This is a genomic window from Crenobacter caeni (assembly GCF_010435965.1).
Lineage (GTDB): Bacteria > Pseudomonadota > Gammaproteobacteria > Burkholderiales > Chromobacteriaceae > Craterilacuibacter > Craterilacuibacter caeni.
In genome coordinates, this window is the sequence record NZ_JAAGAA010000008.1 from 1 (window position 1) to 55,467 (window position 55,467).

A 55,467-nucleotide genomic window follows, 5' to 3' on the forward strand; every position below is an offset into this window, starting at 1 on the left:
CGGCCCCCGCCCTGGGGGGGGGCGTGGGGGGCGGGCCCCGCGGCCAAGGGCGCGTCGACGACCAGCGGGGCGCCGGTGGTGGCGCCCAAGAAGAAGCGCTTCATTTTCGGCTGAAGAGATACGGCGAGGGGTGGGTATGGACAGGTTACTGTTTGGTGACAACCAGTTCTTCGGCATCAACCATATGTCCGAAGAGAAGGCGCGCGCGCAGAGCATGCGCTTTCAGGAAATTTCCGCGGTGATCGACGTGCTCGACTGCGCGTTCGACCAGGGTATCCGCACCTTCATGTGCACGACGCATGACCGGATCGCCCAGGTGGCCGGGCATATGCGGGCCAACCCGAGCCGCTACGCAAGCTACCAGTTCTATCCGTGCATGCCTTACGCACACAAGTATGCGAATGCGGTCACCGAAGACGGCATGGTCGGCGCCATCCGGCGCTTCTTGCCTAGCGAAGGGCTGTTGAACGCTGCCTTGCGTGGCGGCAAGTCGCTGGCGACCAAAGACATCGAGGGCATCACCACGCTGTTGATCGACTCCGAGATGAAGATGTTCGAGGGCCTGAATACGCCGGTGGTCTTCCTTCAGAACGTGGTGGTCGACCTCTTGCTCGGGCTGGGCTTTAAGGACGCCTTCCGGGTATTTTCCCAGCATGTGAGGAAGCGTTACGGGGCCGAGCCGGGCTTTATCACCATGAACCTTCCGGCCTTGCTGCCGGTCTTGCGCGAAGCCGGCGTCGAGAACCCGATCGTCTGCTCCAACATCAACAAGATCGGTTTTCGTATGTGCGGCGGTGTCGACGAGTACGAGCGCTTGCTGCGCGGCGGCGGGTTCAGGGCGGTCGCGATGTCGGTTTTCGCGTCAGGTGCGATCCCCGCCGAAGAGGCGATCCGCTGGCTGGGCCAATTGCCGAACGTCGAATCCATGGTGTTCGGAGCCTCTTCCGCCACGAACATTCGCTCGACGCGGGACTTGGTCGAGCGGCTGATGCCGGCTACGGCCATGTCGCCCATTGTCAGTGCGGCACCCCAGCAGCCCCTGGTCCGCATGGGGGGGTGACATGATCAAGGTGCTGGCGATCTACCCGGCGTTCGACTGGCGCTTGAACGAGATGGCGATGGTCTGGCAGCAACTGTGCCAAAGCGGGCAGGTGAAGTGCACGGTGTTTGCGTCCCGTAAGGATCGCCTCAAAGGCCATGTTGCCGCACTTGAGCACGAGCGAGGCAAAAACCTCGAAGTGTTCCGGCTGGACGCGCCGCTGACTTCGCAGGCGGCCATAGACAGGATGCTCGCATCGGCCGATCGGGAGCGGCCAGACCTGATCTTTTGTGCGACTTCGCTGAACATGCATGCGGCACGGCAAGTCAGGCAGCGGTTCTCGGTGCCCATCCTGCTGCATGACGAATTCTTGTCAGACGAGCAACTGCCGTTGCCACGCCGCCAGTATCTGGGCGTCGAGGCGTTGCGGCCACTTGCGATCTGGCTACGCGCGCGGCGCGTCATGGCGGGAACCGACGGCATGGCCTGTTCGAACCCCAAGGAGTTCGATCGAAAATTCCGGCATCCCTTGGGCGGGCAGGTGTTCTACCTGCCGTGGCCTCACCCGGCGCCGCCGGATGCCAGGCCGGTACCCGAACGGGATCCGGCGCTCGGCATTTATATCGGCTCGATCAGCAAGCCCAAGGGCGCGGCCAACCTCGAACGCCATGTCAGCGCCTTGCTGGCGGCCGACCCGCACATCCGGGTACGGATCATCGGCCCGGCGACCGACCGGCTAGGCGAAGACGCCCTGCGTGCCTTGCGGGAAGCCTGGCCGGACCGGGTCAGCTACCTGAAGTCCTGTAGCCGCAGCGACGCCATGCAGCAGCTTGCCTCGGCCTATTTCGTATTCTCGTCGGGAGTTTCCAGCAACTGGGGGTTGATCGGCGACGCATGGAACGCCGGGACACCTGTGCTCTCGCCCAGCGCACACTACGACCTGGAAGACGGTGAAAACTGCCTGGTCTGCCGCGAGGCTGAGGACTTTGTCGAGGCGGTAAAGTGCCTGCGTGACGACGGGATGCTGTGGCGCAGGCTCTCGCTAGGTGGCCGTAGGACGGTGCGTGAACTGCACAGCGTGGCCGGCGTGGCTGAACGCTTGCTGGCGGGTTTGCACGGCACGCTGGGGCAGCGCGCGCGCGAGCAATAGCATGCCCCAGTTTTATTCGGCGGACGTCCTCAAGCGGAATGCCTGGCACTTTGCCGGTGGCAAGTTGCTCTCCGCCGCGCTCACCTTCCTGCTGCTGATGGTGATGGTGCGCGCGCTGAGCCTGTCCGAGTATGGGGCCTACGTCGCCATGATCGCGTCGATGGAGCTGATGTTGAGCCTCGCTGACATGGGCATGCACGGTGCCGGCTACCGCTACCTGCCCGAGTTCGTCCTGCATGCACCGGACCGGGCCCTGGGACGGTTCCTGCGCCGGCAAATCAGCCAGTACGCGGCCAATATCCTGCTGCTCTCCCTACTGGTGGCAGCTTTCATCGGCTGGGTGACCGAGTGGCTGGGGCTGGCCGAGTACCGGCAGGCGTTTGCCTGGCTGCTGCTCTTGATGCTGGTGGAGGGCGTGTGCCGGCTGATCCGTGACCAGACCTTCAGCATCCTCATGCGGCAAAGCGATAGCAGGGTCGCCTTGCTGCTTAAACTGCTGACCCAGCTTGCCGGCCTGTTGATCCTGTGGGGACTAGGGCAGGTCTCATTGCTGCATGTGATCTGGGTCGAAATCCTTGCGTCGTCGCTGGCGCTGGTCTGGTCTTTGTACTGCCTGCGCCGGTTCCTGAGCCAACGCGCTACCGGCGCCCGGCAGAACTGGCGTGAGCCTGGCTGGGGCAGGATGTGGAGCGCGGGTGTCAACCTGTACTTCTCGACGCTGGTGACCCAGGCCAGCGGCGTGACCGTACTGACCGTGCTGTTGCAAAAGGTGATGGGTCCGGAGGCGGCCGGGCTGTTCGGCTTTATCAAGAACCTAGTGGAAATGGTCGCCCGCTACCTGCCTGCGACGCTGTTTTTTTCGATCCTGCAGCCGAAGCTGGTGGCCAGCGGGCTGAACTCGAAGTCCGGGCTTTCGTCTGTGGTGAATCTGGCGGGGAAGATCAACCTGTTCGTGCTGCTGCCTTTGCTCGTGCTGGCGCTGGTGTTGGGCGACCCGGTTGTCCTTTACTTGTCAGGGGGAGAGGTCAAAGGGACTGGGCCCTTGCTGTTCGGCTTGATGCTGTTCCTGCTGCCGTTTTCGCAGCGGCAACTGCTCGAGACCGTCGCGATGGTCAACGACGAAGGCCGGCTGTGCTTTTACGCGTCTTGGCCGACGCTTCTGGGGCTGGCTGTATTCTGGCTGTGCAACGAACTGGGGCTTGGCATCTGGTCGACCGTGGCGGCCATCCTGTATTCGAATTATGTTTTTGTCGGCCTGCTGACGCTCATGCTGACGCTCAGGAAGCGTTTCTTGTTTGACGCACCGGGTTATCTGCGCATGCTGGCGTCCGCCGTGTTCGCCTATTTCATGTCTGCTCCGTTTGCCGGGGCGGGGGTGTGGCACATCGTCGTGACGGCGCTTGTTTCGTTTACAGGTTTTGCCTTGTCCTGCCTGCTTTGCAGGGCCTTCAGCGATGATGAACTTGCCCTTTTCAACGGATTGGTCGGGCGCAGCGTTTTTCGCTTGCGTGCAAAACCGGGAGGCCGCTGACCTCCCGACTTTTATTCCAAGCTGTCTACGAAAGCTCGACCAGCCTTGCCGTCTTGAAGTAGATGAACCTGTCGTAAGGTAGCGGGTTGGTGTTTGCAAACAGGTACATGCCGATCGACCAGTTATACGGCGACGTTGCACCCGTCTGCGTGGTCTGCATTTGCTTGTTGAAAACCACCTTGCCGTTGACAGTGATCTTGAAGAAGCCGCGGCCGCCTTGAGCCGGCGTGCGCTCGTCCAGATACGCCTCGATGCGCACGTCTTGCTCCTGGTTCGGGTCAACGCCCGGGTACAGCGCGATATTGTTGCCGCCAAGGTCGGGGTTCACGCGTTCCGCGAAACTCAGCCTGAGTTTTCCTGCGTTGTCCGGGTCGGTATCGACCGCCATCAGCAGCGGCGGCCCGAAGCCATAGGTCTTGAATTGCCAGATGGTCGCCGGTGATTCGCTCACCGGTGCCATATGCCACGGGGTGGACGTCGTGCGGCCGCCAAACTTGAACTTCATCTGCCATTCAAAATGCTTGCGGGTCGGGATCGGAAATGCGTTGACTTGGGTGCGCAGTTTCTCCTCGACAATCCCGTCTCCGGCTTTTACTCCGATTGCCGTATAACCGTCCTGTTTGAAAACCCGGCCGCTGACGCCCGCGTCGGTGAGGCTATGCCCCATTACATGCTCGGCACTCCCGGTCGCGGAGTTCCAGACGTTGATCGTCGCGATGTCTGAACGGCCGATTTCAGGATTGAAGAACGGAATGTTCCCACTGAAATCATGCGTGTTTTTATGCGCGCCAAGATCCACTGAAACATTTGTCGTACCGACTGCCGGCGCATAAGGCGCGTAGGCGACGAAAGTATTGCCCGTCATCGGCGGCAGCGTTTCCGGCGGCGTAGGTTCCTCGCCACCGCTGCCGGATTCTCCGCTACCGCCCGCGTCCGGATAGGTGCCTCCGGTTTCAGGGTTGCTACCACCACCGTCGGGCGTGCTCGTGGTAGGCGGGGAAGCGTTCCCACTGTCATTCGGGCCGGACGCCCCGGCTGCACCACCTCCTCCACAGGCGGCCACTGCGAACGATAACAACATTGCCAGCAATAAATTCTTAGACTGCATCCACATCATTCCTGCACCCGGACGCGACGGCCCGCTGCGCATAAGTAGCTAGAAGGCATGCACTATCGCGGATGCTGTCCTAGGTGTAAACCATTGAAAGGCTTTGATTTTATTTATGTTTTTGTTGTTAATCGCCGTAAGTCGAGCGGACGTCCTTGTCGGATAGGGGTTCATGACATAGGGTTTTACGAAGGGGTGGATCAATAAAACCCATAGTGGGTTGTCTTGGATTGAAATAAACCCGGAGTGGTTGCTACGTGGCGCGCTTGCGCTGCGCGCTCATGCGGGGTGGGTTTCCTGCTGCTCGCGGGTAGACCGGCAGGCAGACTGGCTGGCTTCTTTCGGTGCTTGGCTTGATCCGGGCGCCGTAATCACAGGCATGGATTTGAGAGGGAGTGCGATGGAAACGGTCGCCGTAGTCGGTTTGGGGTATGTCGGCTTGCCTCTGGTGATTGCTTTCGGGCAGACGAGGCGCACCATCGGCTTTGATGTGCTGTCCGACAAGGTCATGAGTTGCCGGGCGGGGCAGGACCCGTCCAGGGAGTTATCCGACGAGGAAATGGCCTCGGCAGGGCTTGCCGAGTATACGTCCGATCCGGCCATGCTTGCCGAGGCCGACTTCATCATCGTCGCGGTGCCGACTCCGGTGGACGCCGCCCGCATTCCGGACTTGAACCCGTTGCTCTTGGCGAGTAGGGCAGTCGGTCGTCACATGAAGCCCGGTTGTATCGTGATTTACGAGTCGACCGTCTATCCGGGCGCGACCGAAGAAGTCTGCATTCCCGAGCTTGAAAAGGCGTCCGGCTTGCGTTGGTTGCAGGATTTCCATGTCGGCTATTCCCCGGAACGGATCAATCCTGGCGACAAGGACCACCGCTTGCACAACGTGATCAAGGTCGTGTCGGGGGATGACGGGCCGACCCTGGACAGGGTGGCCGCCTTGTACGAATCGATCGTCGAGCCGGGGGTTCACCGTTGCAGTTCGATCAAGACGGCGGAGGCGTGCAAGGTGATCGAAAACACGCAGCGGGACCTGAACATCGCCTTCATGAACGAGCTGTCGATTATTTTTGGCAAGATCGGGATTGATACGGCCGAAGTGCTGCGTGCCGCCGGCACCAAGTGGAATTTTCTGCGCTTCAGCCCCGGCTTGGTCGGCGGGCACTGCATCGGGGTGGATCCCTATTACCTGACGCACAAGGCGGAAATGCTCGGCTACCACCCCCAGATCATTCTCGCCGGCCGTCGTATCAATGACGGCATGGGCAAATATATCGTGGAGCAATCGGTCAAGCGGCTGATCGCGGCAGGGTTCCCCGTGAAGGGCGCGCGGGCGTTGGTGCTGGGGGCGACTTTCAAGGAAAACTGTTCCGACATCCGCAATTCCAAGGTGTTCGACATCGTCAGCGAACTTGAAAGTTACGGAGTCGACGTGAAGGTGGTGGATCCCTTGGCCGACCCGCATGAGGTGATCCGCGAGTACCGCGTCGAAACCTGCCGGTGGTCGGACGTTCCGCAAGTCCAGTTGCTGGTGGCCGCAGTGGCGCACCGGGAGTTTCTCTCCTTGGGCGCGGCGGACTTCTCCCAAAAGCTGGTGCATGGCGGGGTCTTCGTCGACGTTAAATCCGTTTTTGACCCCGCCATGCTCGGCGACGCCGGTTTTTCCGTGTGGCGCTTGTAAGGCGATGTGACCGGCTCATCTTTGGTTGCCCCCTCTACGCGAGATGGGAGCAGGAGGACGTATGTGTGGAATTGTCGGCTTCACCCAGCCGGAGTGCCTGTCCCCTGATAGTACGGCGGCCATTCGGGGCATGGTTCAGGCGCTGGATCACCGGGGCCCGGACGATTCCGGCGTATGGATGGATGCCGATGCAGGAGTTGCCTTCGGCCACGCCCGGCTGTCCATCCTGGACTTGTCGCCCGCCGGTCACCAGCCCATGGTTTCGGCCGCAGGGCGCTACGTCATCGTCTTCAACGGTGAAATTTACAACCACCTCGAACTGAGGACGCGGCTGGCAGGCTGCGGCTTTGTCTGGCGCGGCCATTCCGATACCGAGACGTTGCTCGCGTGTTTTGAAGCTTGGGGCGTGGAGGCCACGCTGCGCGAATGCGTCGGCATGTTTGCGCTGGCGCTATGGGACCGGCAGACACGTTCACTGGTACTCGCACGGGACCGCTTCGGCGAGAAACCCCTCTACTACGGTTGGAACGGACGGCGGTTCTTTTTTGCGTCGGAACTGAAGGCCATCGAAGCGCACCCGTCGTTTTCGGCGCCGGTCAACCGAGATGCCTTGGCCCTGATGATGCGCTTCGGGCATGTGCCGGCGCCCTTCTCGATCTATCAGGGGATATCAAAACTAGGATCGGGCTGCTCGCTGACCATCCCGTACGCCTGCACGTCCGACGACGCCCGTTCGATCCAGCCGCTCCCCTACTGGTCGCTCGAGGCGGTCAGCGAGTCCGGCCGGCGCGCGCCCTTTGCCGGGACGGACGAACAGGCTATCGACTTGCTCGCGCAGACCCTGTCCGAGGCAGTGCGTGGTCAGCAACTGGCGGATGTACCCGTCGGCGCCTTCTTGTCGGGTGGCATCGATTCGTCGCTGGTCGTGGCGCTGATGCAGTCTCAGAGCAGCCAGCCGGTCAGGACGTTCACCATCGGTTTTGACGAGGCTGCGTTTGACGAAGCTGCCCACGCCCGCGCGATCGCCTCTCACCTGGGTACCCAGCACACCGAGCTTAGGGTCAAGCCTGAAGACGCATTGCGGCTGATCCCAGCGCTGCCGCAGATCTACGACGAGCCTTTTGCCGACCCCTCCCAGATTCCGACCTACCTTGTCGCCCAACTTGCCCGTGCGCATGTCACCGTTGCGCTCTCCGGCGACGGTGGGGACGAACTGTTTGCCGGCTACAACCGCTACCCGTGGGCACAGAAGGTGAACCGGCGTTTGCAGTGGTTGCCTGGCCCGATGCGAGGGGTGGTCTCCAGCGGGATGGTGGGCGTGCCTGTCGGGGGCTGGGATGCCATGAACAAGTGGCTCTCTCCTTTGCTGCCGGCGTCCATGCGGATGGTCCATCTAGGGGACAAGATGCACAAGCTCGCCGACGCATTGGAGGCACGCTCGTCCGCCGAACTCTATCGGGGCGTGATGTCCTTGTGGAAGTCGCCCGGCCAACTGGTGCTGGGCAGCCGGGAGCCCCTGGTGCTAATCGACCGGGAGCAAACCGGTCTGCCAGGCCTGTCTTTCGCCGAATGGATGATGCTGGTGGATGCCCAGGCTTCGTTGCAGGACGACATGCTGGTCAAGGTCGACCGTGCGGCCATGGCGGTCAGTCTGGAGACGCGGGTCCCTCTGCTGGATCACCGTGTGGCGGAGCTTGCGTGGCGCCTGCCGATGTCGATGAAGATCCGTGACGGCAAGGGCAAGTGGATCTTGCGGCAACTTTTGTACCGGCATGTTCCGCAAGCGCTGGTCGATCGTCCCAAACAGGGTTTCAGCGTGCCGGTTGGTGAGTGGCTGAAGGGGCCGCTACGTGAATGGGCGGAGAGTTTGCTGGATGAGCACAGGCTGCGTGCAGAGGGCTATTTCGACGCTGGTCGGGTCCGTTCCGCCTGGCTTGAGCACCTGAGCGGCCGTCGGCACTGGCCGCTGCAATTATGGTGCGTGCTGATGTTCCAGTTGTGGCTGTCGAGCCGCACCGGCAGCGTTCATGCCGATTGAACCCACTTGTGATGGAGATGAACGATCAATGAAGAAAATGCGATTGAGAGGGAGTCTGCTGGCCCTGTCGGTGGTGCTGGCGCTGGCTGGCTGCGGAGAAAAAAAGGCACCAGCCTCGCAAGTCGCCGCCCGGGTTGGCGAGACGGAGTTGACCGTCCACCAGCTCAACGCGGCGATGCCAACCCTGTCAGCGGGGCTGGCGGGCGAGGGCGAGGATGTTCAGAAGGCGGTGCTCAAGCGTATGGTCGAGCGGGAGTTGCTGGTGCAGCGCGCGCTAACAGACAAGCTCGACCAGGATCCGAAAATCATGCTCGCGCTCGACAATGCCCGTCAGGACATCCTGGCCAAGGCGTGGCTGGACACGCAGGTGGCGCAGCTGGCCCGGCCGACGCCCGAACAGGTCGCCCGCTACTACGCGGACAATCCGGCACTGTTTGCCCAGCGCAAACTTTACCAGTTGCAGAAACTGACGCTGGAAAACCGCAAGGGCGTGGCCGAGGAGGTGGATCGCCTGCTTGCCGGCGGCGGCAGCCTGCAGTCACTTGCGCAGTGGGCGTCGGAACACAAGCTGCCGTTCAACGCGGAGGCCGGCACCGTCGCCGCCGAACAGGTGCCGCTGGGGGTGCTGGAGAAGCTGGCCGCGCTTGCGCCCGGCCAGTCGCTGACCCTGGCCGAGGGTAACAGGGTGGTTGTGTTGAGGGTGGCCGGTGTCGAGCAGGCGCCGCGCGCAGAGGCACAGGCGGCCGGCGAGATCGAGCAGTTCCTGCTCTCGCGTGAGCGGCAGCAACAGGTTTCCCGCTTGCTGGCGCAGCTGAAAAAGGACTCGCCAGTCGAGTACACGCTATTTCCGGAACTGGGCGGCACCCTGGCGTCGGCACCCGGCGCGGCCCGTTGAACGTTGTGGCTGTTGGATACGGGCAACGGCGGTACTGCAGGAACGGGCAGTTTTAGCCTTGAAATCAAAGTGGATTAGTATTTGTGTTACTGTTTCGTAAATGACTAAACTCAGTTCGATTGATGTTTGATTTATTTTGTTGATTGAAAATGTTTTAGATGGGTATGATTTGATCCATCAGCAGGGAAGGGCAGGGCAGGTCGCTTACATCACAATAAGGGGAAGAGGCGATGCAAAACGAATTCGATCTGGACGAGGTGCAGGAACTCGAAGAGGAAGTCATCGACGAGGCCGCCGAAGAGGGCAAGCCGGCCGAAGAGGCGACTACGCGCAAGGAGGCAGGCGAGCTTTACCTGTCCGAGGACGTCACGCAGATCTACCTGACCGAGATCGGCGGTAGCGCCTTGCTCAAACCGCACGAAGAGCTCGAGCTCGCGCGCAAGGTAGTGGCAGGAGACTTCGAGGCGCGCCAGAAGATGATTCGCCATAACCTGCGGCTGGTCGTCAATATCGCCAAGCACTACCACAACCGCGGCCTGCCGCTGCTCGACCTGGTCGAGGAGGGTAACCTCGGCCTGATGCACGCCCTGGAGAAGTTCGACCCCGAGCGCGGCTTCCGCTTCTCGACCTACGCGACCTGGTGGATCCGCCAGAGCATCGAGCGCGCGATCATGAACCAGTCGCGTACCATCCGCCTGCCTGTGCATGTGGTGAAGGAGCTCAACGTCTGCCTGCGCGCGTCGCGCAGGCTGGAGGCCAAGCTCGGGCGCGAGGCGAGCGCCGAGGAAGTGGCCGCCGAAGTCGGCCGCCCGCTGGAAGAGGTGTCCCGCCTGCTGGGCTTGAACGAGCGGGTGACCTCGCTCGACGCGCCGCTGGACATCGACCCGCAACTGACGGTCGGCGAGTCCATCCCCGACGAGCAGCACGAGGACGCCGACGTCAGCCTGCACGGCCAGCGCGTCGAGCGTTACGTGCAGGACTGGCTCGCCCAGCTGCCCGAGAAGCAGCGGCTGGTGATCCAGCGCCGCTACGGGCTGGATGGCGGCGAGGCGGCGACGCTGGAGGAGCTCGCACAGGAGCTCGCGCTGACGCGCGAGCGGGTGCGGCAGATCCAGCTCGAGGGGCTGGACCGGCTGCGCCGTTTCCTGCGCCAGCACGGCATCGAGAAAGAGATGCTGTTCTGAGCGCGGACGGGCAAATCCGATCGACGACGGCCGCGCTTGCGCGGCCGTTTGCGTTCATGCGGTTCTCAGCCGCATCAGGCGCACCACCGCGACGGCGAGCACGGGCAGCAGCACGCCCAGCGCGAGGGTCGCGACAAGCAGCGGGGTGAGCGCCGAGTAGTCGGCGGCGGTCAGCAACTTGCCCGCACCGTCGCGCACCTCGCGGCTGAGCACGTAGTGGCGGTTGAGCGCCTTGGTCAGCAGGTCGGACGCCGACAGCGCGAGGTTGGTGAACGACGCCATCACCGCGAAATAGGTCGCCTTCAGCTCGGGTGGCGCGCTGGCGGCGATCCACGCGAGCATCGGGATCATCGCGATCTGCCCGAACGGTCCGGACAAGGCGGTGTCGACGATGGTGATAAAGCGCGCGTCGACGACGCCGCCCGTCACCTGCTGTGTCCATTCGTGTAGCCCCACGCTCATGGCGAGCGTCGGCAGCGACAGCAGCGCCTGGGCTGCGGTCAGCGTCAGCACGATGCGCACCATGCCGTGCCGGCCCATGAAGCTGCGCAGCGCGAACATGCCGGCGAGCGTCAGCACTCCGGTGATCAGCGAGAGCAGCGCGAAGAACTGCGCGTCAAAGCCGAGCACGTCGATGCTCCACCAGGTCACCCCGGCGCCGGGCGACGGCGCCGCGCGAAACGCGAACACCACCAGCGCGGTGCCCCACAGCGTCGCGCGCGTCGTCCTGTCCTGCTCGCGGGTGAGCCGCGTCATCAGCCAGGCGAGGATCGCTAGCGAACCGGCGAACACGATTTCCTGCGCGTAGGCGAGCTCCGACTGCCCCATCGCCAGCGTGAACGCGGCAAACAGCGCGCTCCCCGCCAATAGCGGCCAGTTCGGCCGCGTGCTGCCGGGCAAGTCGCCGGCGAGCGCGCGCGCGTCGGAGAGCGACAGGCCGGCCTTGAGCGCCCGTGCGCGCGTGCGGCGCTTGAGGTGAGCGCCGATCAGCACCCCCGTCACCGAAACCAGCGGGATCGCCAGCGCGCCCAGGTAGACGTCGCGGTAGAGCGCTGCGCGCTCTGGCGCGGGCAGCGCGTCGGCGCCGTCGAAGATCCACATATTGGCGAGTGCCACCAGCACGGTGCCGCCGATCAGCGCGACGCGGCCCAGCGTCTGCACGGTCGCGTGCATCGCGTGCGTCTCGCTTTCGCTGCGGGGGGTACCGTCCGAATGCAGATGCGGCACCGCCTCGACGGTCATCGCGTCGGCGACCGCGTCCTGCAGCACGTAGCCGGTCGGCGCGAGCAGGCTGGCGAGCACGTACCAGCGCGCGGGCGCCATGATCCCTGCCATGTACGCGGGTTCGCCCAGCAAGAGCGCCATGATGGTGAGGCTGGCGCCGACCAAGAGCGCGCCGAGGTAAACCAAGAGGGCCTTGTAGCGCCACAAGAGGTCGGTCAGGTGGCCGATCGGCATCTTCAAGGACCACGGCACCAGCGTCCAGAAGCCCAGCGCGGCGAGGAACTCGGCGGAGAGCCCCAGTTGTTCCTTGACGAAGAAGGTACCGACGATGCCGGTGATCCCCTGCAGGCCGGCGGCAAGGTAAACCAGCAAGGGCGGCAGGTAGGCCGGCCTCAAGTCGCGCGCAAGCGACACGATGGGCGCGGCGAGTGCGGCCAGCCACGCCGGCAGCTGGGCACGGGGCGCGTCCGCGCGCACCGGCACCCGCCACAGCAGCCACAGCAGCAGCACCAGCAAGGCACCGAGCAGCAACCGGTGGCCGGTGGCCGGCACCAGCGTGATCGAGACCGTGAACGAGGCGAGGGTAAGTGCGATTGCCCACGGCTTGACGCCGGGTGGCATCGCGCGGTGGGTTTGCCACTCGGTAAGGATGGGGCCGGTCAGTCGGTTTTCGTGCAGGAAGCGGTGCGCGCGGCGCGAACTTCGCGCGTAGCAGAACGCGGCGAGCAGCACGAAGGGCGTGGTCGGCAACAGCGGCAGGAACACGCCGAGCACGCCGGCGAAAAGCGCGAGCGTGCCGGCGAGCGCGAAGAAGCCGCGCATCAGCGTGTTGCTGGCCGCGCGCACGCCTTAGCCGCCGCGAAACTCGGGCGCGCGCTTCTCGACGAAGGCGCGCACGCCTTCGCGGCCGTCGCCGGTCTGGCTCTGCGCGATGATGGTGCGTGCCTCCAGCGCGAGTTGCGCTTCCAGCGGATTGGCCAGCGTCTCAAGCAGCAGCGACTTGACTTTGCCGTAGGCGCCGGTCGGCCCGCGCGCGATGCGCTCGGCGAGGCTACGCGCGCTGTCCTCGAGCGCCTCGGGCGCGACCACCTGGTTGACCAGACCCCAGTCGAGCGCCTCGGCGGCGGAAAGCGTGCGCCCGGTCAGGTAGAGCTCCATCGCGCGGCGCTGGCCGACGAGTCTGGGCAGCAGCCAGCTCGAGCCGCCGTCCGGCGTGTAGCCGATCTGCGTGTACGCGGTGGTGAAGCGCGCGTTGTCGGCGGCGATGGCTAGGTCTGCCAGTGCGACCAGGCTCAGGCCGACGCCGGCCGCCACGCCGTTGACCGCGGCGATCACCGGCGCATCGAGGCGCATCAGGCGGGCGACGGCGATATTGAGCGGGTCGGTCATCTCCTGCAGCAAGGTGCCGACGCGGTCGGCCTCGCGCACGAAGGTGGACACGTCGCCGCCGGCGCAGAACGCCTTGTCGCCGCTGCCGGTGATCAGCACCGCGCGCACGTCGCGCCGCTGCGAGAGTTCGGCGGCGATCGCCGACAGCTCGAGGATGCCGGCGGTGTTAAGCGCGTTGAAGGCGGCGGGCCTGTCCAGCGTCAGCGACGCGACGCCGGCGGACACCTCGAATCGGATCATGCTCATGGTTTTTCCTTTTATGGTTTGCCCCGCAGCGAGCATATCCGAAAGGTGGCGCCAGTGCATGCCGCCGTCACGTCATGTCACGCTGCCCGCCCTGTGGCGGCGCTGCCAGCGCCAGATGCGCCACGCCAGCAGCAGCGTGGCAATGGCGGTGAGGAGCGCGGGCTCGCGGTAGTCGGACTTGGTCAGCCACAGGTAGTGCAGGCAGCCAAGCATCAGCGCCGGGTAGACGAGACGGTGCAGGCGTGCCCAGCTGCGCCCCAGCCGTTTCATCCAGTATTTGCTCGAGGTGACGGCCAGTGGCAGCAGCATCAGCCACGCAGCAAAGCCGGCGACGATATACGGGCTGCCGACGAGGTCGTCCAGCAGCACGGACGGCGTCGGTGCAACCTGCGCGACGTAGACGGACAGGTGGGCGCTCGCGTATGCGAAGGCGGTGAGCCCCAGCGTGCGTCGGAACGCTATCAGCCGCGGTGCGTGCAGCAGCACAGCCAGCGGCGAGACGGTGAGGGTCGCGATCAACCACGTGAGCGCCCACCAGCCGCTTTGCCTTGTCAGATAGTCGGCCGGGTCGGCGACGCCAAGCCAGAGCCTGCCGACACTCAGCAGCGCCGGCAGCGCACAAAGTGCGACGAGCCCGGCCTGTGCCAATCGCCCGGCGCTCATATCCAGCGCTTGAGGTCGAGGCCGCGGTACAGCGAGGCAACCTGCGCTGCGTAGCCGTTGAAGGGCAGCGTCGGGCGGCGGCCGAATTCGCCGATGCGCCGCTCGTTGGCCTGGCTCCAGCGCGGGTGGTCGACTTCGGGGTTCACGTTGGCGAAGAAGCCGTACTCGCGCGGGTTGACGCTCTGCCAGGTCGTGGTTGGCTGGTGCTCGACGAGGTTGATCGCGACGATGCTCTTGATGCTCTTGAAACCGTACTTCCACGGCACCACCAGCCGGATCGGCGCGCCGTTCTGCGCAGGCAGCGTCTGGCCGTACAGGCCGACCGCGAGCAGGGTCAGCGGGTGCATCGCCTCGTCGATGCGCAAGCCCTCGCGGTAGGGCCAGGGCAGCAGACCGGTCTGTTGGCCCGGCATCTGCGCCGGCCGCTCCAGCGTGACGAACTGCACGAAGCGGCCCTTCGACGTTGGCTGTGCTTTTTTCAGGAGCGCGGCAAGCTCGAAGCCGACCCACGGGATCACCATGCTCCAGCCCTCGACGCAGCGCAGCCGGTAGATGCGCTCTTCAAGCGGCGCGATGCGGAACAGCGCGTCGTAGTCCAGCGTCAGCGGCTGTTGTACATGGCCGCCGACGCTCAGCGTCCACGGGCGCACGGTAAGCCGGCCGGCGTATTGGGCAGGGTCTTCCTTGCCGCTGCCGAATTCGTAGAAGTTGTTGTAATGGGTGATCTCGTCGAAGGTGTTCGGCTTGTCGCTGGCCCGGAAGGGGCCGGGGCTGGCCTTCAGCGGCGCCCCAAGCGCCGGCGGCAGCCACAGGGCCAGCGCGCCGGCCGCCGCGGTGCGCATGAAGTCGCGCCGGCTGCGCCACAGCGCCTCGGGAGTGATCTCGGACGGCGCGGGCGCCGTTTCGTCGTTGAGCCTGATCAGCATGCGCTCTCCTTTGCCTTTTGCCGCGCACCGCGGCATGCTAGCCGGCTTTCCTGCCACCGGGACGCTTGAATATGGGCCGCATCGCCGTCATCGACTTTGAAACCAACGGGCTGTCGCCGTCCGCCAGTTGCCGCGCGACCGAGATCGCGGCGGTGCTGGTCGAGGAGGGCCGCATCGTTGGCCGCTACCAGAGCCTGATGAACGCTAACGTGTTCGTGCCGCGCGAAATCGAGCGGCTCACCGGCATCAGCAACGCGATGCTGCGCGAGGCGCCGCCGGCGGCGCGGGTGATGCGCGAGGTGGCGGACTTTGTCGGCGACACCCCGCTTGTCGCGCACAACGCGGCGTTCGACCGCAAGTTCTGGGACCACGAACTGGCGCTCATCGGCGCCACCCGCCGCCAGGAGTTTGCCTGTTCGCTGCTGCTCGCGCGCCGCCTGTTGCCCGAAGCGCCCGACCACAAGCTGGGCACACTCGGGCGCTGGCTCGGCCTGCCCGTCAGCGGCCGTGCGCACCGTGCGCTCGCCGACAGCGAAATGACCGCGCATCTGCTGGTCCGCCTGCAGGCGCTGCTGGCCGAACGCCACGGCGTCCGTCGTACCGACCACGCCTTGCTGTGCGCGCTGCAAAAAGTGCCCGCCGCGCGCGTGGCCGACTGGCTCGCCCAGGTGCGCTGACGCTACCACGCGAGCACCCGCGGGCCGAACCACGCGCCGGCGAGGGTGCTCAGCACGATCCCCAGCACATACCACAGCGCGGCAAACGGCAGCGCCAGCTCCGGGCAGTGCACGGTGTACGCGAGCGCGGCGAGACAGCCAGACGCCAGCCCGGCGAGCGCGCCGGCCAAGGCAAGCCGGGTCGGCGCCAGTGCGCGCAGCGCGGCAAGCAATAGCGCAAGCGGTGGCAGCGAGAGCAGCAGGATGCTCGCCGCGCAAGATTGCCAGCTATTGCCGAGCAGCAACGCGCCACGCTCGCCGGCGGGCGCAGACACCAGTTGCAGCGCGGCGCCCAGCCACAGCGCCAAGAGCGGCAGCGCCAGCGGCCACAGGCGCGCGCTCGTTGCCGGGCGGGAGCACGCGGCCAGCGCCGGCAGCACGGCAGCCAGTAGCGCGAGCGCGAACAGCGGCCGCGCCCAGAAGTGGCCGAGGCTTGCGTCGCTTGCCAGCTCGGGGTTGACCCCGAACAGCGCGAGCACCCCCAGCAGGGCGAGCACAAAGCCCGCCGCCAGCGCCGGCGCAACGCGCGCAAGCGGGCGGGCGGGGGCGACGCCGCCTTCGCGGGCGGCGAGCAGGGTGATCAGCTCGTCTGTCTTCATTTCTCTTTCCTTATCAGCGCCGCCAGCGCCTTCAGCCCGCGGTGGATGCCGACCTTGACCGCCGACTCGGTCAGCCCCGTTTCGGCCGCCGCCTCGCTGACCGAAAGCCCGGCGAGCTTGACCAGCCGGATCGGCTCGCGCTGCTTCGCGGGCAGGGCTGCCAGCAGCTTGGCCAGGTCGCGCGCGGTATTCGCCTGTTCCGTCTCTACAGCGGCCAGCTCGCAGTGCTCGTCGTCCAGCGGCAAGTGCGCTGCGCGCCGGCCGTGGCGGCGCCAGTAGTCGACCAGCTTGTAGCGCGCGATCGCGAACATCCACGGCCCCAGCGGCTGGCCGGGCTGATGGGACGCGCGCTGGTTGTGCAGCGCGAGCAGGATCTCCTGCAGCACGTCCTCCACCTCGTCCGGCCTCTGCGTCATGCGCCGGCGCAGCCACGCGCGCAAAAGCTGCGCGGCCAGTTGCAAGAAGCGCCGGTACGCCGCGGCGTCGCCCGCCACCGCGGCCGCAAACAGCGCGGCCAGTTCCTGTTCCCTGTCGTGCATGTTCCCCCTGATGATGGTGGATTCGTCGCCGCCTGCGTGCGGGTTACAGCGGGCAGAAAATATTTGTTCCCCACTGTAACCGCTGGGCGTGGCTGCGCGAATTGGCAAGCTGTCGCGGGCATCCTGCCTGTGGCTTCACGCATACAAAGGAGCACTCCATGAACAAGACAACGACGCTCACCCTGGCGGCCGCCCTCGCGGCAATGGCCAGCGGCGCGGCACTAGCCACCGAGCCTGCCAAGGAAAAATGCTACGGCGTGTCCGAAGCCGGCAAGAACGACTGCAAGGCCGGCGCCGGTACCAGTTGTGCCGGTTCGTCCAAGGCCGACTACCAGGGCAGCGCGTGGAAATACGTCGCCAAAGGCACTTGTACGTCGATCAAGACGCCCAAGGGCACGGGCTCGCTGACGCCGACCGCCAACTGATAGCCAGGCCCGGGCTGGCGTGGCGCGCGCTTGCGCCTGGCCCGGGCTGATCTGCGCTGGAGTCAATTTACTTACTGGTCATAAAAAGGCGGTGTGGTTGATGCTGGGCTTACTGGATTTCAGCGGCAAGGTGGTGCTGGTCACCGGCGGCACCTCGGGCATAGGCAAGGCGACAGCGCAACTTTTCGTGCAACTGGGCGCGACCGTGTACGCGACCGGCCGCCGCGCTGACGCGGGGGCGGCGCTGGCGGCCGAGGGCATCCGCTTCTTGCCGGCGGACCATCAGGTGGCCGACGACTGCGAACGGGTGGTCGCGAGCGTTCTGCGTGAGACCGGGCGGCTGGACGTGCTGTTCAACAACGCCGGCTGGATTTTCCTCGCCGACGCCGAGCATTCGTCCGAGGCCGACTGGCAGAAAATCCTCGACCTCAATGTCATCGGCGCGTGGCGCATGGCGAAGGCGGCCATTCCCACGATGCGCGCGCAAGGTGGCGGGGTGATTGTCAACAACGCGTCGGATTGGGGGCTGAAAGGCGGGCGTGGCGCCGTCGCCTATTGCAGCAGCAAGGGCGCGCTGGTGCAGATGAGCAAGGCGATGGCGCTCGATTTGGGGCCCGACCGGATCCGCGTCAACGCCGTGTGTCCGGGCGACACCGTCGTCGAGTGGTGGACGGCGGGGCAGTACGACGGGATGGCATTGGTGACGCCGGCGGCCGAGGCCGAAGAGCGCGCCAAGGACTGGGTGCCGCTCGGGAGGCTGGGGCAGGCAGAGGACGTGGCCCGCGCGGTCGTTTTTCTCGCCAGCGACATGGCCGCCTACATCACCGGCGTCGCCTTGCCGGTGGACGGCGGCAACAGTGCGCAGTAGGGCGAAAAGAGGGCAACGATGAGACTGGGCGCAGGACTGGGCATCAAGCCGCAGCATTTTTGCGATGCGCTGGCCGCGCGGGACGCGGGGCTGTGGTACGAGGTGCACCCGGAAAACTACCTGGCCGACGGCGGGCCGCGCCGCGCGTGGCTGCGCCGGCTGCGCGAAGAGCACCCCTTGTCGCTGCACGGGGTGTCCTTGTCGCTGGCCGGGCCCGACACGCCAGACGCGGCGCATTTGCAGGCGCTGGCCGCGCTCACACGCGAGCTCGAGCCGGCGCTGGTGTCCGAGCACCTGGCGTGGAGCAGGCTTAACGGCGTCTACCTGCCCGACTTGCTGCCGGTGCCGCGCACCCGCGCCACGCTCGAGCGCCTGTGCGCGAATATCGGCCGCGTGCAGGACGCGCTGGGCCGCGCGATCGCGATCGAACACCCGGCGCATTATCTTGTTTTGCCGCACGAGATGGACGAGGCCGAGTTTCTGCATGAGATGGTCCGCGCCAGCGGCTGCCGGCTGCTTATCGACGTCAACAATGTGTACGTCGGCGCGCGTAACCTCGGCTACGACGCGGCGGCGTGGCTGGACGCGATCGACGGCGACGCGGTCGCCGAAGTCCATCTGGCCGGCCACAGCGCCGACCCGCTGCTGGGGGAGAGATTGCTGGTCGACTCGCACGACTGCGCGGTTGCCGAGCCGGTGTGGGCGCTGTATACGCGGCTGATCGCCCGCATCGGCGCGCGCCCGACGCTGATCGAGCGCGACGGTGAGGTGCCAGAGTTGGCCGGTTTGCTCGCCGAGCGTACGCGGGCGCAGGCAGTGCTGGACGAGACGGAGGCTTGCGCATGAGCCACTTCGACTACGCGGGTTTCGCCGCTGCGTTGTGCGGCGAAGGCGACGCCGGCGGCCTGGCCGCCCAGCCGGGCTTCGCCGTTTACCGCAATACGGTGATCTCGGGCTGCGTCGACGCGCTTATCGCCAACCACCCCTCGCTTGCCACGCTAATGGGCGAGGCGTGGCTTGCGAACTGCGCGCGCGCATTTGCGCGGGACAATCCGTCGCGCGACGCGCGGCTGATGCTTTACGGCGCGGGCTTTGCCGCGTTTGCCGGAGAGATGCCCGGTGCGGACGCGTGGCCGTGGCTGGGGCAGGTTGGTGCGATCGACTACGGCTGGCTGCAGAGCCACCTGGCTGCCGACGCCGTGCCCGCCGCCGCGCTCGCAACGCTGGCCGCGGATATGCCGCTCGCGCCGCACCCTGCCGCGCGCTGGTTCTGGAGCGAGCGCTGGCCGCTGTGGCAGTTGTGGTCGAGTGCGCGGGCCGGGCAGACGCCCGCGCACCTGCACTGGCAGGGCGAGGGGATACTGCTGAGCCGCCCCGCCGGCGAGGTGCAGGCCTGTGTCGTGCCGCAGGAGGTGTGCGTGTTGCTGGATGCCTTAGCCGCCGGGCAGGGCTTGCAGCAGGCGGTCGCAGTGGTGCTGGCGACGGTGGCCGCGCCGGATTTTACCCGGCTGATGCAGCTGCTGGCCGGTGCCGGTGCGCTGGTCAGCTATCAGGAGTAAGCATGATGTCCACCTCGTTTTTCGCGCGCCACAACAGCGTGTCCGGCCGCCTCGCGCCGCTACTGCGCCCGCTGGTGCCGCTGGCGGCGCGCTTTGGCATCGCGGCGACCTTCTTCCTGTCCGGCCGCAGCAAGGTCGACGGCGTGCTGGCCGTCAGCGACAGCGCCGTGCTGCTGTTCCGTGAAGAGTACCGGCTACCCGTGCTCGACCCGGCGCTTGCCGCGCACCTGGCCGCTTACGCCGAGCACCTGTTTCCTTTGCTGCTGGTGCTCGGGCTGTTCACCCGGCTCTCGGCACTGGCCTTGCTGGCGATGACGGCGGTGATCCAGCTCTTCGTCTACCCGGACGCGTGGCCGGTCCACCTGGTGTGGGCCGCCAGCCTGCTTTACCTGGTCGCAGAAGGGGCCGGGCGGCTGTCGCTTGACCGTCTGTTCGGGGTGCGCTGACGCGGCTTCAGGCCGCCAGCGCTGTGGACGCGACCACGCGGTTGCGCCCGCCGCGCTTAGCTTCGTAAAGCCGGGTGTCGGCGCGCGCGAGCAGGTCTTCCAGCTGCAGGTCGGTGTCGCGCAGGGTCGCGACGCCGACGCTGGTCTGCCAGTGCAGCAAGGCGTCGGCGTTGAGGGCGAGCTGGCCGTCAGCGATCGCCTCGCGCAGCCGCTCGGCCAGTTGCAGCGCGGCGGCGCGGTCGGTCTCGGGCAGGAGCACGGCGATTTCCTCGCCGCCCACGCGGGCGAGCACGTCGCTTGCGCGCAGGCCCCGTTGCAGGGTGTCGATGCTCTGGCAGATTACCCTGTCGCCAGTGGCGTGGCCGTAGCGGTCGTTGATCGACTTGAAGTGGTCCAGGTCGAACAGTAGCAGCGATAGCGGGCGCTGGTGGCGTTTGGCGCGGTTGATCTCGGTCTTGGCGATGTCGCGGAAGTAGCGCCGGTTGTACGCGCCAGTCATCGGGTCGCGCGTCGCGTCTTCGTGCAGCCTGCGCTCGAGCAGAAACTGGTGCTGGCGGGCGCGGATGCCGTGCAGCGCGAGGAAGACGGTGAAGGCGAACACGATGGCGAGGCTCGCGTTCAGGCTGGCCAGCGCAAGGGGGTCAGGCGGCTGCCACCACAGCGCAAGCTGGGTCGACACCACGCAGTTGGCCAGCACGAACAGCATGGGCGGCAGCGTAGGCGTGAACAGCGCGCCCAGCATCGGCACCATGAAAAGCGCGGTGTGGTTGAGCAAGAGGCCGTTGGGCAACAGCGCGTAGATCGCGGCGAGGCTGACGATCATCACGTTCATGAACAGGTAGGCCGACCAGTAAAGCTCGCGCGCGCCGGGGCGCGCGTGCGTGCGCAGCAGTAGCGCAAGCCCCAGCGCCAGCGGCAGGCAGCGGATCGCGATGGTCTGTTGCGCGATTTCGTGCGGCGCGACAAGCCAGTCGCGCACGCCGAACACGAGCAGGGTGACCATCGCCAGCCGGATGCACTGGATGTACGCGCGCCCGGCGTTGTGCATGCCGGCGGCGAGGTAGGCCGGCATCAGCGCCGGCGGGATCGTCGTGCGGAACATCGGTAAAGCCCCTCGTCCTGTGGTGGCCGCATATGGACGGCCCAGCCTGTCTTGCGCAGGCTTGTGTGCGGACTGTAAGGCAAAACCGCGCGAAATGCCATTGTGCTTACGATTGGGTCTGTTTCGACGGCAGTCACCCAACCTGGCAAGGTTGGCCGTCGTCGCAGGGACCCGCCAAGGGGCTTTAGAGATCCAGTCGCTCGATGTTCCAGTTGATGCGGTCAACCTCCGGCATTTCACGGCCATCGTCAACGCCGATCTCTGCTTTGATTGCAGACTCCAGCTTCTGGTTCATCGCCATCAGAAGTGCCGCATTGGCCGTCGGTGCTGTGGCCAGGTTGGTGACTTCGGAAGGGTCTGTCTTGAGGTCGAATAGTTCGACATCGTTCCAGCGAAATAGCTCGTCCAGATTGGCCGGCCGGTTCCGGTCGACCGGTGCGAAGTAGCGGGTGAACTTGTGCCTGCCATCGAAGACCGTGCGCAAGCTGCCGCGTTTTTTCAGGTTGGGGCGGTAGCCCATGGCCTGGATGGCGGTCTTGGGATCCTTGCCGGCCGCCTTGGCTTCGGAAACAAGCCGAATCATTTCGCTGTCGTTGGTGGCAATCCCGCTGTAGGTGAAAAGGATATTGTCGCGGACCGCGTGCAGTCCCGCATTTTGCGGCGAACCAAACAGGGGAGACAGGCTCTTGCCGGGCAGCTTCCGGCCGGCAAATTCGGCCGCCTGTGTTTCCGTGACGCCACACAGCGATAGCAGTGTCGGGGTAAGGTCGATATGTCCGGTCAGCGCGTTGCAATGCTGCCCCCCATTCACGTCCGGGTGGGAAATCAGCAGGGGCAGGTGAATGGCCTCCTGATACGCGAAGGGGCCTTTACCACGCAGCCCGTGGGCACCGCCCATCTCTCCGTGATCTGCGGTAAAGACGACAATGGTGTTGCCCGAGAGGTTCAGCGCGTCCAGTTCGTCCAGAAGTTTTAATAGTTGGGTATCGACGGCCTGCAGCGAGTTGAAGTAGAAGTCGTTGAATCGCTGCCAGCGCACTTCCTCCATGGGAATCGTACCCAAGGTATATCCCCAGGCTTTATTGAATTCGGCATGTGCGGAAGGCCGGCCCGCTCCATCAAGCGGCTGCCCGAGGGTGGCGGGTAATTTGGCTTGCCACTTTTTTGCATACATCGGGTGCAGGGGCGCGCGTGTTGCGGGCATGAGGAGGCGACCGTTGTCCTGCACCGATTCTCCGGGCCGGTCAGTGTTGAAATACATGATGTCGTGAGGGTTGACGAGGCTCACGACCATCGCCCACGGTGTGCCGTCGGCGTTGAGTTGTTGTCCCTTCTCGCGCAGCCATGAAACTGCGCTGTCGGCGATCATGTGATCGTGCTTGTAACCGCCCAGTGAATGGGTAAGTACATCCCCAGGCCAGGCGAAGTCGGAAAAGCCGTAAGCGTCCATTTCCTTGTCAAATAAACGCGTTGGCGTGTCCGTATCAAAATCCTTGTTGAGGTGCCATTTTCCCTTGTAGGCGGTGTAGTAACCGGCCTTGCGCAACATGTGCCCGATGGTAGGGACTTGGGTGGACAGCGCCTTTACATAGGGCATGTCGGTGTTTTCGAACATCCGGTTGTCCGGTGTCTGCAGGCCGGTCAGCATGACGGCACGCGAACTGGTACACATCACCGCCGGGCAGTAGTGATTGTGGAAGGTCACCCCCTGACGCATCAGTTTCTCGTGGCCCGGACGTGCAAAACCGATGGGCAAGTTGTCCAGATACCGTTCCTGATCGGTGAAGACAAACAGCACGTTCGGTCTTTGCTTACGGCTGTTGAACTTCGCCGTGGAAACCTGTGCTCCAGTGCCGGTTCCTGGCTGGGCGGCTTGGGCCAGCCCTGGCAATTGCGACAAGGCAAGACCGCTGCTCAGCGCCATGAACGCCCTGCGGGAAATCGCGTGAGGCTGTAGTTTGCTGCTGTCCATGGCTGACCTCTGTTCCGGGGTGAAGGCATCTGCTCAAGCTAGCCCACGACATATGGCTGTCAACTGGCAACGACTCGGGCATTTTCTTCAACCGTGAACAGTGCGGGAGGCCCCCTTTGGCGCATTTGGGCGCTCTTTGCCTGTCAGTGGAGCACTCGATGGCGCGGCTTAGGCGGGACTGGGGCGCAGCTACGGTTGGGCATATCTGCACGGAGACGGTAACGGTATCGGGGGCTAACGATGCAGAAACGGATGGTACTGATTTCTGCTTGGCGTGATCGCGAACGCGAGGGCCGGTTGTTCACGCGAATGGGGGCGCCCCGCCTGGATGTTAAGGTGTGGTGATGCGGGTCGCCCCAAGCGTTGTGAATGAGCAAGGCATCGTGCAGCCCTCCTCGCCACTGTGTGGCGGGGAGGCGCCGGCCTGCCGGTCGGCGCGGCTTTGACAATGTAGCGTCTAGCCCAACTGTGCGCGCAGGCGGGCGCTGGCCATCTCGGCCAGCCACGAGAGCATGACCATCGCGACGATCAGCGTCGCCGCGGTCGGCATCTGGAACAGAGACAGCGCGAAGAACAGCGCGCCGCCGACGCCGCCGGCGCCGACGATGCCGAGCACCGACGCGCTGCGGATATTGTTTTCCCAGCGGTACAGCGTGTATGCGAGCCACTGCGGCAGCACTTGCGGCAGCACGCCGTAGGCGAAGGCCGTGGCGCGGCCGGCACCGGCCGCCGCGAGCGCCTGTCGGCACTCGGGCGGCGTGTTCTGCAGCGTCTCGGCGAACAGGCGGCCGAGCACGCCGGAGGTATGCAGCGCGAGCGCGAGCACGCCGGCGGCCGGCCCCAGCCCCAGCGCGAGCACCGCGAGCATCGCCCACACGAGGTCGGGGATGCCGCGCAAGAGTGCGAGCAGCGCACGCGCGGCCAGTTGCAGCAGCACACCGAGTTCGCCTGCGGCCGGCAGCGCCAGCGCCACGGCGACCAGCACTGCGAGCAGCGTGCCCAGCACCGACATCGCCAGCGTCTGCCACAAGGCCTCGGCGAGCGTCGCCCACAGCGGGGCGGATACGTCCGGCGGCCAGAATTCGGCGGCAAAGCGCGCGAGCGCGTCAAGGTTGGCGACGCCGCCCTGCCACAGGGCGTCCAGTTGCCACAGGCTGGCGAGCACCGCAGTGGTGAAAGTCAACGCCAGCGCCGCCGTGCCGCGCGGGGTGGCCAGGGCGCGGCGGGCGAGGCGGCTGGTGGCGTCGGCGGCGGCGACCAGCAGCAGGAAGGCGATCAGCAGCGTTGCCGTCTCGGCACCGTTCATCATCTTGAGGCTGTTGTCGAGCAACAGCCCGAGCCCGCCAGCGCCGACCAGCCCCATCAGGGCGCTGGCGCGGATCGCGCATTCAAAGCGGTAGACGGTGTAACTGATGAGTTCGGGCAAGGCACCAGGCAGTACGCCGTAGGCCAGCCGCACAAGCCGGCCGGCGCCGGCCGCGCCCAGCGCGCGGGAGAATTCGGGCGGTTGCGACTCGAGGATTTCAGCGTACACCTTGCCCAGCATGCCGCCGTAGGCGACGCCCAGCGCGAGTACCGCGGGCAGCGTGCCCAGCCCGATCGCCCGCACAAAGAGCAGTGCCCACACCACTTCGGGCACCGCGCGCATCGCGACCAGCGTCCCGCGCAACAGCGCGCCCGCGGCGGCGGCCACCGGGGGCGTGCGTGTATCGCTCAGCGCCGCCTCGCCCAGCGTGCGGCAGCCAAAGTAGGCGGCGGGCGCGCCGATCAGGATGGCCAGCGCAAGGCCGAGCGTCGCGCAGGCGAGCGTGGTGACGGTGGCGCCGGCCACTTCGGCGAGCAGCGTGCCGCCCAAGGCCGGCGGCCAGAACTGCGCGGTAAAGCCGGCGAGCGACGCGAGTGTCGCCGGATCAGCCAGCAGCCGCGGGTCAAAGCCGGTCGCCGCGACGCACAGCGCAAGCAGCACGGCAAGGCCGGCGCCGTGCCATGCGCGGCGCGCGAACAGGGGGTCGTGCACGGGGTTCAGCATCGGGCGGGCAGCAGGGTGGCAGGTGGCGAAGCGAGGGGAGCGGCGGCGGTTTGCTCGCCTTCGTAGAGCGCGGCGAGCCGCGCGGCGTCGACCTCTGCAGATGGCAGGTCGAAGGCGACGCGGCCGTCCCTGAGCGCGATGATGCGCGGAAAATGCGCGAGCGCGAGTTCGACCGAGTGCAGGCTCATCAGCAGGCTTGCACCGCGCGCGCGCGCGTCCTCGCACAGCACGCGCACCGTTTGCGCGGCAAGGTAAGGGTCGAGCGCCGACACCGGCTCGTCGGCGAGCACCAGCTCGCCCGCCTGGTAGAGCGCACGGGCGACGCCGACGCGCTGGCGCTCGCCGCCGGACAGCGTATCGCTGCGCACCCACAGCTTGTGCGCAAGCTCGACCCGCGCGAGCGTCTGCTCAATGGCGGCGCCGTCGCGCGGCAGCACGAGGCGGGCCAGCGCGGCGAGCGTGCCGCTTTGCCCCAGACGGCCGGCGGCGACCGCATGGATCACCCGCTGGCGCGCCGGCAGCGGCGGCGTCTGCCACACGCAGGCGATGCGCGCGCGCAAGGCGCGGCGCGCCCGAGCGCCCAGGCGCCACGGGTCTTCTCCCAAGAGCGACACATAGCCGTTGCTCGGCGCCGCGAGCGTGGCAGCCAGCGAGATCAGCGAACTCTTGCCGGCGCCGGACGGACCGATCAGCGCCGCCTGCTCACCCTGGGCGAGCGTGAGGCTGATCCTGTCAAGCAGGCGGCGTTTGCCCCGCGTGAGTGACGCCGCGGCGAGGGTCAGGCTCATCGCGCGGCCTTACTTCAAGAGGCCGGCTTCGCGGGCCGCCGATTCGATGCCCGCGTAGTTGGCCGCCTTGGTCGGCACGAAGCGCGTCGCGCGCTGCAGCTCGAGGATGGCCTTGTGCTCGGGGCGGGCCGGGTCGAGCGCGAGGAAGGCTGTGCGGATGCGCTTTTGCAGCGCCGGCTGCAAGGACGCGCGCACCGTCCAGTTGTAGTCGTAGAAGGGCGGGGTGCTGCCGATCACCTTGACCTTGGCCGGGTCGATCTTGCCCGCCTCGTTGAGCTTGTCCCACACCGACGCGTTGAGCACGCCGGCGTCGACCTTGCCCGAGGCGACCCAGGCGACCGTCGCGTCGTGCGCGCCCGAGTAGCCGACCTGGCGGAACGCGGTTTCCGGCTTGATGCCCTGCTTTTGCAGGAAGTAGCGCGGCATCAGGTGGCCGGAGGTGCTGGAGACCGAGCCGAAGGCGAAGGTCTTGCCCTTGAGGTCGGCCATCTTGTTGATCTTGCTCTGGGTGCCGGCGATATAGCGCGAGGTGAAGCGGGTGTCCTCCTCGCGCTGTACCAGCGGCACCACCTTGCCGCGGGTGTTCGCCTGCACGAAGGTGAAGCCGCCCAGCCACGCGAGGTCGACCTGGTCGGCGGTCAGCGCGCTGACCACCGCCGCGTAGTCGGTGACCGGCACGAACTCGACCTTCATGCCCAGCTCTCTGGACAGGTACTCGCCCAGCGGCGCGAACTTGCGCTGCAGCTCGGTCGGCGACTCGTCCGGGATGGCGGTGACGCGCAGCACGCCGTCGGCGTGCACGGCAAAGGCGGCGGACGCGAACACGCCCGCCAGCAGGATTCTGGCTTTCATCATGTTTCAGCTTTCGTGTGCGGACTAAAGGCCGCATGCAAACTGGCAGCGGGCGCTGCCATAAAAAAACCGGCATCAGCCGGTCAGGCGGACTAAAGGCCGCCGGGGAACCGCCAGGCCCGGGAACGGGCCGGCCGCGATTCTAATTCAATTTGGGTTTCTGCGGCCACAGGAAGAGCAGCACGCCGACGGCGATCATCGGCAGGCTCAGCCACTGCCCCATGCTGATGGTGTACGACTGGCCGAAGATGCCGGCGTCCGGCGTCCGGAAGAATTCCGCGATGAAGCGGAACGCGCCGTAGCCGATCAGGAACACCGCCGAGACGCGGCCGGTTGCGCGCGGCTTGGCCGAATACAGCCACAGGATCACAAACAGGGCGACGCCCTCGAGCGCGAACTGGTAGAGCTGCGACATGTGGCGGGGCAGGCCGCCGTAGGCAAGCCAGGTGTTCATGAGGTCGGGGTGGCGCTCGACCCAGGCGATGTCCTCGGCACGTGCCTGCGGGAAGACCATCGCGCCGGGCGTATCGGCGCTGGTGACCCGCCCCCACAGTTCGCCGTTGATGAAGTTGCCGATGCGCCCGGCGGCAAGGCCCGGCGGCACCAAGGGCGCGATGAAGTCGGTGATCTCCCAGAAGCCGCGGCCGTGGCGGCGCGCGAACAGCGCCATGGCGACCAGTACGCCGATAAAGCCGCCGTGGAAGGACATGCCGCCCTTCCACACCATCAGGATCTCGGCCGGGTGCGCAAGGTAGTAGCCGGGCTGGTAGAACAGCACCTCACCGAGGCGGCCGCCGAGCACGACGCCGAGCACGCCGTACATCAACAGGTCGTCGAGCATCTTGGCCGTCATGAAGGTGTTGCCGCGGCGGATGCGCAGGTTGCCCAGCCAGATGAACAGCATGAAGCCGACCAGGTACATCAGGCCGTACCAGTGCACGGACAGCGGCCCCAGGTGGACGGCCACCGGGTCGAATTGCGGATGGATAAGCATTTGTCAGGAGCTGTGCGAATGCGGTAAAAGGAATGATGAAGAAATTATACGGAAAAGCGCCACTTGCCGCGCGTGAAAGCGGCGCGGGGCAAGGCTGCTTTACGGCCGGCGGCTCAAGACGCCGCGCGTGGCGCGCCGACAGCAAACCGCAAGAAAACCAAGGATAGACCATGCCGCAATACCGCTCCCGCACCTCGACGGCCGGCCGCAACATGGCCGGCGCCCGCGCGCTGTGGCGCGCCACCGGGATGAAGGACGAGGACTTCGAAAAGCCCATCATCGCCATCGCCAACTCGTTCACCCAGTTCGTCCCGGGTCATGTGCACCTGCACAATATGGGCCAGCTGGTCGCCCGCGAGATCGAGAAGGCCGGCGGGGTGGCCAAGGAATTCAACACCATCGCCGTCGACGACGGCATCGCGATGGGGCACGGCGGCATGCTGTACAGCCTGCCCAGCCGCGATTTGATCGCCGACTCGGTCGAATACATGGTCAACGCGCACTGCGCGGACGCGCTGGTGTGCATCTCCAACTGCGACAAGATCACCCCGGGCATGCTGATGGCGGCGCTGCGCCTGAACATTCCGGTGGTGTTCGTCTCCGGCGGGCCGATGGAAGCGGGCAAGGTCAACTGGAACGGCCAGACCCGCAAGCTCGACCTGGTCGACGCGATGGTCGAGGCGGCCGACAGCCGCGTGTCGGACGACGACGTCGCCGCGATCGAGCGCTCAGCGTGCCCGACTTGCGGTTCGTGCTCGGGCATGTTCACCGCCAATTCGATGAACTGCCTGACCGAGGCGCTCGGCCTGTCGCTGCCGGGCAACGGCTCGCTGGTCGCCACCCACGCAGACCGCAAGGAGCTGTTCCTCAGGGCCGGCCGCCTGATCGTCGAACTGGCGCGCCGCCACTACGAAGGCGGCGACATGAACGTGCTGCCGCGCGCGATCGCCAGCAAGCGCGCGTTCGAGAACGCGATGAGTCTCGACGTGGCGATGGGCGGCTCGACCAATACCGTGCTGCACCTGCTGGCCGCGGCGAGCGAGGCGGGCGTCGACTTCAAGATGGCCGACATCGACCGCATCTCGCGCTCGGTGCCTTGCCTGGCGAAAGTCGCGCCGGCGACGCAGAAGTACCATATGGAAGACGTGCACCGCGCAGGCGGCGTGATGGGGATCCTGGGCGAGCTTGACCGCGCCGGCGTGCTCGATGCCTCGGTGCCGACCGTGCACAGCGAGACGCTCGCCGCCGCGCTTGGCCAGTGGGATGTCGCGCGGCAGGGGCCGGACAGCGAGGCAGCGCGCTTTTACCGTGCGGCGCCGGGTGGCGTGCCGACCACCATCGCGTTCAGTCAGAGCATGCGTTATCCGGCGCTCGACCTTGACCGCGCCGACGGCTGCATCCGCGACAAGGCCGGCGCGTACTCGCAGGACGGTGGCCTCGCCGTGCTGTTCGGCAACATCGCCGAGCGCGGCTGCATCGTGAAGACCGCCGGCGTCGACGAGTCCATCCTCAGGTTCAACGGGCGCGCCCGCGTGTTCGAGAGCCAGGAGGACGCGGTCGCCGCCATCCTCGCCGACACCATCGTCGAGGGCGACGTGGTGGTGATCCGCTACGAGGGCCCGAAGGGCGGGCCGGGCATGCAGGAGATGCTGTACCCGACCTCCTACCTGAAGTCCAAGGGGCTGGGCAAGGCGTGCGCGCTGTTGACCGACGGGCGTTTCTCCGGCGGCACCTCGGGCTTGTCGATCGGCCACGTCTCGCCCGAGGCGGCCGAGGGCGGCGCCATCGCGCTGGTGGAAGAGGGCGACTCGATCCGGATCAACATCCCCGCGCGCAGCATCGAGCTGGCCGTTGACGCCGAGGTGCTCTTGGCGCGCCGCCGCGCGATGGACGCGCGCGGCGAGGCAGCGTGGAAGCCGGTGTCGCGCGAGCGCGCGGTATCGGCGGCGCTGCGCGCTTACGCGGCGATGACCACCAGCGCCGACACCGGCGCGGTGCGCGACGTCGACCAGCTCGCGCGCCGCTAGGCAAAGCCGGTGCTTGTGCGATAATCGGCCACAGGCCGTCCCGGGCGGGGCGGCCTTTTTCATGTTTGTTTCAGGGGTGAGGTGCGGGTGGTTTCAGGCAGCAAAATGGCGGGACGCAGGGGTTTTCTGGCCGGGGCCGTCGCGCTGGCCTTGTCTGCCTGCAAGGACGGGGCGGTGAGTGCGCTGTTCGGGCGCGACCGCGCGTCGCCCTTGCGGGTCGGCATCAACGCCGAGTATCCGCCGTTCGAATCGCTGGACGGGGCCGGGCTGCCGGTCGGCTTCGATATCGACCTGACGCGCCAGCTCGCCGCGCGGATGGGGCGCAAGGTCGAATTCGTCAACCTGCCGTGGCGGCGCCTGTTGCAGTCGCTGTCGCAGGGGCGGCTGGAGATGGTGGTCTCGGCGGTCGCGATCACGCCTATCCGGATGCGCAACTTCCTGCTGTCCACGCCCTACTACAGCGAGCGGCAGGCGCTGTTGCGACCAGCCGCGCTCGCCGCGCAGCCGGTGCAGCAACTCGCGCGCATCGGCGTGCTCGAGGAGAGTACGGCCGACGCGCATCTCCACCGGCTGGGGGTGGCCAAGCGGCATATCGTCGACTTGCCGGACGCCGGCGCGATGGAGCGTGCTTACCGCGCGGGCGAGGTCGATGCGCTGTTCGGCGACGAGCACCTGCTGCGCGCGCTGCAAAAGTCCGTGCCGGGCGAGTTGGGCACGGACGCCGCCTTCGGGCTCGACGCGTACGCGGTGGTGCTCGCCAAGGGCGAGGATGCGCTGCTGGGGGAGGTGAATGCCGCGCTGCAGGCGCTGCGCGAGGACGGGACGCTCGCGCGCTTGGTCGCGCAGCTGGAGGCGGCAGGAAGCTGAAGCGGAGCGTTGGATGTTCAAAAATGTTCGTTTTGGCGGGGAATCAGGCCGGAACGAACATCGAAGAGAGGGGCGGCGCTGCCGGCCCCTTTTTTGCGCGGGCGACAGGCAAAAAAAATGCGCGGGATTTATCGGCCCGCGCCAAGTCTACAAAGGAGAAATAGAGGAGAAACTATCAAGAAACATTGCTGCGTCTCAACGAAGAAGGATTATCCGGATCGCTCGCTCGCTTGTCAACGGTGATTTTTTCGGAAAGCGTCAAAAATTGTCATGTTTGTTCGTTTTGTGTTTCTGGTGTTTGAAAGTGAACGGCTGGCGGCCGTGGGCAGTCCGCGCGAACTATGACAGAATATCCTCTTTACATTGCCGTTCGACGACACGATGCAAGCCTTCGCCCCGCAGTTGCCCGACCCGCGCCAGAAACCGCAGGCGCTCGAATCCAACCGGCTGATCCACACCGCCGAGGCCGTGCTCAAAGCGGCCAGCGCGGACGAAGCCGCGCTGTGGCAGGAAGACCTTCGCGCGCAGATCGGCGCGCTGGCCGAACGCGCCGACATGCTGATGCTGTCGGTCGCGCTGGCGATGGCGCCGTCGCAGGCGGTGTACCGCACGCTGTGGCAGGCGCTGTGCGAGGTGACTTCGCGCGCGCCGGGACGCCATGTAATCGTGTTCGCGCTGCCGGTGGTGCTGGTCGCAGGGGCCGGCGGCAAGGCTGCGCTGCCTGCCGCGCTCGCCGACGAGGCGGGGCTCAATGCCTTGCTGCGCGAGCACGGCGTGTTCACGCCGGGGGCCGAAGCCTTCGTGTCTGGCGCGCTGGTGCACCCGGACGACTTGAGCGCGTTGTCCGCGCCGGTGCTCTACAAGACCGCGCGCGAGGCGGCGACCGCGCTGTCCGCGCTGCCGGGCTTGGCCGGGCGCGTGATCGAAATCGACCGCGACGGCGTGTTCCTGCGCTACCTTGTCGGCGCTGCGGTGCAGGAAGAGGGACGCCCGGCGCCGGTGCGCCTGGGCGGCGAGGTCGGCAGCTGGGGCTTGCCGATGATGAAATTCCTGGGCGGCCAGCTGAAGGCCGAAGGCGTGACGCTGTTCCCGATCGCCCGTCCGCCACAGGCGGTGCTGCCGGCGATGGTCGAGGGTGGCAAAGTGCGCCAGGAAGTCGCGCTACAGGTGTTCGCCAGCAGCCAGATCCGCCGCCTTCGCGACGCACAGGAACGCCCGGTCGCGGTGCTCGCCGCGCACGAAGGCGGCGAAATCAGGCTTTCCATCGCCAGCGAAAACGGCGAGGGCGCGCACGAGGGTTTCGTGTGGTCGCTCTCCCCGCTGGACGCGGTGGCCGAGGTCGAGCGCATGGCGTGCGAGCTGCTCACCGAGTGCCAGGTCGACGACGTGCGGGTGGTACCCGCCGTGCAGCACGCGACGCTGGCAGACGGTCGTGCGTTTCTCGCCCCCGCCGACGTGACGCCGGCGGCGCGGCTGCACTGAACACGCCGCCGCTTGCCATGTGCATTGCACAATTGATGTAGAATCCATCCATCCGCACACCCCAAACTGGAAAGAGTCGAAGATGTTTGCTGCTGACGAGACGATTGCCAAGTTCGACCCCGAACTGGACGCCGCGATCAAGGCCGAGTGCCAGCGCCAGGAAGACCATATCGAGCTGATCGCTTCCGAAAACTACGTGAGCCACGCAGTGATGGAAGCGCAGGGTTCCCAGCTGACCAACAAGTACGCCGAAGGCTACCCGGGCAAGCGCTTTTACGGTGGTTGCGAGCACGTCGACGTCGTCGAGCAGCTGGCGATCGACCGCGTGAAGCAGCTGTTCGGCGCCGAATACGCCAACGTGCAGCCGCACTCGGGCAGCCAGGCCAACCAGGCGGTCTACTTCTCCATCCTCAAGCCGGGTGACACCGTGATGGGGATGAACCTCGGCCACGGCGGCCACCTGACCCACGGCAGCCCGGCCAACTTGTCCGGCAAGATGTTCAACATCGTCGCGTACGGCCTCAACGAGAACGAAGAGATCGACTACGACGACATGGAACGCGTGGCGATGGAAAAGCGCCCCAAGCTGATCATCGGCGGTGCGTCGGCGTTCGCGCTGCGCTTCGACTTCGAGCGCATGGGGCAGATCGCCAAGAAGTGCGGCGCCTACTTCATGGTCGACATGGCGCACTACGCGGGCCTAGTCGCCGCCGGCGTCTACCCGAACCCGGTGCCGCACGCCGACTTCGTGACCTCGACCACGCACAAGACGCTGCGCGGCCCGCGCGGCGGCATCATCCTGGCCAAGGCCGAATACGAGAAGTCGCTGAACTCCTCGGTGTTCCCGACCCTGCAAGGCGGCCCGCTGATGCACGTGATCGCCGCCAAGGCCGTCGCGTTCAAGGAAGCGCTGCAGCCGGAATTCAAGGACTACCAGCAGCAGGTGCTGAAGAACGCCGACGCCATGGCCAAGCGCCTGACCGAGCGCGGCCTGCGCATCGTCTCCGGCCGCACCGAGAGCCACGTGTTCCTGGTCGACCTGCGTGGCAAGGGCCTGACCGGCAAGGCGGCTGACGCCGCGCTCGGTAAGGCGCACATCACCGTCAACAAGAACTCGATCCCGAACGACCCGGAGAGCCCGTTCATCACCTCCGGCATCCGCATCGGTTCGCCGGCGATCACCACCCGCGGCTTCAAGGAAGCCGAGGCGGTGCTGGTGGCCGATATGATCGCCGACGTGCTGGACGCGCCGGAAGACGCGGCCGTGCTCGCCCGCGTGGCTGCCGAGGCGACCGCGCTGTGCCACCGCTTCCCGGTCTACGTGAAGCAGGGCTGAGCCCTCAGGCTACATCCGTAAAAAACGCCACGGCTCGCCGTGGCGTTTTTCTTTTGTAGCGGCGCCGGGCTCAGGTCATCGCGTCGGCGTCGACGACGCGGTTGCGCCCGCCGCGCTTGGCCTGGTAGAGCGCGTCGTCGGCGCGGCCGATCAGGTACTGGTAGTCCGGGTGGCCGTCGTACAGCGCGACGCCGACGCTGACGCTCACCCGGATTTCCCGGCCGTTGGTCACGGTGAACGCCTGCGCCTCGAAGCGGCTGCGCAAGGTCTCGGCGATGCGCATCAGGTCGTCGTGGCCCAGTTCGACGAGGACGACCAGGATCTCTTCGCCGCCGTAGCGGAACACGAAGTCGCCGGCGCGCACGCAGGCCGTGATCAGCTGGGCAGCCTGCTGCAGCACGCGGTCGCCGCCTTCGTGACCGTGCGTGTCGTTGATGCCCTTGAAGTGGTCGAGGTCGATCAGCAGCACGCCGAACTGCTGCTGGCTGCGCTGGTGCAGCTGGATTTCCCGGCTGAGCACCGCAGGCAGGAAGCGGCGGTTGAGCAGCCGGGTCAGCGCATCGCGCCCGTTCTCGACCTCGACGTGGCGGTCGAACAGCGTCCCCAAAAGGAAGTGGATCTCGTCCAGCGTTTCCTGCAGTTCGCGCGAGCGCAGGCGCCGCTGTCCCGCGTCGGCCGCCTGCTGCAGGAGGGGCAGCACGATGTTGTCGACCCGTTCGAGTTGCGTTTCGATCTGCTCGAGTTCGTCCGAGCGCTCGAAGATCACCTCGGCCTTGTGGGAGAGCCACATGCCGAACTCGCTGCGGCCAAGTGAGGGCAGCGGGCTCGTTGCGTCGTGCAGGTGCAGCGAGAACAGCACGTTCTGGCTCCAGTCGAGGAGCGACGCGCGCTGCCGTTCGCGTTCGAGCGACAGGTTCTGCCCCAGCGCGTAGTGGCGGTACGCCTCTTCGGTGCGGGTCTGCCGCGCGGTGCTTCGCGTGTACGCGGCGTTCATCAGCTCCATCGCAAGGTCGATGGTTTCGCACACGTAGGCGTGCGCGCGGGTCAGGTCCTGGCGGGTCAGGTCCTGTTGGGCGAGCAGGCGGTACAGCTGCTGGCGCAGCTGGCGCGCGCCGCGGGTCATCAGGTGGACCGGCAGGTGGATGCGTGCGTGCACTTCACCCACGTGGCGCTGGTGCGCGATCGCCGCGTCGATGTCCGCCTCGCCGTCGCAGCGGAACAGTTCGACCAGCCAGTGCTGCATCGAGTGGCGCAACCGGGTGTTGACCGTGTCGTGGTCGAGGAACAGGCGGCCCTCGTCGGTCGACAGCATGTGCCTGTAGAAGTGGTCGGCGAGCGCCACCCGGTGCGTCTCGGCCAGCACGCGGATGAGCGCGCGCAAAGGCGGCGGGGTCTCCCCGATCAGGCGCAGCCATTCCTCTCGGGCGTAATGCGGGTTTGCGGGCACGTCCTGCTGCATGGGCCGGTTCCGTTGTCTTTGTCGTGTGGGATGCAGCCGATGTGCCGGCTTACAGGATTTCGGCGACGCTCTTCGCCGCGCGGCGCGCGTCGAGGAAGATCAGCCCGAGCTTGGCCTCTTTGCGGGCGATCACGGTCAGCACCGCGTCGCGGCCGGCGTGGCTCATCAGGATGTAGCCTTCCTGCCCCTTGATCATCACCTGTTCTAGTTCGCCGCGCGCAAGTTCGCGGGCGGTGCGCTCGCCCAGCGACAGCATCGCCGCCGCCATCGCGCCGACGCGGTCCTCGTCGACGTCCTGCGGCAGCAGCGCGGCCATGGTCAGGCCGTCGGACGAAATGATCGCGGAGGCCTCGATGTCGGCGCTGGCGCCGTTGAGGTCGCTGAGGATCGATTTGAGCATTTGTTCGCGCATGGTTTTTCTCCGGGAATACTTGGTTTCAGGCGTAGCGGCGGCACAGCGCCTCGATCAGGTCGACGAGGCACGGCGAGTTCAGGCGGGGGGCTCCGCCGATCACCAGCATGAAAGGCTGCTCGCCGATCAAAAGCGGGTGAAAGCCCAGCTCCGCCTCGCCGCCGGGCGACGTGAGCGCCCAGGCCTGGCTTGCCAGTTGCAGGTTGTTGTGCAGCAGGCGGCTGTGGCGGCGGGTCAGCGTGATCAGGTCACCGCACAGCGCGGAGAGCTCTTCGGCCGTCTCGTGGGCAAAGCCCGCGTTCGCGTAACAGAGGCCGTTGTCGTCGGCGAGCAGCGCGCGGCCACTGGCGGACAACTGGGCGAGCCAGGGAGGTAGCAGGGCCTCGAGCCGGGTTTCCGTCGGCTGCGGCGGGGCGTCCAGCGCCTCGACGAATTCGAGCTTCTGCAGGCGGTAGAGCCGCTCGAGCACCGTCTCCGGCGCCTCGTCGGGGTACCAGGCGGCGAGGGTTGCCCCGTCCAGCGGTACCCGGGCGCCGTCGCGCAGGATATGCATCATCATGTCGCGGCCGGGGTCGCGGTGCGGGGTGGTCGTCGCATAGTACGCGCCGCCCGGGGTCGCCCGGGCGTAGTAGGGGCCGCATAACTGGTAGCTTGCGTTCATCTCATCCTTCCAGGCCGGGGTCGATTGAGAACAGCAGCGCCATCAGGAGCTGGCGCACGTCGTCGGTGTCGCGCGGGTCGACTTCGAGGATCGGGGGGCGCAGCCCGAACTTCTCGAGCAGGTTTGCGTAATCGCCGGCAGTCGGCTGCGCGGACAGGTCGGTTTTGGTCACGCCGATCACCAGCGGCGCGTCGTTCAACAATTCCTTGAACGCGGTCAGGAAGAATTGCAAGTCGGCGCTCGGGTTGGGGCGCGTGTTGTCGATCAGCACGATCAGGCCGATGGCTCCCTCGCTGATGATTTCCCACATGAAGTCGAAGCGTTCCTGGCCGGGGGTGCCGTACAGGTGCACGCGCACGCCGTCGTCCAGCGAGAGCAGGCCGTAGTCGAGCGCGACGGTAGTTTCGGCCTTGCGGTTGACTGTCATGTCGCTTGCACGCGCGTCGGTCTTGACCGGCTCGATCTCGCTGATGCTGCCGATCGCGGTGGTCTTGCCGGCACCGACCGGGCCGGTGAAGATGATCTTGTTGTCCTGTTGGCGCATCGAAGTTCCAGTTCTAACGGTTGCGCAGGCGCGCGAGCAGTCGGGAGAGCAGGCCGCGGGGTTGTGGCGTACTGGCCGGCGCGCTCGGGGATGGGGCGGGGCTGAGCGGGCGCTCGGTCGCGCCGCGCCTGGTGTCGATCAGGCCGATCGCATGGCAGGCCGCGATGAAGTTGCACAGGTCACCGATCTCGACGCCCAGCATGCGCAGCGCCATGCGCGGGCTGGCAGGTGTGCGGGTCCAGAACGCGGCCATCCGCATCGCGTCGGGCAGCGGCGCGAGACGGGTCAGGTTCGGCCAGTGGCGCAGGCGGATCAGGTTGTCCGCGCCGACGCCGTTGGGCATCCGGCCGCGGGCGCTCAGCAACGCGAGCTGCCATAGCACCGCATGCGCGGCCGGTGCGTCAGCCGGCGGCTGTTCGTGCGCGCCTTGCAGCGCCCGCAGCTTGACAGTCAGCGCAGGCACTGCACACAAGCGGGCGAGCGTGTCGGCGGGGACGCTGATCACGCAGCGCTCATCGTTGGGGTAGAGCCGGAAGACTTCCTGTCCGTCGGCGACAACGGCGGCTACCCGCCTTTGCCTGTACAGCGAGGTGAGTACCCCGTACAGGCCGGTGGTCGGGTCGAAATAATCGACGCGCTCAGGCCACTCCTTGGCCGGACGTAGCTCGCGGGCGTTGTCGATTGCCTTGCGGGCCAGTTCGGCGTCGGTCGTTGTCACCGCTTGCGCGGGGGGCGGCGCTTCGGGGTTCTGCGCCGACGGTGGTTGTGGCACCGGCTGCGCCAACGGTTCCTCGCGTGTCGCCGGGCGGGTGCCGCCGGGACGGGGCGTGCCCGCGTCCGGCGCCGCGAGCAACTGTTGCAGTGCGGGGAACAGGGTCTCGACGCGGATGGGCTTGGGTAAGACCGGTGCCGGCGCGTCCGCTTGCGGGAAGGCGCTCACGATGAGTGCGGGCAGCCCCGGGTGCGCCTGGCGCAGTTGTGCCCATACCTGCCAGCCTTGCGGACTGTCGACATCCACGATGGCGAGGGAGGGTGTTTCGCCGGCGCTGTCCGAGAGCCGGTAATGGATTGCCTGGTGCATCCTGAACGCCATGCGCAGGACGGCTAGCTTGCGTTCGTCCATGCCCAGCGGCAGGACCGTGATGGCGTGAGCTTTGGCGGCGGTCATCATTTCTTAGGCCACCTCGTCCAGGTGGTGCAGGCGTTTGGCGCAGGCGCTGATCAGGGCCTGGGCTTCGTCGGGGATGGCGGCCGCGCCCTCGGCGAGGCACTGCCGCAATGCGGCCAGTCGCTGGGGCTCGTCCATGCGTTCGTACAGTTGCAGCAGCACGGGGTAAAGCGGGATGTTGTCGGGCTCGCGGGTGATCGCCGTCTCGAGCGCCGCAAGCGCCTCTTCGAATTGGCCGAAGGTCAGATAGCTGTCGACTTCTGCGAGCAGGGGCTGGCTGTCGTCGTTGGGCGTCGCCGCGTCGCGCCTGACCAGCTGGCGCGCCATCGCGGGCGCGTGGCGGACATGAGCGAAACCGTGGCGGCGGCCGATTGCCTCAAGGTCGGCGCGGCATGTGGCCTCGGCGAGCGCCGCGAAAGCCGGATGGTGGCCAATGGCGAGGCCGTAATGCAGCAGCCTCTCGCGCAGCTGCTCGCCGTTCTCGCCCAGTGCGACAAAAAACTGCCATAGCGCGCGCGCGTAGCCGTCGACGTTGCGCTGAAGATAGTGCACTTGCATAAGGTCTATCAGCAAGGATGGCCGGTCAGGCTGGGTGCCAAGCGCCTCGCGCACCGCCGGCAACGCGTTTTCGGCGTCTTCGGCCGCCAGGAAGAGCCGGATGCGGCGCCTGGCCGGGACGAACAGGCGAACCACGCGGGTTTCGTCTGCGCTAAGCGCGCCAAGCTCCGTGTCGTTGGCCGTCACCAGCGCCATGCCCTCGCCTTCGGGGGGGCGGGTGGGCGCGGCGGCGGGGACCGGCGGACGTTTGGCGGTCGCCGCATGCGGGACCTGTGGTGCGGCTTTGGCGGATGACGAAAATGCTTCGGGGCCAAGGCCCAGTCGTTCTTCCGCGAGCACGCGCAGGCCCAGGTGGTTGCGTTCTAGCTTGAGTCCGCAGCGGATCGCCGCCTCGAGTTCGGCGGCGGCAAGATTGCGGCGACCCAGGATTTCGCAGTAATCATCCGGGCGATGCAACTCGAGGTAGAGGCGGCACAGGGTCGCGAGTGTCTCCTCGTCGGCGCAGCCTGGCTGGTCGGCGTGGACGCGCAACACTTCCGCGGCCTGTTCGACGTAGCCGAAAGAGAGGTAGATCTGCGCCTCGGTCTTCGGGTCGACCGCGTCGACGTCGATCGCGTTGGCGTCTTCGGCGGCAAGGCCCGCGTCCGCACTATCGGGCGCGGAGGGGACGGCCGTTTGCGCGACCGGGCTTGCCTGGGTTGTCAGGGCCGTCTGCGCGGGCGTGGCCTTTCTTGCCTGCGCGCGCAGCCTGCGCCGGTAGAGGAGCCAGATCAGCGCCAGGCAGGGCAGCAGCGCGAGCGGCAGCAGGTCGAGTGGGATGCCCATCTTAGCGGGCGGCCGGCGGCGGGTAGTCGGCCTCGCCGATCAGGTCGGTGCCGCATTCCAGCGTCTCGAACCAGTCGAGGAAGCGGCCGACCATTTCCTTGCCGCGGAACGAGCTGCCGTGCTGGGGGACGATCCACTCGACGTCCATCCGGCGCACCATTTGCGCCCACAGCCGGCACGCCTTGTTGTTGCTCATGTAGCGGCGGTGGAACGCGAGCATGTGCGCGTCGTGCAGGTGGCGGTCGAAGTCGGTGACGGGAGAGGCAGCGTCGGCGCCGCTGACCAGCGACGCGCCGATGTCGCCGGAAAACAGGATCTTGCTGACCGGGTCGTAGACCTGGAAGAAACCGACCGTGTGCAGGTAGTGCGCGGGGACGATCTCGAGCGGGCTGCCGCCCAGTTCGATCTGCATGCCGCGCGGCGGGATCGCGATCAGGCGTCCCTCGGTCGCACCCTTCACGCAGAAGTGGGGCAGGAAGCGCGTCCATTCCTGCGCGATGATGATCTGCGCGTCGGTGATCAGCAGCCAGCCGTTGGCCGACGCGATGATGTCGGGGTCCTGGTGCGACGCGAAGATGTAGCGGGTATGCGAGGGCAGGAAGAAGTCTGCCATCTCGGCGATCAGGTGCTTGTAGGTCAGGTTGCCGCCGGGGTCGAGCAGCATGCCCTCGCCCTTGTGGATGATGGCGAACTGGTTGGCCTGGATGCCCTCTCCCTGGACCAGCTCGGTAAAGCCGATGCACTTGTGGGTGCCGTCGTCATACAGGGTGACTGCCATGCTTGCATTTCCGGATTGGTTTGATCCGGTAATAATTACCCATAGGGCATTATCCGTTATTGATATTTATCAATCGTTATCTATCCACATGAGGTTTTGCTGGCACAACGCACAACGCACAACGCACAACGCCCGCGCGGCGAGACCGGGCGGGCGTTGCAATAAAGCGGGGATGCTCAGGCCTGATCGGCTTCCGGCGTTGCAGCAGGCGCCGGCGCGGCGGCCTGTGGCTTGGCGGTCTGCTCGGCCAGGCGCGCACGTTCTTCGAGCTGTTCGCACTGGCGCTGGGCAGCAGCCTGTTCTTCCTCGGTCACCGCGCCCACCGGCTTGCCGTCGAGCGCGAAGCGCTTGCCGCCGCGGGCGACCGACTTGAGATAGCGCGGTTTGCGGCAGTGGTTGGAGAGCACGCGGCCGATCAGTTGGGTATCGTACTGCGGCAAGGCGGCTGCCAGCGCTTCGTGGATGCCGATTGCCAGCGGCTTGAACTGCTTGAAAACCGGGTAACTGGAGTAAAGGTTGCCGGCAATCATCTCGGTCTGCTTCTTCTTGCTCATCGATTGCACGGCTGCCTTGAGGGCTTCACTCAGTGCGGTTTCTTTGTTTTGGGCCATGGTAATGCGTGGTGCCTTATACGGTAGAGTGCACGGATCCGCGGCGCGAGCGGCGGACTGGTCAAGCGGGGATTCTACACGCTCAGCGGGCGCTGTCGTAGCCTGTGCGGCCGTTTTTCGGTGCTGTCCACCCGACGGTTTACAAAAATGCGACTTCGAATTCAGGTATACGGTTTGCGTGCTTGATCACAATATCGCGAATTGCTAATATCCGTATCGCTTCATATGGTTTCTCCTTTGTTGTTTGCATTGGCCCCGGACTCCTCGTCCGGGGTATTTTTTTGCCCGCAGCCAGCAGGCCTTCTCCCGCCGCGGCGAAGCGGCACTGCAGCAGCCAGAATTGCCTCTCGCAATTTCCTGATCTTGCTCTAACCTGAATTTGGGATCCGGGCTTAAGCTTTCGCGCAAGCCGGGTTCCCGCACAGCAAGCTGTTTCTTCCTCGGGGCGTAGCGGTTCCCCCTTGCCGCCACGCCTCTCTTTTTGCCCGCCGCGCATGCAGGCGTGCTAGCCTGAGCGGCCGAACCTGCGCGAAAGCCCGCGATGCCCGACACCGCTACCCTGTACGATTTCACGCCGCTGGCGCTTGACGGCAGCCCCTATCCCTTGTCGCGCCACCGCGGCGAAGTGTTGCTGATCGTCAACACCGCGAGCCGTTGCGGCTTTACGCCGCAGTACGCGGAGCTCGAGGTGCTGTTCGAGCGCTACCGCGCGCAAGGCTTTTGCGTGCTGGCCTTCCCGTGCAACCAGTTTGGCGAGCAGGAGCCGGGCGATAGTGCCGAGATCGGCGCGTTCTGCCAGCGCAACTACGGCGTAAGCTTTCCGGTGATGGCCAAGGTCGACGTCAACGGCGCACAGGCCGACCCTGTATGGCGCTTCCTGACCCAGGAAAAACCCGGCTTGCTGGGCCTGCCTGCGATCAAGTGGAACTTCACCAAGTTTCTGGTCGGCCGCGACGGCCGTGTCGTCGAACGCTACGCGCCGCAGACGCGGCCGGCCAAGCTGGCAGCCGACATCGAAAGCCTGCTCTGAACGCGAAGGAAGCCGCGCAAGGCGGCTTCCTGACGGGCTTGTTGCCTGGCTGACGCTCAGGCTTTCGGCACCATCTCGTCAAGCTGGCTGTTCAGTTCCGCTTCCATGTCGCGGATCGCGGCAGCGAGCAGGTCGCCCGCCAGGCACTGGATGTCGCGCTCGAATAGCGCCGACATCGCCATCAGTTCCGCGTACAGCTCGTGGCTGACGGCCGCCTTCAGCGGCGGGCCGCCGCTCGGGCAGAAGAGATCCTGAGTCTGCTTGTTGGCTTCCAGCGTGGCCAGCAGCGTCTTGATCGCGTGTCCCATGATGTCCTCCCTTGCCTGTGCCGCCGTCAGGCGGCTTCCCTGTTTCAGCCTAGGCGGCGCAAGGGCGGCAGGGTAGCGGCAAGTGACACGCGCCTGATCTGGATCAATTACTCTAACTCGAAGCCCTGCAGCACGTTGACCGCGTTGACGCCGATCGGCTCGACCGCGTAGCCGCCCTCGAAGCAGAACTGGGTCGGCAGGCCCAGCCGAGCGAGGCGCTGGCCGATGCGCAGGAAGTCGTCATGCGCGAGCGAGAAGCGCGAGATCGGGTCGCCCTCGTAGGTGTCAACGCCGAGCGAAATCACCAGCGCGTCCGCGCCATACGCGTCGATGCGCTTGCACGCGGCTTCCAGCGCGGCAAACCAGGCGTCCACACTGCTGCCGGCGGCGAGCGGGAAGTTCGCGTTGTAGCCCAGGCCCGCACCTTCGCCGGTCTCGTCGGCGTGGCCGAGGAAGAACGGGTACTCGGTGCGCGGGTCGCCGTGGATGGACAAAAACAGCACGTCGTCGCGCTGGTAGAAGATGTCCTGCGTGCCGTTGCCGTGGTGGTAGTCGACGTCGAGCAAGGCGACGCGGCGGGCGCCCCCCGCGCGCAGGCGTTCGGCGGCGATGGCGGCGTTGTTGAAGTAGCAGTAGCCGCCGCAGTAGTCGCGCGCGGCGTGGTGGCCGGGCGGGCGGGTCAGCGCGAACGCGCTACGCGCGCCGCCCAGGAGGTGGTCGGCGGCGGTGACCGCGACGTTGGCGGCGCCGGTGATCGCCTGCCAGGTGCCAGCGGTCAGCGGGGTGCCGGCGTCCATCGAGTAGTAGCAGAGCTGCCCTTCGACGTGGTCGGGGATGGTCGCGCGCAGGCGGCGGACTTGCCACATCTTGGGCAGGGCGTCCCAGTCCCGGCCACCCTCGCTCCAGCGCTGCCATGCCGTCTCCCAGAAGCGCACATAGCCTTCGTCGTGCACGGCGAGCACCGGCGCGAGGCCGTGATCCTTCGGGGCGAGCACTTCGCCGAGGGCGCTGTCGCGCACGCGCGCGAGCACCATGTCGGCGCGTTCGGGTTTTTCGAAGCACGGCGTGATCGCGCCGTTGTAGAGCTCGGCGCGCCCCGCGTGCAGGCGGTGGGCGTCGGTGTAGACGGTCAGCATCTTGGGTGGGCCCGGGTCGGTAAAAGTGCGATGCTGCGCCGCGCGGGCGGGCGGGTCAAACGGCGGGCCGCCAAAACTTGACCCGCCGCAAATGTGGCTTCAAGCGTAAGCCGGCCGGGGTGTCGCGTCGGCGAAGCTTGCCGTGCCGTGCGCGGGTGCATGGTCCAGGCGGCGCACCGTGCCGGAGAGTTCGGCGAGCAGGGTGTCGAGGCGGCGGGTCGCCTGCGCGATGCGCTCGGTTTCGCTGAAGAGCTGGCCGCTCGCCTCGCCGACGGCGTGGATTTCCTGGCTGAAGTGGCCGAAAACCGCGTTCTGCCGGTTTTGCGCGGCGCTGACGGTGTCGAGCAGGGAGGCGAGCTCGTGCGTGCTCCTGATGATGCCGGTGAGTTTTTCCTGCGCAAGCTGCGCGTGCTCGCCGCCGGTCTTCATCTGCGCGTTGCCATCGCGCATGGCGACGATTGAAGACTGGGTGCCCTCGAGGATCAGCCGGATCTTGTCGCCGATGTCGAGCGTCGCCTTCTGCGTGCGCTCGGCCAGCTTCCTGACTTCGTCGGCGACCACCGCGAAGCCGCGGCCGGATTCGCCGGCGCGCGCGGCCTCGATCGCCGCGTTGAGCGCCAGCAGGTTGGTCTGGTCGGCGATCTCGCGGATCATCTGCACGATATTGTCGACCTCGGCGCTGCGCTCGCCCAGTTCCTCCAGCTTTTGTGCCGCCTGGCGGATCACCGCGCGCGCGTCCGAGAGCTGGCGCACCGCAAGGTCCATCGCCTCGCCGCCGCCGTTGGCCGCCGCGCCGGTTTCGCCTGCGGTGCGGCTCGCGCGTTCGGCGCCCTCGGCGTTTTGCGCGTTGAGCGCCGTCATCTGGCCGACTTCGCCGACCATCGAATCCGAGCGCTGTTTCTGCTCGCCCATGGTGCGTGCCATCGACGCCGAACTGGCGGCGATGTCGCGGCTCTCGGCACCGGCCGCGTCGATCGAGCGGGTGACCTGGTCCATCATCTCGCGCAGCGCCTGCGACGCGCGCTCGCTGTCGCGGCGTGCGGCTTCCAGCCGCTCGAAGCCGCGGCTCTTGGCCTTCTCGAACGACAGCGACAGGATGAACACGGTCAATGCGAGTCCGACCAGCGACTTGGCCTGCAGCACCGGAAACTCTTCGTGCGGGATCGGGGTCGGCGGCAACAGGCCCGCTTGCGACGCGAGCAGCACGCCGACGATGGCCAGCAGGGTCAGCGCCGCCCATACCATGCCGCTGATGCGGCCGCCGACGAACACCGCGGCGACGGGGACGGCGGCGAACCAGACCGTGCTGGTCGACAGGATGCCGCCGTTGACGATCACCATCCAGTTGACGAGGCCGAACAGGCAGCACACCACATACTCGGCGGTCAGCTTCACCCAGCCGGTCGCCTTGAGCACGAACACCCCCACCAGCAGCGCGACGCAGCCGGCGAGGATGCCTTCGCCCATCAGTGCGTGGCCGAGCTTGAAGTAGGACAGCGCGAACAGCGGGGCGAGCAGGCCGGCGGTCAGCGCGGCGCTGACCAGGGTGCGGGCGCGGATCAGCAGCTCGGGCTGGGTACGTACTTCGGGCGGGATGAACCACTCAAGCAGTGACTGGACGTTCATGGCAGGTCTCCTCGTGTTGTTGGCGTGTGGCCGGTCGAAGTGCCGGCCTATCTTATGACGCACGACTGTAAAACAACCGTTTTAAAACGGCAACTTAACGTTTCACGCAATCAGGGTTTCCGGCAAGGGGTGGTTGATGCGGTATGAGTTGGGGCACAATAGCAAGCTCGCCCGCAACCGGGCCGAGTCCCCCCGGAAACGCCGATGAAACGCCTGCTGCTGTCCCTGTTCTGCCTGATGCTGATCCCGAGCGCGAGCCACGCGGCGGCCTACCGCGACCGCGCGTGGCCGCTGACGCTCGACGTGCCCGAGGGCTGGCGGGTGAGCGCCGTCGGCGAGGGCGCCAAGCGCGAGCTGGCTGCGCACCCCAAAAGCATGGAAGACCGCGAGCGCGGCGACGCGCGCGCGCGCTTCACCTGGCGCAAGGCGGGCAGGGGCGACGTGCTCGGCCGGCTCGAGCGGCGCTACCGCAAGGCGTCCGGTGGCCGCGAGGCGGCCGACGCGGTCCGGCTGGACCGCAAGCGGGGGCGGCTCGAAGTCGATTACCGGCAAAGCGAGAACGTCGCCAACGGCCTGTGGATCGTGCGCCGCCACCTGCGGGTCATGCAGCTTGGCGCCGACGGCCGCCAGTTGCTGGACGCCGACTGTAGCGCCAACGCGTCCGAGTTCCACCACTACCGGCAGGACTTCGCGCGGCTGTGCCGCAGCCTGCGCGTGGGCGGGAGCAAACGATGACGGGGCAGGTGTCCCGCCTGCCATGGGTCGGCGTGCGCCCACGCGCGCTTGGCGCGTGGTGGATGGTGCTCGCCGCCGCCGCCTTCGCGCTGATGGGCGTCTGCGTGAAGCTGGGCGCCAGCCGGCATGGCCCGTTCGAGATCCTGTTCTGGCGCACGCTCCTGGGGGCGCTGGTGCTCTCCGGCCTGATGGCGCTGCGCGGCCAGTCGCCGCGCACGCCGCATCTGGGTGCGCACGCCAAGCGCGCGCTGATCGGCTACGCGTCGATGGGAATGCTGTTCTACGCGCTCGCCAGCCTTCCCCTGTCGACCGCCATCACCCTCAACTACACGTCTTCGCTGTTTTTCGTGCTGTTGTGCGTGGCGAAGCTGGGCGATAGGCCGTCGGCCGCGCTGCTGGGGGCGCTGGCGCTGGGTTTTTCCGGCGTGATCGTGTTGTTGCAGCCGAGTTTCTCGTCGGGGTTGTGGTGGCCGACGCTGATCGGGCTGGGCTCGGGTGTATGTGCCGGTTTCGCGGTGTTCCAGGTGCGCGAGCTTGGCCAGTTGGGCGAGCCCGCCTGGCGCACCGTGTTCTGGTTCTTCTGGATCGCCAGCGGCGTCGGCGCGCTGCTGCTCGCGCTGGGGCCGGGTTTCTCGGCGCCGGACGAGGCGAGCCTCACCGCGCTCGCCGGGGTCGCGGTGTCCGGCCTCGCCGGCCAGCTTTGCATGACCCGCGCCTACCGCGAAGGGCGGCGCTTCGCGGTGGCGAGTCTGGCCTACCTGACCGTGGTGTTTTCGGCCTTGCTGGGCTTCGTGTTGTGGGGCGAGCCCCTAGGGGCTTCCAGCGTCGCCGCGATGGCCATGGTGATTGCCTCGGGCGTGCTTGCCGCGCGCCTGTCACGCTAGAAACCGACTGATGAAGAATTTTTTTGCGAACGCCGGCGTGCGGCTGGGCGCCGGCTGGATGGTCGTCGCCGCGCTCCTGTTTGCCCTGATGGGCGTGTTCGTCAAGCTCGGCTCGGCGACGCTCTCGTCGGTCGAGCTGGTGTTCTGGCGCTCGCTGTTCGGCGTGGTGCTGATCGGCGTGCCGGCGCTCGCGCGCCGCCAACGCTTCGCGACGCCTAACTGGCCGGTCCATCTGCGCCGAGGCGTGGTCGCGTACTGCTCGCTATTGGGCTACTTCTACGCGATCGTGCATCTGCCGCTGTCGACCGCGGTCACCCTCAACTACACCTCGCCGATGTTCCTCGCGCTGCTCTCGGTGCTGCTGCTTCGCGAGCGGCTGCGTGCGCGCGCGCTTGCCGCGGGCTTTGCCGGCGTCGTGCTGCTGCTCAAACCGACGCTCGCCGCCGACGCCTGGCTCGCCGGCGTGCTCGGACTCTCGTCGGGGCTGCTCGCCGGCTGGTCCTACCTGCAGGTGCGCGAGCTAGGGCGGCGGGGCGAGCCCGAGTGGCGGGTGGTGTTCTTCTTCGCGCTGGTGTCGACCGTCGGCGGTGCGCTCCTGATTCCGCTTACCGGCGACTGGCAGGTGCCGGATGCTGACGCGTGGCTGGCGATCGCCGGCGTCGGGCTGACCGCGACGCTCGCGCAACTGGCGATGACCCGCGCGTACAAGGTCGGCAGCAAGCTGTTCGCGGCGAACCTCTCTTACCTGACCGTGGTGTTCTCGACGCTGCTGGGGGTAGGGCTGTGGGGCGAGCCGCTGCCGCCGTCGTCCATCGCTGCCATAGTATTGATTGTCGTCAGTGGCATCGTCGCCGGACGGCGGTAGAATGAGCACAGCATAACCACTGCAGGAAAGGCATACCATGATCTCGATCCGCGAACAGGACTACGGCCTCGACGTCGCGCTCTTCAACGAGTTTACCCTCGCCGACTTCAAGCTGTTCGAGGAAGCGCTGATGAAGCGGCTGGCCGAGCACGGCAAGCCGGACGTGCTGCTCGACCTCTCCGAGATGCGCGACTTCACCATCGACATGGCGATCGAGGAGGTGAAGTTCGTGCGCGCGCACGAGGAGGACTTCGGCCGCATCGCCATCATCGTCGACGACGTGTGGATCAAGCTCGCCGCGCACCTGGCCGGCATGCTGTCCGACGCCAAGGCGCAGTACTTCGAGACCGCCGAAGAGGCGCAGGTCTGGCTCGCGCGCGCCGGCTGACGCTTGCAATCGCCGCAACCGGCGGTAGAGTAGCGGCTTTTCCCGGTTGATACGGAAAGCCGCATGATCCCATCCATCGAGCGCCGCCTCGCCGCCGAACTCTCGGTGCGCGAATCGCAGGTTGCCGCGACCGTCGCGCTGATCGACGAGGGCGCGACCGTTCCCTTTATCGCCCGCTACCGCAAGGAAGTCACCGGCGGGTTAGACGACACCCAGTTGCGCACGCTTGCCGAACGGCTGACCTATTTGCGCGAACTGGACGCGCGCCGGCAGGTGGTCCTCGCCAGCATCGCCGAGCAGGGCAAGCTCGATGCGCCCTTGCAGGCCGCGATCGAGGCGGCCGACAACAAGACCACGCTCGAAGACCTGTATCTCCCCTACAAGCCCAAGCGGCGCACCCGTGCGCAGATCGCACGCGAGGCCGGGCTCGAGCCCTTGGCCTTGTCGCTGCTGGAAAACCCCACGCTCACGCCCGAAGACGCCGCCCTCGAATACGTGGACGCGGAGAAGGGTGTGGCGGACGCCAAGGCCGCGCTCGACGGCGCGCGCGCCATCCTGATCGAACGCTTCGCCGAGGACGCCGAGCTGATCGGCCGCCTGCGCGAGCGGCTGTGGGCCGAGGGCGAACTCGCTGCCCGCGTGATCGAGGGCAAGGAAGGCGAGGGCGCCAAGTTCTCCGACTACTTCGACCACCGCGAGCCGGTCCGCACGCTGCCCTCGCACCGCGCGCTGGCCATCCTGCGCGCGCGCGGCGAGGGGGTGCTCACCGTTGCTCTCAAGTACCAGCCGGACGACACGCCGGCGTCCGAACGCTCGGTGTACGAGGGGCTGATCGCGGCGCGTTTCGGCGTGGCCGACCAGGGCCGGCCCGCCGACAAGTGGCTGCTCGACACCGTGCGCCTCGCCTGGCGCGCCAAGGTGTTCCTCTCGCTCGAAATAGAACTGGTCGGCCGGCTGAAGGAAGCGGCCGACGGCGACGCCATCCGCGTGTTCGCCGCCAACCTGCACGACCTGCTGCTCGCCGCACCGGCCGGCCGCCGTGCGACGCTGGGCCTCGACCCGGGCTTGCGCACCGGCGTGAAGGTCGCGGTGGTCGACGACACCGGCAAGCTGGTCGACACCGCCACCGTCTACCCGCACGAGCCGCGCCGCGACTGGAACGGCGCGCTCGCGACCCTGGCGCGGCTGTGCGTGAAGCACAAGGTCGAGCTGATCGCGATCGGCAACGGCACCGCCAGCCGCGAGACCGACAAGCTCGCCGGCGAACTCTTGCGCGGCCTACCCGAGCTTTCGATGCACAAGGTGGTAGTCTCCGAGGCCGGCGCTTCGGTGTATTCGGCGTCCGAGCTTGCCGCGCGCGAATTCCCCGACCTCGACGTCTCCATCCGCGGCGCGGTGTCGATCGCGCGCCGCCTGCAGGACCCGCTGGCGGAGCTGGTGAAGATCGAGCCCAAGAGCATCGGCGTCGGCCAGTACCAGCACGACGTCAACCAGAGCCAGCTCGCGAAGAGCCTGGACGCGGTGGTCGAGGACTGCGTGAACGCGGTCGGCGTCGACGTCAACATCGCGTCGGCGCCGCTCTTGGCGCGCATCTCCGGCCTCAATGCGACGCTGGCGGGCAATATCGTCGCCTACCGCGACGCGCACGGCGCGTTCGCCGACCGCAAGGCGCTCATGAAGGTGCCGCGGCTGGGCGAGAAGACCTTCGAGCAGGCGGCGGGCTTCTTGCGGGTGATCGGCGGCGCCAATCCGCTGGACGCTTCCGCAGTCCACCCCGAGGCGTACCCGCTGGTCGAGAAGATCGTCAAGGCGAGCGGCCGCGCGGTTGCGAGCGTGATCGGCGACAGTGGCTACCTCAAGTCGCTGCGTGCCGCCGATTACACCGACGAGCGCTTCGGCCTGCCGACGGTGGTCGACATCCTGAAGGAGCTGGACAAGCCCGGCCGCGACCCGCGTCCGGCGTTCAAGACCGCCACCTTCCAGGACGGCGTCGAGGACATCAAGGACCTGGTTCCGGGCATGCTGCTCGAGGGCGTGGTCAGCAACGTCGCCGCCTTCGGCGCCTTCGTCGACATCGGCGTGCACCAGGACGGCCTCGTGCATATCTCGGCCTTGTCGAACAAGTTCGTCGACGACCCGCGCAAGGTGGTGAAGGCCGGCGACGTGGTGCGCGTGAAGGTGCTCGAGGTCGACGTGCCGCGCAAGCGCATCGCGCTGACCATGCGGCTGGACGACAAGGCGCCGGCCGCAGCTGCCGCCGCCGAGCGGCGCAGCGGGCCGCGCACGGGGCAGGGGGCCGGTCAGGGCAAGGGCCGCGCGCCGGAGAAGGCGCCGCAGAACAACGCGATGGCCGAGGCGTTTGCCCGCCTCAAGCGCTAGTGTAAAATGCGCCCGCTCTCCAACCCCGCCGCCCGGCGGGGTTTGTTTTTTAAAGATCGAGATGAGGACCGGCTGGATGTTCAAGAAACTGTTTGCGCTGGGCGCCGCCCTGCTGCTTTGCCTGCCACTGGGCGTGCAGGCCGGGAGCCGCCAGCAGGCGTTGGACGTTGCGCTCTCCCGCTACGGCGATGCCGTCACCTTCGTGCTGGTCGACGCCGACACCGGTGAAACGCTCGCGTACAACCCAAAACGCGCCGCGACGCCCTACCTGCCGGCGTCGACCTTCAAGTTCGTCAACAGCCTTATCGCGCTCGACACCGCCGTCGTGCCGTCGGCGGTCTCGGTGTTCTGGCGTTACGACGGCCGGCCGGTGTTTCTGGACGCGTGGAAGCAGGACATGAACCTTGGCCAGGCCTTCGCCGCGTCCAACGTGCCGGCCTACCAGCAAATCGCGCGCGCGATCGGCCCTGCGCGCATGCAGGCGGCGCTGGATAAGCTCGGTTACGGCAACCGCAACATCGGCCCGGCCGTCGACAGCTTCTGGCTGGAGGGCGGCGCGCTCAGGATCAGCGCGAACGAGCAGGCGGCCTTCCTCGCCAGGCTCGCGCGCGGCCGCCTGCCGCTGCCTGCCACGGTGCAGGCGTCGGTGCGCGGGATCGCGCTCAAGGAAAGTGGTGACGGGTGGCGGCTCTATGGCAAGACCGGCTGGAGCGGGCGCCAGCTGCCGTCGGTCGGCTGGTACGCGGGCTGGGTCGAGCAGGGCGGCAAGGCGTACGCGTTCGCGCTGAACATGGAAGTCGCGGGCGGCCGCATGGACGAGTTGCCCAAGCGCGAGGCGATCGCGCGCGAGGCGCTGGCCGCGCTGGGGCTGGCCAACTGACGCGGGCGCGGGGCGCACCTCATTGGCATGGGGGCGCTTAGGGTTTATCTTCTGGCGGTTAGCCGAACAGAGACCGTCATGACCCTTCCCCTGCAGTTTGCTGCCCATTCCTACGCGTCCCCGCAAGCTGGGACGCGCCTGATCGTCCTCGGCGCCGTGCACGGCAACGAGGTATGCGGCACCGCGGCGATCCGCCGCATGGTGCGCGAGTTCGACGCCGGCGAGCGTGCGCTCAAGGCGGGCGCCGTCACCTTCGTGCCGGTGACCAACCCGCTGGCCTACAACAAGGGCGAGCGCTCGGGCGACCGCAACCTCAACCGCAACCTCGCGCCGACCGACACCCCGCGCGAATTCGAGGACCATATCGCCAACTGGCTGTGCCCGCTCTTGGCCCGCCACGACGTGCTGCTCGATTTGCATTCCTTCCAGTCGCGCGGCGAGGCCTTCGTGTTTGTCGGCCCGCATGACAACACGGACGCGCTCGAACCCTTCGCGCACGCCGCGAAGGAGGAGGCGCTGGCGCGCCGTCTGGGCGTGAACCGCGCGGTCGACGGCTGGCTGTCGACCTACGCGCTGGGGGTGAAGCGCCGTATCGAGCGCTACGGCGAGGCGGCGACCCGCCAGGCCGAACTGAACAGCGACCCGCGCTACGGCATGGGCACCACCGAGTGGATGCGCCGCAGCGGCGGCTGGGCGCTGACGCTCGAATGCGGCCGCCACGACGACCCGGCCGCGCCGGAAGTTGCCTACCGCGCGATCGAGCGCACGCTCGCCCATCTGGGCCTGATCGACGCCGCCGACCCGGCACCCGAGCAGGGCATCGAGTCGCTGTCGCTCTACGAGGTGGTCGACCGCCTGCACGCGGACGACGCGTTCGACCGTGAGTGGACCAGCTTCGACGCGGTGACCAAGGGCGAGCGCATCGGCACCCGCGCCGACGGCACGCCGGTGCTGGCGGTGGACGACGGGCGCATCGTGTTCCCCAACACCAAGGCGCAGGCCGGGCAGGAGTGGTTCTACCTTGCCCGCGACAGCGGCCGGCTCGGCTAAACGCGTACGGCCGGCCGCCTGGCGGTGGTGGCCGGGCACCGGTTCGGCCATGCGTGCTGGCGCGGAAGACAAATAAGGCTATTGTCATATATAGTGCAAGGTTATTCAGACCTTGCATATCGATATTGAGCCCGACCATGTTTTCCCTGCGCAAGTTGCTGTTGCGGCAATCCCTTGTTTTTGCCCTGCTTCTGTCCATCGGCTGTTTTGCGCTCTGGCTGGAGGGGCGCGACTTGCTGGCGGCCAGCCAGTCGGCCCGGCAATCCGAGGCAGCCGTGCGCCAGTTCAAGGACCTGCGCTTTCATGTGGTGCAGGTGCAGCAGTTCCTGACCGACGCCTCGGCGGTCGGCGAGGCCGACTTTTCCGACGCCAGGCAGCACTACACGGCGGCACAGGCGCTGCTGGCCGACTTGCAGCGTCAGCAGCCAGGGCAGGCCGCCGCGCTGGACGCGGTGGCGGCCCGCCTGCCGTCCTACTACCAGACTGGTGAAAAGATGGCGCTCGCCTATATCCGCGAGGGGCGGGACGCCGGCAACGCGCTGATGAAGGGCGCTGGCGGTTTCGACCAGGAGGCGCTGGCCTTGACCTCGGCGCTGGACCAGTTGTCCGCGGCGCTCGAAGCCCGGGCGGCGCATGCGGACGGCGAGCTGTCCGGCTCCCTGCATTCGATGGTCCATTTCGGGCTGGCCGTCGCCGTGGCCGCCTTGCTGCTGCTGCTGGGCAGCAACCTGTTGCTGGGGCGGCGGTTATTCGCCCTGCTCGGCGGCGAGCCAGCCCATGCCTTGCGCATGGCGAGCGAAGTGGCTGCCGGCAAGCTGCACGAACCCAAGGCCAGCTATCCGCCAGACAGCCTGCTTGGCCAGCTTGAACGCATGGTCGTGCAGCTGGCCGACCATATGCGGCGCATCCATCAGGTCAGTCAGCAGATTTCGGTGTCGTCCTACCAGATTTCCGATATCAGCAACGATATCGTGACGGTCAACACCCAGCAGTCGACGCAGGCGGGCGAGGTGAACCAGATTTCCGACGCGCTGCTCGGCACCGCCGACCAGGTCAAGCAGTTGTCCAACGAGACGCTTGCGCAGGTGCGTGACGCGCTCGAACGTGTCGAGAACGGCCGCGCGGCCGTGGCGCGCAGCCAGCAGGAGCTCGCCAATATCGCCGCGCAGGCGCGCGAGGCCGAGAACCGTTTCGGCGAGCTGAGCAAGGCCGGCGACAATATCGGCCTGATCGTCGACACCATCCGCCGCATCACCGAGCAGACCAACATCCTGTCGCTGAACGCTGCGATCGAGGCGGCCCGCGCCGGCGAGGCCGGGCGCGGCTTTGCCGTGGTGGCGGACGAGGTGCGCGGGCTCGCCCAGCGCACCTCGCTGGCCGCCAACGACATCATGCGCATCGTCGAGCATTTTGGTGGCTCGCTCTGCGCGTGCCGCGAGGCGATGGAAGCGATCGAGCACAGCCTCGCGGCCGGGCTTGAACAATCGAGGCAGAGCTCCCGTTGCATGGACGTGATCGCGGACAGCACCCAGGCCACCCGTGCGTGCGCCGAGGGCATCCACCGGGTGGTCGACGAGCAGAACCGCCACCTGGGCAGCCAGACCCGCCAGCTCTCCGGGCTGTACACGACGCTCGAACAGAGCACTTCGCGCATCAACATCACCGACGTGATCAGCCAGGACCTCTACCAGGTGGCCGGGCAGATGAGCGCCTTGCTCGCGGACTTCCAGTTCGACAAGGGCGGGGGGCAGGCGGGCGAGTCGGACGAGCAGCGCGCCGAGCCGCGCGCGGACAACAAGCTGGTCGTCGTGCTCGAGCAAGGTGGCGTGCGCGAGGAGGGCATTTCACAGAACTTGTCGCTCGGGGGCATGCTGGTCAGGCTGCCGCAGGCGCTACCGGACGCCGCCGCGCCGGTGCAGCTCGAATTGCGTCCGCCGCAGGCCTCGCTCGACGCGTATCGCAGCCAGCAGCCTATCCGTCTGTCCGGCCGCATCGTCCGCCAGACGGCCGAGGGCGCATTGACGGCGGTTGCCATCCAGTTCAGCGCCGACCCGGCCGCGCGCGAGCAACTGAAGGCCTGCCTGAACCAGCTCGGGCGGCCGGTCCACTACGCGTAGCCGCGCGCGCGTGGCCTACGCCGTGCACAGCGTGCGCAGGTAGGCGCCGGCGGTCTTCAGGTCGTCGGCGATCGCGCCAGCCACGCCGTTTGCGTCGTCGCTTTCCAGCGCCCGCAGTAGGGCGGTGTGCGCGTCGTTCATGCTCGCCCATACCGCCGGGTCCTGCTGCAGGCGGTTGGAGATCGGGCCGACGTACAGCCACACCGTCTCGATCAGCGTCATCAGCATGGGCGAATTTGCCGCCCGGTACAGCGCGAGGTGGAACGCCTCGTTCGCGTCCAGATAGCCCTTCACGTCGTTTGCTGCGATCGCCGCGTCCATCTTGCCCACCAGCGCCTGCAGCGCGGCGCGCTGTGCAGGGTTCAGCCTCTGCGCGCCCAGGCGCGCCGCCTCGCCCTCGAGCAGGATGCGGGTGGCGAGGATGTCGTCGAAGGCGCCGACATCCAGTTGCGGCACGGTCACCCCGCAGTTGGGGACGTTGATCAGCGCCTTCTCGGCGACCAGCCGCTGCAGCGCGGTGCGTACCGGCATGGTGCCGACGCCAAGCTCCGCGGCGAGGGGCTGGATCTTCAGCCGCTCGCCCGGCAGCCAGCGCCCGAGCATCAGCGCTTCGCGCAGCCGCTGGTAGGTCTGGTCCTGCAGGGTCGAGGCGTCGTCGGTCTTCATGGTGCATCGCGAGAGTTTGGGGTCGGCCGAGCATAGCAGGGCGGCGTTTCGCTGCCAATATTTGATCAAATGTTGACATGCAGATTTGATCAAATCTATGCTGCGTTCACATGAGGGTAGCCGGCGCACGCAGGCCGCCGCCCGCCACGGCAAGGAAGAGACCCATGAACGAAGCGATGCAGGCCTTTATCCGCGAACACGCGATCCACGAGATCGAGTGCGTGATTCCCGACATGACGGGGATGGCACGCGGCAAGATCGTCCCGAAAAACCTGTTCCTCGCCGAGGACAGCATGAAGATGTCGCGCGCGGTGCTGACCATCACCGTCAACGGCGAGTTCGCCGACTACGCGCGCTTCGCCGGCGCCCACGACCCGGACATGGTATGCGTGCCCGACGCCTCGACCATCCGCCTGGTGCCGTGGGCAATGGAGCAGGTGGCGGTGGTGATCCACGACTGCGAGGACTTCGACGGCAAGCCGATCGCCATGTCGCCGCGCGCGGTGCTGCGCAAGGTGCTGGGGCTTTACGAGGCGCGCGGCTGGCGGCCGGTGGTGGCGCCGGAGATGGAGTTCTACCTGATCGCGCAGAACAACAACGCGCACGAGCCCTTGCGCCCGCCGACCGGGCGCGCCGGGCGCAGCGAGATCGGCCGGCAGAGCTTCTCGATCGACGCGGTCAACGACTTCGACCCCTTCTTCCAGGAACTCTC

At 66.8% G+C, this 55,467-nt stretch carries 52 protein-coding genes (1 of these 52 only partly in view); 27 read left to right on the forward strand and 25 right to left on the reverse strand.

Translation table 11 applies throughout. From position 1 onward, the window contains the following. Window positions 1-136 precede the first annotated feature (136 nt). The 3 genes from GZH52_RS10100 to GZH52_RS10110 are packed head-to-tail and all read left to right on the forward strand — an operon-like array spanning window position 137 to window position 3,720. Window positions 137-1,060, forward strand: coding sequence for a hypothetical protein (locus GZH52_RS10100; protein WP_203525711.1), 924 nt, complete (start codon window positions 137-139; stop codon window positions 1,058-1,060). A gap of 1 nt (window position 1,061) precedes the next feature. Next, window positions 1,062-2,189, forward strand: a complete 1,128-nt coding sequence (locus tag GZH52_RS10105) for a glycosyltransferase family protein (RefSeq protein ID WP_163316349.1) — start codon at window positions 1,062-1,064, stop codon at window positions 2,187-2,189. A 1-nt stretch (window position 2,190) separates the two neighbouring features. Next, window positions 2,191-3,720, forward strand: coding sequence for a lipopolysaccharide biosynthesis protein (locus GZH52_RS10110; protein WP_163316350.1), 1,530 nt, complete (start codon window positions 2,191-2,193; stop codon window positions 3,718-3,720). Between the two features lie 25 nt (window positions 3,721-3,745). Here GZH52_RS10110 and GZH52_RS10115 read toward each other — a convergent pair whose 3' ends face one another. Beyond that, window positions 3,746-4,828, reverse strand: a complete 1,083-nt coding sequence (locus GZH52_RS10115) for a hypothetical protein (RefSeq protein ID WP_163316351.1) — start codon at window positions 4,826-4,828, stop codon at window positions 3,746-3,748. A gap of 400 nt (window positions 4,829-5,228) precedes the next feature. Here GZH52_RS10115 and GZH52_RS10120 point away from each other — a divergent pair, with 400 nt between their 5' ends. The 4 genes from GZH52_RS10120 (at window position 5,229) to rpoS (ending at window position 10,626) form a co-directional block, all read left to right on the forward strand. Further along, window positions 5,229-6,509, forward strand: a complete 1,281-nt coding sequence (locus GZH52_RS10120; protein WP_163316352.1) for a nucleotide sugar dehydrogenase — start codon at window positions 5,229-5,231, stop codon at window positions 6,507-6,509. Window positions 6,510-6,570: 61 nt separating this feature from the next. Then, window positions 6,571-8,547 carry an asparagine synthase (glutamine-hydrolyzing) gene (gene asnB, locus GZH52_RS10125; protein ID WP_163316353.1) on the forward strand — a complete coding sequence of 659 codons (1,977 nt, stop codon included), beginning with the start codon at window positions 6,571-6,573 and terminating at the stop codon, window positions 8,545-8,547. Between the two features lie 43 nt (window positions 8,548-8,590). After that, window positions 8,591-9,442: an EpsD family peptidyl-prolyl cis-trans isomerase gene (locus GZH52_RS10130; RefSeq protein WP_163316354.1), complete on the forward strand. Its 852-nt coding sequence runs from the start codon at window positions 8,591-8,593 to the stop codon at window positions 9,440-9,442. Between the two features lie 230 nt (window positions 9,443-9,672). Then, on the forward strand, window positions 9,673-10,626 hold the full coding sequence (rpoS, locus tag GZH52_RS10135; RefSeq protein WP_163316355.1) for an RNA polymerase sigma factor RpoS: 954 nt from the start codon (window positions 9,673-9,675) through the stop codon (window positions 10,624-10,626). A 54-nt stretch (window positions 10,627-10,680) separates the two neighbouring features. On the opposite strand, the gene GZH52_RS10140 is transcribed toward rpoS, so the two are convergent. The 4 genes from GZH52_RS10140 to msrP all read right to left on the reverse strand — a co-directional run bounded on the left by GZH52_RS10140 (window position 10,681) and on the right by msrP (window position 15,074). Then, entirely contained in the window at window positions 10,681-12,696 is a 2,016-nt protein-coding gene (locus tag GZH52_RS10140; RefSeq protein ID WP_203525712.1) for a DUF454 family protein, read from the reverse strand. Window positions 12,697-12,699: 3 nt separating this feature from the next. Next, window positions 12,700-13,485 (reverse strand): enoyl-CoA hydratase/isomerase family protein, encoded by a 786-nt coding sequence (locus GZH52_RS10150; protein ID WP_163316356.1) that lies wholly within the window; start codon window positions 13,483-13,485, stop codon window positions 12,700-12,702. A gap of 72 nt (window positions 13,486-13,557) precedes the next feature. Next, window positions 13,558-14,148, reverse strand: a complete 591-nt coding sequence (gene msrQ, locus GZH52_RS10155) for a protein-methionine-sulfoxide reductase heme-binding subunit MsrQ (RefSeq protein ID WP_163316357.1) — start codon at window positions 14,146-14,148, stop codon at window positions 13,558-13,560. Further along, window positions 14,145-15,074 carry a protein-methionine-sulfoxide reductase catalytic subunit MsrP gene (gene msrP, locus GZH52_RS10160; RefSeq protein WP_163316358.1) on the reverse strand — a complete coding sequence of 310 codons (930 nt, stop codon included), beginning with the start codon at window positions 15,072-15,074 and terminating at the stop codon, window positions 14,145-14,147. Before msrP ends, msrQ begins: the two co-directional genes overlap by 4 nt. A 71-nt stretch (window positions 15,075-15,145) precedes the next feature. Here msrP and GZH52_RS10165 point away from each other — a divergent pair, with 71 nt between their 5' ends. Next, a complete protein-coding gene (locus GZH52_RS10165; protein WP_163316359.1) occupies window positions 15,146-15,751 on the forward strand; it encodes a 3'-5' exonuclease in 606 nt (201 codons plus the stop codon). Between the two features lie 2 nt (window positions 15,752-15,753). Here the strand turns inward: GZH52_RS10165 and GZH52_RS10170 are convergent, their stop codons facing one another. Together GZH52_RS10170 and GZH52_RS10175 are read right to left on the reverse strand one after the other, a co-directional pair. Further along, the gene (locus tag GZH52_RS10170; RefSeq protein WP_163316360.1) at window positions 15,754-16,389 is read right to left on the reverse strand and encodes an NrsF family protein; all 636 of its coding nucleotides are present in this window, start codon (window positions 16,387-16,389) and stop codon (window positions 15,754-15,756) included. Continuing rightward, window positions 16,386-16,928 (reverse strand): sigma-70 family RNA polymerase sigma factor, encoded by a 543-nt coding sequence (locus GZH52_RS10175; RefSeq protein ID WP_163316361.1) that lies wholly within the window; start codon window positions 16,926-16,928, stop codon window positions 16,386-16,388. The genes GZH52_RS10170 and GZH52_RS10175 overlap by 4 nt, the downstream gene beginning before the upstream one ends. A 158-nt stretch (window positions 16,929-17,086) precedes the next feature. On the opposite strand from GZH52_RS10175, the gene GZH52_RS10180 reads away from it, so the two are divergent. From GZH52_RS10180 to GZH52_RS10200, 5 genes are all read left to right on the forward strand, one after another. Then, a complete protein-coding gene (locus tag GZH52_RS10180; protein WP_163316362.1) occupies window positions 17,087-17,353 on the forward strand; it encodes a BufA1 family periplasmic bufferin-type metallophore in 267 nt (88 codons plus the stop codon). A gap of 100 nt (window positions 17,354-17,453) precedes the next feature. Then, window positions 17,454-18,221, forward strand: coding sequence for an SDR family NAD(P)-dependent oxidoreductase (locus tag GZH52_RS10185; protein WP_163316363.1), 768 nt, complete (start codon window positions 17,454-17,456; stop codon window positions 18,219-18,221). An 18-nt stretch (window positions 18,222-18,239) separates the two neighbouring features. Then, entirely contained in the window at window positions 18,240-19,067 is an 828-nt protein-coding gene (bufB, locus tag GZH52_RS10190; RefSeq protein WP_163316364.1) for an MNIO family bufferin maturase, read from the forward strand. Next, window positions 19,064-19,780: an HvfC/BufC N-terminal domain-containing protein gene (locus GZH52_RS10195; RefSeq protein ID WP_163316365.1), complete on the forward strand. Its 717-nt coding sequence runs from the start codon at window positions 19,064-19,066 to the stop codon at window positions 19,778-19,780. The genes bufB and GZH52_RS10195 overlap by 4 nt, the downstream gene beginning before the upstream one ends. A 2-nt stretch (window positions 19,781-19,782) precedes the next feature. Then, window positions 19,783-20,226, forward strand: coding sequence for a DoxX family protein (locus GZH52_RS10200; protein WP_163316366.1), 444 nt, complete (start codon window positions 19,783-19,785; stop codon window positions 20,224-20,226). 7 nt (window positions 20,227-20,233) lie between these two features. On the opposite strand, the gene GZH52_RS10205 is transcribed toward GZH52_RS10200, so the two are convergent. From GZH52_RS10205 to lgt, 6 genes are all read right to left on the reverse strand, one after another. Further along, window positions 20,234-21,328 carry a GGDEF domain-containing protein gene (locus GZH52_RS10205; protein WP_163316367.1) on the reverse strand — a complete coding sequence of 365 codons (1,095 nt, stop codon included), beginning with the start codon at window positions 21,326-21,328 and terminating at the stop codon, window positions 20,234-20,236. A gap of 184 nt (window positions 21,329-21,512) precedes the next feature. Continuing rightward, window positions 21,513-23,300, reverse strand: coding sequence for a sulfatase family protein (locus GZH52_RS10210; protein ID WP_163316368.1), 1,788 nt, complete (start codon window positions 23,298-23,300; stop codon window positions 21,513-21,515). A gap of 457 nt (window positions 23,301-23,757) precedes the next feature. Further along, window positions 23,758-25,329 (reverse strand): phosphonate ABC transporter, permease protein PhnE, encoded by a 1,572-nt coding sequence (gene phnE, locus GZH52_RS10215; RefSeq protein ID WP_163316369.1) that lies wholly within the window; start codon window positions 25,327-25,329, stop codon window positions 23,758-23,760. Next, the gene (locus GZH52_RS10220; RefSeq protein WP_163316370.1) at window positions 25,323-26,117 is read right to left on the reverse strand and encodes a phosphonate ABC transporter ATP-binding protein; all 795 of its coding nucleotides are present in this window, start codon (window positions 26,115-26,117) and stop codon (window positions 25,323-25,325) included. The genes phnE and GZH52_RS10220 overlap by 7 nt, the downstream gene beginning before the upstream one ends. A gap of 9 nt (window positions 26,118-26,126) precedes the next feature. Beyond that, window positions 26,127-26,972 (reverse strand): putative selenate ABC transporter substrate-binding protein, encoded by an 846-nt coding sequence (locus tag GZH52_RS10225; protein WP_163316371.1) that lies wholly within the window; start codon window positions 26,970-26,972, stop codon window positions 26,127-26,129. 139 nt (window positions 26,973-27,111) lie between these two features. Next, window positions 27,112-27,963 carry a prolipoprotein diacylglyceryl transferase gene (gene lgt, locus GZH52_RS10230; RefSeq protein ID WP_163316372.1) on the reverse strand — a complete coding sequence of 284 codons (852 nt, stop codon included), beginning with the start codon at window positions 27,961-27,963 and terminating at the stop codon, window positions 27,112-27,114. A gap of 170 nt (window positions 27,964-28,133) precedes the next feature. Between lgt and ilvD the strand changes: the two genes are divergently transcribed. The 4 genes from ilvD to glyA all read left to right on the forward strand — a co-directional run bounded on the left by ilvD (window position 28,134) and on the right by glyA (window position 33,675). Further along, a complete protein-coding gene (ilvD, locus tag GZH52_RS10235; protein ID WP_163316373.1) occupies window positions 28,134-29,990 on the forward strand; it encodes a dihydroxy-acid dehydratase in 1,857 nt (618 codons plus the stop codon). 105 nt (window positions 29,991-30,095) lie between these two features. After that, window positions 30,096-30,857, forward strand: a complete 762-nt coding sequence (locus GZH52_RS10240; protein WP_163316374.1) for an ABC transporter substrate-binding protein — start codon at window positions 30,096-30,098, stop codon at window positions 30,855-30,857. Window positions 30,858-31,238: 381 nt separating this feature from the next. Beyond that, window positions 31,239-32,339: a hypothetical protein gene (locus tag GZH52_RS10245; protein ID WP_203525713.1), complete on the forward strand. Its 1,101-nt coding sequence runs from the start codon at window positions 31,239-31,241 to the stop codon at window positions 32,337-32,339. A gap of 82 nt (window positions 32,340-32,421) precedes the next feature. Further along, complete coding sequence (glyA, locus tag GZH52_RS10250) at window positions 32,422-33,675, forward strand: serine hydroxymethyltransferase (RefSeq protein ID WP_163316375.1); 1,254 nt, start codon at window positions 32,422-32,424, stop codon at window positions 33,673-33,675. 70 nt (window positions 33,676-33,745) lie between these two features. On the opposite strand, the gene GZH52_RS10255 is transcribed toward glyA, so the two are convergent. The 8 genes from GZH52_RS10255 to GZH52_RS10290 all read right to left on the reverse strand — a co-directional run bounded on the left by GZH52_RS10255 (window position 33,746) and on the right by GZH52_RS10290 (window position 40,691). Next, window positions 33,746-35,134 (reverse strand): diguanylate cyclase, encoded by a 1,389-nt coding sequence (locus GZH52_RS10255; RefSeq protein ID WP_163316376.1) that lies wholly within the window; start codon window positions 35,132-35,134, stop codon window positions 33,746-33,748. Window positions 35,135-35,183: 49 nt separating this feature from the next. Then, a complete protein-coding gene (locus tag GZH52_RS10260; RefSeq protein WP_136551808.1) occupies window positions 35,184-35,546 on the reverse strand; it encodes a roadblock/LC7 domain-containing protein in 363 nt (120 codons plus the stop codon). A gap of 25 nt (window positions 35,547-35,571) precedes the next feature. Next, window positions 35,572-36,207, reverse strand: coding sequence for a roadblock/LC7 domain-containing protein (locus GZH52_RS10265; protein WP_163316377.1), 636 nt, complete (start codon window positions 36,205-36,207; stop codon window positions 35,572-35,574). Between the two features lies 1 nt (window position 36,208). Continuing rightward, window positions 36,209-36,751, reverse strand: coding sequence for a GTP-binding protein (locus tag GZH52_RS10270; RefSeq protein WP_163316378.1), 543 nt, complete (start codon window positions 36,749-36,751; stop codon window positions 36,209-36,211). Window positions 36,752-36,764: 13 nt separating this feature from the next. Then, window positions 36,765-37,922: a hypothetical protein gene (locus tag GZH52_RS10275; protein ID WP_163316379.1), complete on the reverse strand. Its 1,158-nt coding sequence runs from the start codon at window positions 37,920-37,922 to the stop codon at window positions 36,765-36,767. A 3-nt stretch (window positions 37,923-37,925) separates the two neighbouring features. Then, the gene (locus GZH52_RS10280; RefSeq protein WP_163316380.1) at window positions 37,926-39,302 is read right to left on the reverse strand and encodes a tetratricopeptide repeat protein; all 1,377 of its coding nucleotides are present in this window, start codon (window positions 39,300-39,302) and stop codon (window positions 37,926-37,928) included. Window position 39,303: 1 nt separating this feature from the next. Continuing rightward, window positions 39,304-40,080 carry an oxygen-binding di-iron domain-containing protein gene (locus tag GZH52_RS10285; RefSeq protein WP_163316381.1) on the reverse strand — a complete coding sequence of 259 codons (777 nt, stop codon included), beginning with the start codon at window positions 40,078-40,080 and terminating at the stop codon, window positions 39,304-39,306. A 176-nt stretch (window positions 40,081-40,256) separates the two neighbouring features. Continuing rightward, the gene (locus GZH52_RS10290) at window positions 40,257-40,691 is read right to left on the reverse strand and encodes a ProQ/FINO family protein (protein ID WP_163316382.1); all 435 of its coding nucleotides are present in this window, start codon (window positions 40,689-40,691) and stop codon (window positions 40,257-40,259) included. Between the two features lie 541 nt (window positions 40,692-41,232). Between GZH52_RS10290 and GZH52_RS10295 the strand changes: the two genes are divergently transcribed. Then, window positions 41,233-41,721 carry a glutathione peroxidase gene (locus tag GZH52_RS10295; protein WP_163316383.1) on the forward strand — a complete coding sequence of 163 codons (489 nt, stop codon included), beginning with the start codon at window positions 41,233-41,235 and terminating at the stop codon, window positions 41,719-41,721. 56 nt (window positions 41,722-41,777) lie between these two features. Here the strand turns inward: GZH52_RS10295 and GZH52_RS10300 are convergent, their stop codons facing one another. From GZH52_RS10300 to GZH52_RS10310, 3 genes are all read right to left on the reverse strand, one after another. Further along, window positions 41,778-42,029, reverse strand: a complete 252-nt coding sequence (locus tag GZH52_RS10300) for a hypothetical protein (protein ID WP_163316384.1) — start codon at window positions 42,027-42,029, stop codon at window positions 41,778-41,780. 107 nt (window positions 42,030-42,136) lie between these two features. After that, window positions 42,137-43,165 carry a histone deacetylase family protein gene (locus tag GZH52_RS10305; RefSeq protein WP_163316385.1) on the reverse strand — a complete coding sequence of 343 codons (1,029 nt, stop codon included), beginning with the start codon at window positions 43,163-43,165 and terminating at the stop codon, window positions 42,137-42,139. Window positions 43,166-43,264: 99 nt separating this feature from the next. Then, window positions 43,265-44,791 carry a methyl-accepting chemotaxis protein gene (locus tag GZH52_RS10310; RefSeq protein ID WP_163316386.1) on the reverse strand — a complete coding sequence of 509 codons (1,527 nt, stop codon included), beginning with the start codon at window positions 44,789-44,791 and terminating at the stop codon, window positions 43,265-43,267. A 204-nt stretch (window positions 44,792-44,995) separates the two neighbouring features. On the opposite strand from GZH52_RS10310, the gene GZH52_RS10315 reads away from it, so the two are divergent. The 8 genes from GZH52_RS10315 to GZH52_RS10350 all read left to right on the forward strand — a co-directional run bounded on the left by GZH52_RS10315 (window position 44,996) and on the right by GZH52_RS10350 (window position 54,089). Beyond that, entirely contained in the window at window positions 44,996-45,526 is a 531-nt protein-coding gene (locus GZH52_RS10315) for a hypothetical protein (protein WP_163316387.1), read from the forward strand. Then, the gene (locus tag GZH52_RS10320; protein WP_239058091.1) at window positions 45,523-46,410 is read left to right on the forward strand and encodes a DMT family transporter; all 888 of its coding nucleotides are present in this window, start codon (window positions 45,523-45,525) and stop codon (window positions 46,408-46,410) included. The genes GZH52_RS10315 and GZH52_RS10320 overlap by 4 nt, the downstream gene beginning before the upstream one ends. 10 nt (window positions 46,411-46,420) lie before the next feature. After that, window positions 46,421-47,275, forward strand: a complete 855-nt coding sequence (locus tag GZH52_RS10325; protein WP_239058092.1) for a DMT family transporter — start codon at window positions 46,421-46,423, stop codon at window positions 47,273-47,275. Between the two features lie 37 nt (window positions 47,276-47,312). After that, on the forward strand, window positions 47,313-47,663 hold the full coding sequence (locus tag GZH52_RS10330) for a SpoIIAA family protein (protein ID WP_163316388.1): 351 nt from the start codon (window positions 47,313-47,315) through the stop codon (window positions 47,661-47,663). Between the two features lie 63 nt (window positions 47,664-47,726). Further along, window positions 47,727-50,042, forward strand: a complete 2,316-nt coding sequence (locus GZH52_RS10335) for a Tex family protein (RefSeq protein ID WP_163316389.1) — start codon at window positions 47,727-47,729, stop codon at window positions 50,040-50,042. 76 nt (window positions 50,043-50,118) lie between these two features. Then, entirely contained in the window at window positions 50,119-50,922 is an 804-nt protein-coding gene (locus GZH52_RS10340; RefSeq protein WP_163316390.1) for a penicillin-binding transpeptidase domain-containing protein, read from the forward strand. Between the two features lie 78 nt (window positions 50,923-51,000). Continuing rightward, window positions 51,001-51,972 carry a M14 family metallopeptidase gene (locus GZH52_RS10345; RefSeq protein WP_163316391.1) on the forward strand — a complete coding sequence of 324 codons (972 nt, stop codon included), beginning with the start codon at window positions 51,001-51,003 and terminating at the stop codon, window positions 51,970-51,972. A gap of 137 nt (window positions 51,973-52,109) precedes the next feature. Further along, a complete protein-coding gene (locus tag GZH52_RS10350) occupies window positions 52,110-54,089 on the forward strand; it encodes a methyl-accepting chemotaxis protein (RefSeq protein WP_163316392.1) in 1,980 nt (659 codons plus the stop codon). A gap of 15 nt (window positions 54,090-54,104) precedes the next feature. Here GZH52_RS10350 and GZH52_RS10355 read toward each other — a convergent pair whose 3' ends face one another. Then, window positions 54,105-54,755: a GntR family transcriptional regulator gene (locus GZH52_RS10355; protein ID WP_163316393.1), complete on the reverse strand. Its 651-nt coding sequence runs from the start codon at window positions 54,753-54,755 to the stop codon at window positions 54,105-54,107. 164 nt (window positions 54,756-54,919) lie between these two features. Here GZH52_RS10355 and GZH52_RS10360 point away from each other — a divergent pair, with 164 nt between their 5' ends. Then, window positions 54,920-55,467, forward strand: partial view of a glutamine synthetase family protein gene (locus GZH52_RS10360; RefSeq protein ID WP_163316394.1) — the beginning only. Its footprint extends 790 nt past the window's final position; only the first 548 of its 1,338 coding nucleotides appear in the window; its start codon is at window positions 54,920-54,922; the stop codon falls past the right edge of the window.

Coding starts and splice junctions, on each gene's coding strand:
- GZH52_RS10100 (WP_203525711.1), top strand. CDS start 137: ATGGACAGGTTACTGTTTGGTGACAACCAGTTCTTCGGCATCAACCAT.
- GZH52_RS10105 (WP_163316349.1), top strand. CDS start 1,062: ATGATCAAGGTGCTGGCGATCTACCCGGCGTTCGACTGGCGCTTGAAC.
- GZH52_RS10110 (WP_163316350.1), top strand. CDS start 2,191: ATGCCCCAGTTTTATTCGGCGGACGTCCTCAAGCGGAATGCCTGGCAC.
- GZH52_RS10115 (WP_163316351.1), bottom strand. CDS start 4,828: ATGCAGTCTAAGAATTTATTGCTGGCAATGTTGTTATCGTTCGCAGTG.
- GZH52_RS10120 (WP_163316352.1), top strand. CDS start 5,229: ATGGAAACGGTCGCCGTAGTCGGTTTGGGGTATGTCGGCTTGCCTCTG.
- asnB (WP_163316353.1), top strand. CDS start 6,571: ATGTGTGGAATTGTCGGCTTCACCCAGCCGGAGTGCCTGTCCCCTGAT.
- rpoS (WP_163316355.1), top strand. CDS start 9,673: ATGCAAAACGAATTCGATCTGGACGAGGTGCAGGAACTCGAAGAGGAA.
- GZH52_RS10150 (WP_163316356.1), bottom strand. CDS start 13,485: ATGAGCATGATCCGATTCGAGGTGTCCGCCGGCGTCGCGTCGCTGACG.
- msrQ (WP_163316357.1), bottom strand. CDS start 14,148: ATGAGCGCCGGGCGATTGGCACAGGCCGGGCTCGTCGCACTTTGTGCG.
- msrP (WP_163316358.1), bottom strand. CDS start 15,074: ATGCTGATCAGGCTCAACGACGAAACGGCGCCCGCGCCGTCCGAGATC.
- GZH52_RS10165 (WP_163316359.1), top strand. CDS start 15,146: ATGGGCCGCATCGCCGTCATCGACTTTGAAACCAACGGGCTGTCGCCG.
- GZH52_RS10170 (WP_163316360.1), bottom strand. CDS start 16,389: ATGAAGACAGACGAGCTGATCACCCTGCTCGCCGCCCGCGAAGGCGGC.
- GZH52_RS10175 (WP_163316361.1), bottom strand. CDS start 16,928: ATGCACGACAGGGAACAGGAACTGGCCGCGCTGTTTGCGGCCGCGGTG.
- GZH52_RS10180 (WP_163316362.1), top strand. CDS start 17,087: ATGAACAAGACAACGACGCTCACCCTGGCGGCCGCCCTCGCGGCAATG.
- GZH52_RS10185 (WP_163316363.1), top strand. CDS start 17,454: ATGCTGGGCTTACTGGATTTCAGCGGCAAGGTGGTGCTGGTCACCGGC.
- bufB (WP_163316364.1), top strand. CDS start 18,240: ATGAGACTGGGCGCAGGACTGGGCATCAAGCCGCAGCATTTTTGCGAT.
- GZH52_RS10195 (WP_163316365.1), top strand. CDS start 19,064: ATGAGCCACTTCGACTACGCGGGTTTCGCCGCTGCGTTGTGCGGCGAA.
- GZH52_RS10200 (WP_163316366.1), top strand. CDS start 19,783: ATGATGTCCACCTCGTTTTTCGCGCGCCACAACAGCGTGTCCGGCCGC.
- GZH52_RS10205 (WP_163316367.1), bottom strand. CDS start 21,328: ATGTTCCGCACGACGATCCCGCCGGCGCTGATGCCGGCCTACCTCGCC.
- GZH52_RS10210 (WP_163316368.1), bottom strand. CDS start 23,300: ATGGACAGCAGCAAACTACAGCCTCACGCGATTTCCCGCAGGGCGTTC.
- phnE (WP_163316369.1), bottom strand. CDS start 25,329: ATGCTGAACCCCGTGCACGACCCCCTGTTCGCGCGCCGCGCATGGCAC.
- GZH52_RS10220 (WP_163316370.1), bottom strand. CDS start 26,117: ATGAGCCTGACCCTCGCCGCGGCGTCACTCACGCGGGGCAAACGCCGC.
- GZH52_RS10225 (WP_163316371.1), bottom strand. CDS start 26,972: ATGATGAAAGCCAGAATCCTGCTGGCGGGCGTGTTCGCGTCCGCCGCC.
- lgt (WP_163316372.1), bottom strand. CDS start 27,963: ATGCTTATCCATCCGCAATTCGACCCGGTGGCCGTCCACCTGGGGCCG.
- ilvD (WP_163316373.1), top strand. CDS start 28,134: ATGCCGCAATACCGCTCCCGCACCTCGACGGCCGGCCGCAACATGGCC.
- GZH52_RS10240 (WP_163316374.1), top strand. CDS start 30,096: ATGGCGGGACGCAGGGGTTTTCTGGCCGGGGCCGTCGCGCTGGCCTTG.
- GZH52_RS10245 (WP_203525713.1), top strand. CDS start 31,239: ATGCAAGCCTTCGCCCCGCAGTTGCCCGACCCGCGCCAGAAACCGCAG.
- glyA (WP_163316375.1), top strand. CDS start 32,422: ATGTTTGCTGCTGACGAGACGATTGCCAAGTTCGACCCCGAACTGGAC.
- GZH52_RS10255 (WP_163316376.1), bottom strand. CDS start 35,134: ATGCAGCAGGACGTGCCCGCAAACCCGCATTACGCCCGAGAGGAATGG.
- GZH52_RS10260 (WP_136551808.1), bottom strand. CDS start 35,546: ATGCGCGAACAAATGCTCAAATCGATCCTCAGCGACCTCAACGGCGCC.
- GZH52_RS10265 (WP_163316377.1), bottom strand. CDS start 36,207: ATGAACGCAAGCTACCAGTTATGCGGCCCCTACTACGCCCGGGCGACC.
- GZH52_RS10270 (WP_163316378.1), bottom strand. CDS start 36,751: ATGCGCCAACAGGACAACAAGATCATCTTCACCGGCCCGGTCGGTGCC.
- GZH52_RS10275 (WP_163316379.1), bottom strand. CDS start 37,922: ATGATGACCGCCGCCAAAGCTCACGCCATCACGGTCCTGCCGCTGGGC.
- GZH52_RS10280 (WP_163316380.1), bottom strand. CDS start 39,302: ATGGGCATCCCACTCGACCTGCTGCCGCTCGCGCTGCTGCCCTGCCTG.
- GZH52_RS10285 (WP_163316381.1), bottom strand. CDS start 40,080: ATGGCAGTCACCCTGTATGACGACGGCACCCACAAGTGCATCGGCTTT.
- GZH52_RS10290 (WP_163316382.1), bottom strand. CDS start 40,691: ATGGCCCAAAACAAAGAAACCGCACTGAGTGAAGCCCTCAAGGCAGCC.
- GZH52_RS10295 (WP_163316383.1), top strand. CDS start 41,233: ATGCCCGACACCGCTACCCTGTACGATTTCACGCCGCTGGCGCTTGAC.
- GZH52_RS10300 (WP_163316384.1), bottom strand. CDS start 42,029: ATGGGACACGCGATCAAGACGCTGCTGGCCACGCTGGAAGCCAACAAG.
- GZH52_RS10305 (WP_163316385.1), bottom strand. CDS start 43,165: ATGCTGACCGTCTACACCGACGCCCACCGCCTGCACGCGGGGCGCGCC.
- GZH52_RS10310 (WP_163316386.1), bottom strand. CDS start 44,791: ATGAACGTCCAGTCACTGCTTGAGTGGTTCATCCCGCCCGAAGTACGT.
- GZH52_RS10315 (WP_163316387.1), top strand. CDS start 44,996: ATGAAACGCCTGCTGCTGTCCCTGTTCTGCCTGATGCTGATCCCGAGC.
- GZH52_RS10320 (WP_239058091.1), top strand. CDS start 45,523: ATGACGGGGCAGGTGTCCCGCCTGCCATGGGTCGGCGTGCGCCCACGC.
- GZH52_RS10325 (WP_239058092.1), top strand. CDS start 46,421: ATGAAGAATTTTTTTGCGAACGCCGGCGTGCGGCTGGGCGCCGGCTGG.
- GZH52_RS10330 (WP_163316388.1), top strand. CDS start 47,313: ATGATCTCGATCCGCGAACAGGACTACGGCCTCGACGTCGCGCTCTTC.
- GZH52_RS10335 (WP_163316389.1), top strand. CDS start 47,727: ATGATCCCATCCATCGAGCGCCGCCTCGCCGCCGAACTCTCGGTGCGC.
- GZH52_RS10340 (WP_163316390.1), top strand. CDS start 50,119: ATGTTCAAGAAACTGTTTGCGCTGGGCGCCGCCCTGCTGCTTTGCCTG.
- GZH52_RS10345 (WP_163316391.1), top strand. CDS start 51,001: ATGACCCTTCCCCTGCAGTTTGCTGCCCATTCCTACGCGTCCCCGCAA.
- GZH52_RS10350 (WP_163316392.1), top strand. CDS start 52,110: ATGTTTTCCCTGCGCAAGTTGCTGTTGCGGCAATCCCTTGTTTTTGCC.
- GZH52_RS10355 (WP_163316393.1), bottom strand. CDS start 54,755: ATGAAGACCGACGACGCCTCGACCCTGCAGGACCAGACCTACCAGCGG.